Source organism: Streptomyces sp. NPDC042259 (genome assembly GCF_055582085.1).
Map to the genome: position 1 here is coordinate 111,005 of NZ_JBVJDW010000004.1, position 55,418 is coordinate 166,422.

52 protein-coding genes, 1 tRNA gene, 2 pseudogenes and 1 riboswitch (1 of these 56 cut by a window edge) are annotated in these 55,418 nt (G+C 71.9%); of the genes and pseudogenes, 24 read left to right on the forward strand and 31 right to left on the reverse strand.

The features are described 5' to 3' along the window. Positions 1-44: 44 nt before the first annotated feature. A complete protein-coding gene (locus tag ACZ6MA_RS12735) occupies positions 45-1,703 on the forward strand; it encodes a DoxX family protein (protein ID WP_469433303.1) in 1,659 nt (552 codons plus the stop codon). A 470-nt stretch (positions 1,704-2,173) separates the two neighbouring features. Here the strand turns inward: ACZ6MA_RS12735 and ACZ6MA_RS12740 are convergent, their stop codons facing one another. From ACZ6MA_RS12740 to ACZ6MA_RS12750, 3 genes are all read right to left on the reverse strand, one after another. Then, positions 2,174-2,911 (reverse strand): nucleotidyltransferase family protein, encoded by a 738-nt coding sequence (locus tag ACZ6MA_RS12740; protein WP_469433305.1) that lies wholly within the window; start codon positions 2,909-2,911, stop codon positions 2,174-2,176. Positions 2,912-2,980: 69 nt separating this feature from the next. Then, on the reverse strand, positions 2,981-3,400 hold the full coding sequence (locus ACZ6MA_RS12745; protein ID WP_469433307.1) for a hypothetical protein: 420 nt from the start codon (positions 3,398-3,400) through the stop codon (positions 2,981-2,983). Positions 3,401-3,639: 239 nt separating this feature from the next. Then, entirely contained in the window at positions 3,640-4,776 is a 1,137-nt protein-coding gene (locus ACZ6MA_RS12750; RefSeq protein ID WP_469433308.1) for an ABC transporter ATP-binding protein, read from the reverse strand. Between the two features lie 193 nt (positions 4,777-4,969). Here ACZ6MA_RS12750 and ACZ6MA_RS12755 point away from each other — a divergent pair. Beyond that, positions 4,970-5,043, forward strand: a tRNA-Thr gene (locus ACZ6MA_RS12755). Positions 5,044-5,142: 99 nt separating this feature from the next. On the opposite strand, the gene ACZ6MA_RS12760 is transcribed toward ACZ6MA_RS12755, so the two are convergent. Further along, positions 5,143-7,311, reverse strand: a complete 2,169-nt coding sequence (locus tag ACZ6MA_RS12760) for an MMPL family transporter (protein WP_469433311.1) — start codon at positions 7,309-7,311, stop codon at positions 5,143-5,145. A 232-nt stretch (positions 7,312-7,543) separates the two neighbouring features. Between ACZ6MA_RS12760 and ACZ6MA_RS12765 the strand changes: the two genes are divergently transcribed. Beyond that, entirely contained in the window at positions 7,544-8,689 is a 1,146-nt protein-coding gene (locus tag ACZ6MA_RS12765) for an aminopeptidase P family protein (RefSeq protein ID WP_469433312.1), read from the forward strand. Positions 8,690-8,733: 44 nt separating this feature from the next. Here the strand turns inward: ACZ6MA_RS12765 and ACZ6MA_RS12770 are convergent, their stop codons facing one another. Beyond that, positions 8,734-9,222: a GNAT family N-acetyltransferase gene (locus tag ACZ6MA_RS12770; protein ID WP_469433314.1), complete on the reverse strand. Its 489-nt coding sequence runs from the start codon at positions 9,220-9,222 to the stop codon at positions 8,734-8,736. Positions 9,223-9,428: 206 nt separating this feature from the next. Here ACZ6MA_RS12770 and ACZ6MA_RS12775 point away from each other — a divergent pair, with 206 nt between their 5' ends. Beyond that, entirely contained in the window at positions 9,429-10,322 is an 894-nt protein-coding gene (locus tag ACZ6MA_RS12775) for a sigma-70 family RNA polymerase sigma factor (RefSeq protein WP_469433315.1), read from the forward strand. Between the two features lie 62 nt (positions 10,323-10,384). On the opposite strand, the gene ACZ6MA_RS12780 is transcribed toward ACZ6MA_RS12775, so the two are convergent. Both ACZ6MA_RS12780 and ACZ6MA_RS12785 read right to left on the reverse strand, forming a co-directional pair. Then, positions 10,385-11,941: an MFS transporter gene (locus tag ACZ6MA_RS12780; RefSeq protein ID WP_469433316.1), complete on the reverse strand. Its 1,557-nt coding sequence runs from the start codon at positions 11,939-11,941 to the stop codon at positions 10,385-10,387. A 134-nt stretch (positions 11,942-12,075) separates the two neighbouring features. After that, positions 12,076-13,068 (reverse strand): zinc-binding dehydrogenase, encoded by a 993-nt coding sequence (locus ACZ6MA_RS12785; protein ID WP_469433317.1) that lies wholly within the window; start codon positions 13,066-13,068, stop codon positions 12,076-12,078. 122 nt (positions 13,069-13,190) lie between these two features. Between ACZ6MA_RS12785 and ACZ6MA_RS12790 the strand changes: the two genes are divergently transcribed. Then, on the forward strand, positions 13,191-13,883 hold the full coding sequence (locus ACZ6MA_RS12790; protein ID WP_469433319.1) for a pentapeptide repeat-containing protein: 693 nt from the start codon (positions 13,191-13,193) through the stop codon (positions 13,881-13,883). 214 nt (positions 13,884-14,097) lie between these two features. Here the strand turns inward: ACZ6MA_RS12790 and ACZ6MA_RS12795 are convergent, their stop codons facing one another. The 3 genes and pseudogenes from ACZ6MA_RS12795 to ACZ6MA_RS12805 all read right to left on the reverse strand — a co-directional run. Further along, a complete protein-coding gene (locus ACZ6MA_RS12795) occupies positions 14,098-14,595 on the reverse strand; it encodes a hypothetical protein (RefSeq protein ID WP_469433321.1) in 498 nt (165 codons plus the stop codon). A 161-nt stretch (positions 14,596-14,756) separates the two neighbouring features. Further along, positions 14,757-16,373, reverse strand: a complete 1,617-nt coding sequence (locus ACZ6MA_RS12800; protein ID WP_469433323.1) for a M4 family metallopeptidase — start codon at positions 16,371-16,373, stop codon at positions 14,757-14,759. A 245-nt stretch (positions 16,374-16,618) separates the two neighbouring features. Beyond that, positions 16,619-16,802, reverse strand: a pseudogene (locus tag ACZ6MA_RS12805) (response regulator transcription factor); the annotation flags it as partial. Between the two features lie 605 nt (positions 16,803-17,407). Between ACZ6MA_RS12805 and ACZ6MA_RS12810 the strand changes: the two are divergent. Next, a pseudogene (locus tag ACZ6MA_RS12810) lies at positions 17,408-17,538 on the forward strand (heme-binding protein); the annotation flags it as partial. 111 nt (positions 17,539-17,649) lie between these two features. On the opposite strand, the gene ACZ6MA_RS12815 reads toward ACZ6MA_RS12810, so the two are convergent. Beyond that, positions 17,650-17,835 (reverse strand): antitoxin, encoded by a 186-nt coding sequence (locus ACZ6MA_RS12815; RefSeq protein WP_469433324.1) that lies wholly within the window; start codon positions 17,833-17,835, stop codon positions 17,650-17,652. Positions 17,836-17,948: 113 nt separating this feature from the next. Continuing rightward, positions 17,949-18,866 carry a hypothetical protein gene (locus tag ACZ6MA_RS12820; protein ID WP_469433326.1) on the reverse strand — a complete coding sequence of 306 codons (918 nt, stop codon included), beginning with the start codon at positions 18,864-18,866 and terminating at the stop codon, positions 17,949-17,951. A 220-nt stretch (positions 18,867-19,086) separates the two neighbouring features. Here ACZ6MA_RS12820 and ACZ6MA_RS12825 point away from each other — a divergent pair, with 220 nt between their 5' ends. Both ACZ6MA_RS12825 and ACZ6MA_RS12830 read left to right on the forward strand, forming a co-directional pair. Then, positions 19,087-19,362, forward strand: coding sequence for a hypothetical protein (locus tag ACZ6MA_RS12825; protein WP_469433328.1), 276 nt, complete (start codon positions 19,087-19,089; stop codon positions 19,360-19,362). A gap of 43 nt (positions 19,363-19,405) precedes the next feature. Beyond that, on the forward strand, positions 19,406-19,813 hold the full coding sequence (locus ACZ6MA_RS12830; RefSeq protein ID WP_469433329.1) for a hypothetical protein: 408 nt from the start codon (positions 19,406-19,408) through the stop codon (positions 19,811-19,813). A gap of 9 nt (positions 19,814-19,822) precedes the next feature. Here the strand turns inward: ACZ6MA_RS12830 and ACZ6MA_RS12835 are convergent, their stop codons facing one another. After that, the gene (locus ACZ6MA_RS12835; protein ID WP_469433331.1) at positions 19,823-20,029 is read right to left on the reverse strand and encodes a hypothetical protein; all 207 of its coding nucleotides are present in this window, start codon (positions 20,027-20,029) and stop codon (positions 19,823-19,825) included. Between the two features lie 334 nt (positions 20,030-20,363). Continuing rightward, entirely contained in the window at positions 20,364-20,939 is a 576-nt protein-coding gene (locus tag ACZ6MA_RS12840) for a TerD family protein (protein ID WP_469433333.1), read from the reverse strand. A gap of 210 nt (positions 20,940-21,149) precedes the next feature. Between ACZ6MA_RS12840 and arfB the strand changes: the two genes are divergently transcribed. Further along, positions 21,150-21,578: an alternative ribosome rescue aminoacyl-tRNA hydrolase ArfB gene (arfB, locus tag ACZ6MA_RS12845; protein WP_130879338.1), complete on the forward strand. Its 429-nt coding sequence runs from the start codon at positions 21,150-21,152 to the stop codon at positions 21,576-21,578. 141 nt (positions 21,579-21,719) lie between these two features. Here the strand turns inward: arfB and ACZ6MA_RS12850 are convergent, their stop codons facing one another. Next, positions 21,720-22,220, reverse strand: a complete 501-nt coding sequence (locus ACZ6MA_RS12850) for a flavin reductase family protein (protein WP_469433335.1) — start codon at positions 22,218-22,220, stop codon at positions 21,720-21,722. A 369-nt stretch (positions 22,221-22,589) separates the two neighbouring features. Here ACZ6MA_RS12850 and cdgB point away from each other — a divergent pair, with 369 nt between their 5' ends. Together cdgB and ACZ6MA_RS12860 are read left to right on the forward strand one after the other, a co-directional pair. Next, positions 22,590-24,302, forward strand: coding sequence for a diguanylate cyclase CdgB (gene cdgB, locus ACZ6MA_RS12855; protein WP_469433337.1), 1,713 nt, complete (start codon positions 22,590-22,592; stop codon positions 24,300-24,302). Between the two features lie 197 nt (positions 24,303-24,499). Beyond that, complete coding sequence (locus tag ACZ6MA_RS12860) at positions 24,500-25,435, forward strand: carbohydrate-binding protein (protein ID WP_469433338.1); 936 nt, start codon at positions 24,500-24,502, stop codon at positions 25,433-25,435. A 12-nt stretch (positions 25,436-25,447) separates the two neighbouring features. Here ACZ6MA_RS12860 and ACZ6MA_RS12865 read toward each other — a convergent pair whose 3' ends face one another. The 5 genes from ACZ6MA_RS12865 to ACZ6MA_RS12885 all read right to left on the reverse strand — a co-directional run bounded on the left by ACZ6MA_RS12865 (position 25,448) and on the right by ACZ6MA_RS12885 (position 31,266). Further along, positions 25,448-26,299, reverse strand: a complete 852-nt coding sequence (locus ACZ6MA_RS12865; RefSeq protein WP_469433340.1) for a class II fructose-bisphosphate aldolase — start codon at positions 26,297-26,299, stop codon at positions 25,448-25,450. A gap of 237 nt (positions 26,300-26,536) precedes the next feature. Further along, a complete protein-coding gene (locus ACZ6MA_RS12870) occupies positions 26,537-27,457 on the reverse strand; it encodes a 1-phosphofructokinase family hexose kinase (RefSeq protein ID WP_469433342.1) in 921 nt (306 codons plus the stop codon). Between the two features lie 184 nt (positions 27,458-27,641). Further along, the gene (gene nagA / locus ACZ6MA_RS12875) at positions 27,642-28,799 is read right to left on the reverse strand and encodes an N-acetylglucosamine-6-phosphate deacetylase (protein WP_469433343.1); all 1,158 of its coding nucleotides are present in this window, start codon (positions 28,797-28,799) and stop codon (positions 27,642-27,644) included. Continuing rightward, complete coding sequence (locus ACZ6MA_RS12880) at positions 28,799-29,842, reverse strand: ROK family protein (RefSeq protein WP_469433344.1); 1,044 nt, start codon at positions 29,840-29,842, stop codon at positions 28,799-28,801. Before ACZ6MA_RS12880 ends, nagA begins: the two co-directional genes overlap by 1 nt. A 491-nt stretch (positions 29,843-30,333) precedes the next feature. Further along, a complete protein-coding gene (locus ACZ6MA_RS12885; RefSeq protein WP_469433345.1) occupies positions 30,334-31,266 on the reverse strand; it encodes an SIS domain-containing protein in 933 nt (310 codons plus the stop codon). Positions 31,267-31,449: 183 nt separating this feature from the next. Here ACZ6MA_RS12885 and ACZ6MA_RS12890 point away from each other — a divergent pair, with 183 nt between their 5' ends. The 3 genes from ACZ6MA_RS12890 (at position 31,450) to otsB (ending at position 33,981) form a co-directional block, all read left to right on the forward strand. Continuing rightward, positions 31,450-32,727, forward strand: coding sequence for an extracellular solute-binding protein (locus ACZ6MA_RS12890; RefSeq protein ID WP_469433347.1), 1,278 nt, complete (start codon positions 31,450-31,452; stop codon positions 32,725-32,727). Positions 32,728-32,737: 10 nt separating this feature from the next. Beyond that, the gene (locus tag ACZ6MA_RS12895) at positions 32,738-33,022 is read left to right on the forward strand and encodes a DUF3263 domain-containing protein (protein ID WP_469433348.1); all 285 of its coding nucleotides are present in this window, start codon (positions 32,738-32,740) and stop codon (positions 33,020-33,022) included. 104 nt (positions 33,023-33,126) lie between these two features. Next, positions 33,127-33,981, forward strand: coding sequence for a trehalose-phosphatase (otsB, locus tag ACZ6MA_RS12900; RefSeq protein ID WP_469433350.1), 855 nt, complete (start codon positions 33,127-33,129; stop codon positions 33,979-33,981). 255 nt (positions 33,982-34,236) lie between these two features. Here the strand turns inward: otsB and ACZ6MA_RS12905 are convergent, their stop codons facing one another. Together ACZ6MA_RS12905 and ACZ6MA_RS12910 are read right to left on the reverse strand one after the other, a co-directional pair. Further along, complete coding sequence (locus tag ACZ6MA_RS12905) at positions 34,237-35,700, reverse strand: alpha,alpha-trehalose-phosphate synthase (UDP-forming) (RefSeq protein WP_469433352.1); 1,464 nt, start codon at positions 35,698-35,700, stop codon at positions 34,237-34,239. A 52-nt stretch (positions 35,701-35,752) separates the two neighbouring features. Next, complete coding sequence (locus tag ACZ6MA_RS12910; RefSeq protein WP_469433353.1) at positions 35,753-36,700, reverse strand: glucosyl-3-phosphoglycerate synthase; 948 nt, start codon at positions 36,698-36,700, stop codon at positions 35,753-35,755. A gap of 174 nt (positions 36,701-36,874) precedes the next feature. Then, a riboswitch (SAM riboswitch) is annotated at positions 36,875-37,015 on the forward strand. A 16-nt stretch (positions 37,016-37,031) separates the two neighbouring features. Here ACZ6MA_RS12910 and thrC point away from each other — a divergent pair. The 4 genes from thrC (at position 37,032) to groL (ending at position 41,326) form a co-directional block, all read left to right on the forward strand. Beyond that, positions 37,032-38,312 (forward strand): threonine synthase, encoded by a 1,281-nt coding sequence (gene thrC / locus ACZ6MA_RS12915; RefSeq protein WP_469433354.1) that lies wholly within the window; start codon positions 37,032-37,034, stop codon positions 38,310-38,312. Between the two features lie 88 nt (positions 38,313-38,400). Next, positions 38,401-38,676, forward strand: a complete 276-nt coding sequence (locus tag ACZ6MA_RS12920) for a MoaD/ThiS family protein (RefSeq protein WP_469433355.1) — start codon at positions 38,401-38,403, stop codon at positions 38,674-38,676. Positions 38,677-39,112: 436 nt separating this feature from the next. Next, on the forward strand, positions 39,113-39,319 hold the full coding sequence (locus tag ACZ6MA_RS12925; RefSeq protein WP_003967346.1) for a cold-shock protein: 207 nt from the start codon (positions 39,113-39,115) through the stop codon (positions 39,317-39,319). 381 nt (positions 39,320-39,700) lie between these two features. Next, on the forward strand, positions 39,701-41,326 hold the full coding sequence (groL, locus tag ACZ6MA_RS12930; RefSeq protein ID WP_469433357.1) for a chaperonin GroEL: 1,626 nt from the start codon (positions 39,701-39,703) through the stop codon (positions 41,324-41,326). Positions 41,327-41,422: 96 nt separating this feature from the next. On the opposite strand, the gene murQ is transcribed toward groL, so the two are convergent. Beyond that, positions 41,423-42,358 (reverse strand): N-acetylmuramic acid 6-phosphate etherase, encoded by a 936-nt coding sequence (gene murQ / locus ACZ6MA_RS12935; RefSeq protein WP_469433358.1) that lies wholly within the window; start codon positions 42,356-42,358, stop codon positions 41,423-41,425. 31 nt (positions 42,359-42,389) lie between these two features. Then, on the reverse strand, positions 42,390-43,328 hold the full coding sequence (locus tag ACZ6MA_RS12940; RefSeq protein ID WP_469433360.1) for a MurR/RpiR family transcriptional regulator: 939 nt from the start codon (positions 43,326-43,328) through the stop codon (positions 42,390-42,392). A 54-nt stretch (positions 43,329-43,382) separates the two neighbouring features. Between ACZ6MA_RS12940 and ACZ6MA_RS12945 the strand changes: the two genes are divergently transcribed. Together ACZ6MA_RS12945 and ACZ6MA_RS12950 are read left to right on the forward strand one after the other, a co-directional pair. Next, positions 43,383-43,751, forward strand: coding sequence for a hypothetical protein (locus ACZ6MA_RS12945; protein ID WP_469433361.1), 369 nt, complete (start codon positions 43,383-43,385; stop codon positions 43,749-43,751). Continuing rightward, a complete protein-coding gene (locus ACZ6MA_RS12950) occupies positions 43,748-44,023 on the forward strand; it encodes a DUF4031 domain-containing protein (RefSeq protein WP_469433362.1) in 276 nt (91 codons plus the stop codon). Before ACZ6MA_RS12945 ends, ACZ6MA_RS12950 begins: the two co-directional genes overlap by 4 nt. A 117-nt stretch (positions 44,024-44,140) precedes the next feature. Here the strand turns inward: ACZ6MA_RS12950 and ACZ6MA_RS12955 are convergent, their stop codons facing one another. Then, positions 44,141-45,418: a Cmx/CmrA family chloramphenicol efflux MFS transporter gene (locus ACZ6MA_RS12955; protein ID WP_469434080.1), complete on the reverse strand. Its 1,278-nt coding sequence runs from the start codon at positions 45,416-45,418 to the stop codon at positions 44,141-44,143. A gap of 339 nt (positions 45,419-45,757) precedes the next feature. On the opposite strand from ACZ6MA_RS12955, the gene ACZ6MA_RS12960 reads away from it, so the two are divergent. Together ACZ6MA_RS12960 and ACZ6MA_RS12965 are read left to right on the forward strand one after the other, a co-directional pair. Then, the gene (locus ACZ6MA_RS12960; RefSeq protein ID WP_469433364.1) at positions 45,758-46,567 is read left to right on the forward strand and encodes a hypothetical protein; all 810 of its coding nucleotides are present in this window, start codon (positions 45,758-45,760) and stop codon (positions 46,565-46,567) included. Positions 46,568-46,712: 145 nt separating this feature from the next. Next, a complete protein-coding gene (locus tag ACZ6MA_RS12965; protein WP_469433365.1) occupies positions 46,713-46,892 on the forward strand; it encodes a hypothetical protein in 180 nt (59 codons plus the stop codon). Positions 46,893-47,028: 136 nt separating this feature from the next. On the opposite strand, the gene ACZ6MA_RS12970 is transcribed toward ACZ6MA_RS12965, so the two are convergent. After that, positions 47,029-47,697, reverse strand: a complete 669-nt coding sequence (locus ACZ6MA_RS12970; RefSeq protein ID WP_469433366.1) for an HD domain-containing protein — start codon at positions 47,695-47,697, stop codon at positions 47,029-47,031. 58 nt (positions 47,698-47,755) lie between these two features. Between ACZ6MA_RS12970 and ACZ6MA_RS12975 the strand changes: the two genes are divergently transcribed. Further along, a complete protein-coding gene (locus ACZ6MA_RS12975; RefSeq protein ID WP_469433368.1) occupies positions 47,756-48,454 on the forward strand; it encodes a copper homeostasis protein CutC in 699 nt (232 codons plus the stop codon). Positions 48,455-48,500: 46 nt separating this feature from the next. Here the strand turns inward: ACZ6MA_RS12975 and ACZ6MA_RS12980 are convergent, their stop codons facing one another. Then, complete coding sequence (locus tag ACZ6MA_RS12980) at positions 48,501-49,688, reverse strand: MFS transporter (RefSeq protein ID WP_469433369.1); 1,188 nt, start codon at positions 49,686-49,688, stop codon at positions 48,501-48,503. A 103-nt stretch (positions 49,689-49,791) separates the two neighbouring features. Between ACZ6MA_RS12980 and ACZ6MA_RS12985 the strand changes: the two genes are divergently transcribed. Next, positions 49,792-50,112 carry an ArsR/SmtB family transcription factor gene (locus ACZ6MA_RS12985; protein WP_469433371.1) on the forward strand — a complete coding sequence of 107 codons (321 nt, stop codon included), beginning with the start codon at positions 49,792-49,794 and terminating at the stop codon, positions 50,110-50,112. Positions 50,113-50,181: 69 nt separating this feature from the next. Here ACZ6MA_RS12985 and ACZ6MA_RS12990 read toward each other — a convergent pair whose 3' ends face one another. The 4 genes from ACZ6MA_RS12990 to ACZ6MA_RS13005 form a co-directional block, all read right to left on the reverse strand. Next, positions 50,182-52,239: a HelD family protein gene (locus ACZ6MA_RS12990; protein ID WP_469433372.1), complete on the reverse strand. Its 2,058-nt coding sequence runs from the start codon at positions 52,237-52,239 to the stop codon at positions 50,182-50,184. 168 nt (positions 52,240-52,407) lie between these two features. Beyond that, entirely contained in the window at positions 52,408-52,689 is a 282-nt protein-coding gene (locus tag ACZ6MA_RS12995; RefSeq protein WP_469433374.1) for a type II toxin-antitoxin system RelE family toxin, read from the reverse strand. A 90-nt stretch (positions 52,690-52,779) separates the two neighbouring features. Beyond that, positions 52,780-54,432, reverse strand: coding sequence for a DNA repair helicase XPB (locus ACZ6MA_RS13000; RefSeq protein ID WP_469433376.1), 1,653 nt, complete (start codon positions 54,430-54,432; stop codon positions 52,780-52,782). Between the two features lie 181 nt (positions 54,433-54,613). Beyond that, positions 54,614-55,418 carry the 3' portion of a helicase-associated domain-containing protein gene (locus ACZ6MA_RS13005; RefSeq protein WP_469433378.1) on the reverse strand. It continues 1,712 nt past the right edge of the window, so 805 of the gene's 2,517 nt are visible here — the last part of the coding sequence; the start codon falls outside the window, past its right edge; the stop codon is at positions 54,614-54,616.

The window sequence follows — 55,418 nt, forward strand, 5'->3', positions numbered from 1 at the left end:
GGGGTCGGTCAAGACAGTGTCCTAATCTCAAGTCACTCGGTTAGATGAGTGTGGACACCAGAACACCCCGCACACCTACGGGGGGAAGCTCTTCGGGGTACGACGACCAGCCCGCGCTGAGTACGGTGAAGGTTCCGTCCGACCCCGCGCAGGTCGTCGTCAACCACGTGAGTTTCCGCGTGCAGCTCGCCCGGCCCCCGCGCGCCGCCCGGCAGTTCGCCGGGATCGCCGACACGGCGCAGCTGCCGACCGTCAGGAGCGCGGCCAAGCGGCGCGCCCCGGTGGTGTGGAGCGGGCGGACCGAGCCCGGCGAGTCCGCGCCCACCCAACTCCTCCAAGCCATAAGAGACTCCGGCGCGGCCGGCCCCGACCCGGTGACCGCCGGGGGGCACGACGCGGGCTCCACCCAGGTGCTGCCGCGCATCCGCGTCGACGACGCCCCGACCACCGTCATCGGCCCCCGTGGACCCGCCGAACCCACGAACCCCACGGGCACCCAGAGTCCCACCGGACCCGGGACCCAACTCCTGCACGGCGTACGCCCGACCCACAGCGCGTATGACGAAGCGGCGTACGACGACTCCGAGTTCGACGACCGGGACGGCCGCGACGACGCGTACGACGAGGACGGCGCACCGCGCCGCCCCGGCGGCGACTCCGTCCGGCACGCCTACTACCCCGGCCGCCGGATGAACCTCGGGGTCGTCCTGCTCCCGCTGCGCGTCTTCCTCGGCTTCATCTCCATCTACGCCGGCATGGGCAAGCTCTGCGACCCCGTCTACTTCGACGGCGGCCGCCGCGGCTCCATGGTCACCTGGCTGACCTCCCTGCACCCCTGGCCCGTCGCCTCACCCCTGCGGGACCTGGCGCTCAGCCACCCCGTCGGCGCCGGGCTCACGGTCGCGTTCCTGCAGGTCGTAGTCGGCGTCCTGACCATCTTCGGCCTCTGGCAGCGCGTCGCCGCCGCCATCGGCGTCCTGCTGTCGGCGACCCTGCTGGTCACGGTGAGCTGGCGGAGCGTTCCGGCGTACGACGCCCCCGACATCATCTACCTCGCCGCGTGGAGCCCCCTGGTCATCGCCGGCGCCCCCTTCTACTCCATCGACGGCAGGCTCGCGAGCGAGGCCTGGCGGCGGCTCGGCCCGCGTGCCGAACTGTGGGAGCTGCGCCGGCGCGTCCTGCGCCGCGGCACGATCATGGCGACGGTCCTGATCGGCCTCGCGCTGCTGACCGGCTCGACGCTCGGCGGGGCCGTACGGTCCTCCGAGGTCGCCCGGATGCCCGGGCCCGCCGACCCGCCCACGAACCACCTCCCCGGGACGCCGCTGCCCCGGAAGCCCGGTTCCCCGGCCAGCCCGCGCGGCTCCCAGAGCGCGGTGCCCCCCGGCACGCCCAAGCCGACCGCGCCGGGCAGGAAGACGGCGACCCCCACCCCGACCGGTCCGGCGGCGCCGGGGGCCGCCCGTACGCCGACGAGTTCCGCCGGTACCGCGGGTCAGCCGGGCAACACCCCGGGCGGCGTCCGCCCCGCACCGCAGAGCCCGCGCCAGCCGGCAGCCCCCGCCGCCCCGCGCAGCCCCTCCGGCTCCACGGCCACGGGCGGCTCCACCGGTGGCACGACCGGCGGCACCGGCGGTTCCTCCGGCGGCACGACCTCCGGCGGCTCCCGCGGCGGTGGCGCGCTGGGCGGCCTCCTGGGCTGACCCTTCGCTCCGCTCCGTCACGGCCCGCACCCCGCGTCTGTCCTTCCGGACGCGGGGTGCGCTGCGCGCGGCGTCGCGCTTTCGCATCTGCGCCCTGTCGGCCCGCCTCGCTGCACCACCGCTGCGCGGCGGTGTCCTCAATCGCCGGACGGGCTGGTTTTGGCTGGGGTTGTCCACGTCAGCCCAGCCACTTCAAGCCCGTCCGGCGTTTGAGGACGCGCCCGCAGGGCGCCCGCCGCCGCAGGCGGCACCACGGGGGGCCGGTAGCCGAAGAACCGCCGGAGGCCGTCGGCACCACCGCTGCGCGGCGGTGTCCTCAATCGCCGGACGGGCTTGATATGGCTGAGCCTGTCCTCATCAGCCGAGCCACCTCCAGCCCGTCCGGCGTTTGAGGACGCGCCCGCAGGGCGCCCGCCGCCGCAGGCGGCAAAGACGGCCCGTCGGCGAAGATCCGCCGGCCAGGCGAGAGGTTACGACGAACGCCCCTGAGCGGCCAGCTCCTTGGCCGCCTCCGTCAGGTCCTTCGCCGTGTCGATGGCGCGCCAGTACGCGCCGTGCGGGAGCGGGAAGCCGGCCAGGCGGCGTTCGCGGGCCAGGCGCGGGAAGGTGGTGCGTTCGTGGTCGCCGCGCTCCGGCAGCAGGTCCGTGAAGCCGGCGGAGAAGACGTACACGCCGGCGTTGATCAGATAGGGCGAGGGCGGCGATTCGATGAAGTCGAGGACGTGACCGAACTCGTCCGTCTCCACCGCGCCCCACGGGATGCGCGGGCGGGCCAGCGCCAACGTCGCGGTGGCGTCGCGCTCATGGTGGAAGGCGGCCATCTCGCGGAGCGAGAAGCGGGTCCAGATGTCGCCGTTGGTGGCGTACCAGGGCCGGTCGGGGTGGGGCAGCGACGCCGCGGCGTGCTTGAGGCCGCCGCCTCGGCCGAGGGGTTCCTTCTCGACCACGGTGGTCACCCGGAGCGGCAGGTCGGCCGAGACGAGCCAGTCCTGGAGCACCTCGGCCAGGTGGCCGCAGGAGACCACGGCGTCGGTGACGCCCTCGGCGGCCAGCCAGGCGAGTTGATGGCCGATGATCGGGGTCCCCGTGCCGGGGATCTCGACCATCGGCTTGGGACGGTCGTCGGTGTACGGGCGCAGCCGCGACCCCTGGCCGCCGGCCAGGACGACGGCCTGCGTGGGGTGCGGATGGGCGTGGATGCCGGTCATGCGGATGACGATATGCCGTGGCACCGGCCGCCCGGCGGCCGGTGCCACGGCAGCGCCCGCGGCGGGCGCTCAGTGGTTCTGGGCGACGCCGGTGGCGAAGGACGTGTCACAGACGGGCCGTGAGAAGGCCTGGGCCTGCTTCACGGAGCCGTACTTGGCGACCGCGGCCCGGCCGAGCGCCCGCGCGATGTCCGCGCAGTGGCGGGCCAGTGAGGGGCGTCCCTCGGAGACCTGCTGGAGATGCGTGAGCGCGACGCCCGGATTCTTCTCCTGCAGCTCGGTGAGCAGCCGGTCGCGGAGCACCTCGTGCGGGGCACGGTTGGCCTTGGCCTGAGTGGAGGCGGTATGGGAGGAAGCGGTGAGTACCTGCGTCCGGTCGCTCGGCGCCGCCCACGGGACGCGGGTGACCGCGAGGGTCCCGGAGAGCACGAGGACGACGGGAAGGACGAAGGCGAGAGTTCTGCCGATGCGGCGGGCGGCCTGGTTCATGTCGCAGATGGTAGCGAGGGGTAATGATATGGCGACATTTAGTCACCCGGTCGAGCGACACCACAGCGCGTGAGTGCGGTAGCGATGTTGACGCACGGGGCTCGAAAAGCGCGTTGTGCGTGGGTATTTATCGACAGCGGGTGCGAAGCGGATGTCCACTTGTGCAGGCGCCCGGTGGGCGCGGAAACGGCGGGACCCCGCGCCGGACGGGGCACGGGGTCCTGTCGTCACGCGGGGGCTCAGTCGCTGAGGCGCTCGCCCGAGGAGGTGGAGAACACGTGCAGTTCGCCGGGGCGCGGCACCACGTGCAGGATCGATCCCTTCTCCGGCACCCGGCGGCCGTTGACGCGCACCACGAGGTCCTGCTGCTCGGCCCCGACCTCCGCGGTGCCGTAGACGTAGCCGTCCGCGCCCAGCTCCTCGACCACGTTGACGGTGACGGCGAGCCCGGCCGGGGCGTCGTCGGCCGCCTTGGAGAGCGTCTTGGCGGTGGCGCCGTTCTGCTCGACCACGTCGAAGTGCTCCGGCCGTACGCCCACGGTGACCGTGCGGTCGCCCCGGTCGGCGGCGGCGGTCAGCGCCTGGCGCGAGACGGGCACGACGCTGTTGCCGAACTTCACGCCGCCATCGGTGATCGGCACCTCGACCAGGTTCATGGCCGGGGAGCCGATGAATCCGGCGACGAAGAGGTTGGCGGGGCGGTCGTACATGTTGCGCGGCGAGTCGACCTGCTGGAGCAGCCCGTCCTTGAGCACCGCGACCCGGTCGCCCATGGTCATGGCCTCGACCTGGTCGTGCGTGACGTAGACGGTGGTGATGCCCAGGCGCCGCTGGAGCCCCGCGATCTGGGTCCGGGTCTGCACCCGGAGCTTGGCGTCGAGGTTCGACAGCGGCTCGTCCATGAGGAACACCTGCGGTTCGCGTACGATCGCGCGCCCCATCGCCACCCGCTGGCGCTGTCCGCCGGACAGGGCCTTGGGCTTGCGGCCCAGGTACTCGGTGAGGTCGAGGATCCGCGCCGCGTCCTCGACCTTCTGCCGGATCTCCGTCTTGTTGACCCCGGCGATCTTCAGGGCGAAGCCCATGTTGTCGGCGACGGTCATGTGCGGGTACAGCGCGTAGTTCTGGAACACCATCGCGATGTCCCGGTCCTTCGGCGGCAGGTGCGTGACGTCGCGGTCGCCGATCCTGATGGAGCCGCCGTTGACGTCCTCCAGCCCCGCGAGCATCCGCAGCGAGGTGGACTTCCCGCAGCCGGAGGGGCCGACGAGGACGAGGAATTCACCGTCCTCGATGGAGATGTCGAGCTGATCGACGGCGGGCTTGTCGGACCCCGGGTAGATGCGGGTCGCCTTGTCGTACGTGACCGTGGCCATGGTGATGCGGTCCCTTCACCGGCAGGAACGTGCCGGACGATCCGAGTAAAGGAGTGGTCCAGTCCAATTGGACGGGGTTGCCGGTGACGGTACCCGCGCGGCGGGCGGTTGTCAGCCCCCGAACGTTGTGGCTGACGGAACAGGGCGCTGTGTAGAGTGGTGCCGCGTTCGCGGGGCCGGCCCCGCCGCGTTTGCCGCCTTAGCTCAGTTGGCCAGAGCGTCGCTCTTGTAAAGCGAGGGTCGTCGGTTCGAATCCGACAGGCGGCTTTGTGCGAGCGCCGATCGGCGCAGGGGAAAGGCCCTCCGGAAGCTTCCGGAGGGCCTTTCCCCGTTCACGGTCCCGTGCGGGCCGGTTCTGTGCGGGCCTTAGCGGCGGACCTCCTCGCCCGGCGACCACTGCGGGGCCGCGGCCGTGGTGTCGTGGTGGGCCGGGTCGGGCCGGGGGGAGTCCTGGTGGCCGGGCCACCAGGCCTTGTGGCCCAGCAGGGAGGTCACGGTCGGGACGAGCAGCATCGCCATCACGAAGGCCGTGAGGAGGATGCCGAAGGCGACCGCGAAGCCCATCTGCTGGAGCATGGAGTTCTCGGCGAGCATCAGGACGCCGAAGGTGCCCGCGAGGATGATCGCCGCCGAGGTGATGGTCGGGGTCGACTGGGCGACCGCGGTGCGGATCGCCTCCTTCGGCGGCACGCCGCGGCGGACCTCCTCACGGAGCCGGGCGACCATGAGGATGTTGTAGTCGGTGCCGATGGCGACGACGAAGAGGTAGACGATCACCGGCAGCATGAACAGCAGCCCGGACTCGCCCTTGAGGTCCTGGAAGAGCCAGACCGTCGCGCCGAGCGTGGCGCTGAAGCCGAGGGCGACCGCGATCATCAGGTACACCGGGGCGACGAGGCTGCGCAGCAGCAGGCCCAGGATGAGCATGATGGCGATGCCGGCGACGGGGAAGACCACCTTGTAGTCGTGGCTGACGGCCTTCTCGATGTCGGAGAGCACCGCGGAGGTGCCGCCGACGAGGGCCTCGGTGCCCTGGGGCGCGGAGGCGTGCGCGGTGTCGCGCAGGGTGCCGCCCGCCAGCTCGATGGACTTGTCCTCGGTGGGCCGGAACTTGAGCACGACCGCGTACTGGGCGACGGTGCCGTCCGGGTTGCTGACGGCGGGGGCCACCTGGCCGACGCCCTCGATGCCGGCCAGCTTCGTGCGGAAGGTGCCGAGCGCGGCCCGGTCCAGCTTCGCGCCGTCCTTGGACTTCAGGTAGACCATGGCGGGGTCGGACTGGCCGGCGGAGAAGCCGCGCTGCATGTCCTTCATCGCCTGGACCGATTCGAGCTTCTGCGGCATCTGGCTGGAGGTGTCGAACTCGGCCTTGAAGTTGAACGCGCCGACCGCGAGGACCGCGAGGACCACGGTGGACAGGCCCGCGATGACGCCGGGGCGGCGGGCGACGAGGCCGCCGACGCCGTTGGCGAAGCGGTTCTTCGGGGTCTTCTTCCATGCCTTGGACGGCCAGAAGGCCTTGGTGCCCAGCAGCGAGAACACGGCGGGGACGAGGGTGAGCGCGGCCACCAGCGTCACGGCGACGGAGATCGCGAGGGAGGGGCCCATCGCCCGCATCATGCCCATGGTGGACAGCAGCAGGGCGAGGAAGGCGACGATGACGGCGCCGGCGGCGGAGGCGATGGTCTCGCCGACCTTGGCCACGGCCTCGGACAGTGCCTGCTTCGGCTCCTGGCCCTGCCGCAGGTGCTCGCGGTAGCGGAAGAGCAGGAAGAGGATGTAGTCGGTGCCGACGCCGAAGAGGACGACGATGAGGATCGCCGAGATGGAGGCGTCCGCCTTCAGACCGCCCAGCTCGGCGGCGGTGCCGATGAGGCCGTTGGCGACCGCGGCGACCACGAGGATGATCAGGACCGGCAGGATCGCGATGAGCGGGCTGCGGAAGATGACGAGCAGCAGCACGATGATGAGCAGCAGGGTCGCCATCATGATCATCGAGTCGGTGTCGCCGGAGGACTCCTGGGAGTCGAGGGCGCTGGCCGCCTGGCCGGTGATGCCCATCTTCAACTGCGTGCCCTCGAGCAGCGACTTGCCGTCCTTGCGCAGCTCCTTGACGGACTGGGGCAGCTTGTCGTCGAAGGAGTTCTTGGTGCTGGCGATGATGTTGGCCAGGGCGATCTCACCGTTGGGGGAGACGGCCTGCGGGCCGGTGACCACCTTGGCCACCTTCTCGCGGTGCTTGCCCTCCAGGCCGGCCGAGACCTTGATGACGTCGGCGCGGTCGGCGGCGGTGAGCTTGCCGCCGTCCTTGCGCTGGAAGACCACGATGGCGGCGGGCTGTTCGGTCTTGGGGAAGGCCTCCTCCTGGAGTTTGCCGACCCGTACCGACTCATAATGCGAAGGCAGGAATTCCGTTTCATCGGTGGTGGACTTCAGCCCGGGGGCGAACACGGCCAGTACGACGGCGGCGAGGATCCAGCCCCCGATGGTGAGCCAGGGGCGGTGGACGGCGAACCGACCTATTCGTCGGAACATGGTGCTCCTTTAAAAGATTTCATCTGCGCGGCCCGCCGACCTGTCGCGTGTTTGTCCGGCCGAGTGTGTGTACGGGCATGAACACGCTAGGCAGTGGGTTGCTCGCGCACAACGGATTAAGGGGGAAATCGGTCCTGGGTCGGGGTCGGCCTCATCCGCCGGTAGGAGGGGCTCTCACCCGTGAGGTAGAGAAGTTCCCGCCGACCGCCTTCGTCCGGATTACGCTGCCCTCATGACCGATGCCGCCGCTGCCGCCCCGGGGTCGTCCGATGACCCGGTGGACCCGAAGGACTACGCCGCCCGGATGGAGCGTGCCGCGCTGTCGGCCGCCGACGCCGGACTGGCCGGGCTGATCGTCACACCGGGCCCGGATCTGGTGTGGCTGACCGGCTACCGGCCGCCCACGACCGAACGGCTGACCGCACTGCTGATCACGGCCGGGCGCCGGCCGCAGCTGCTGGTGCCCGCCCTCGAACGGCCCGACGCCGAACGCGCCCCGGGGGCCCGCGCGTTGGCGGTCAGCGGCTGGACGGACGGCGAGGACCCCCACGCGCTGATGGCCAAGCTCCTGGAGCCGAAGGGCCGTTACGGGGTCTCCGACAACGCCTGGGCGTTGCATCTGCTGGCTTTGCAGCGTAACCGCCCGGAGGTGGCCTACGGCGCGCTCACCGAGGTGCTGCCGATGCTGCGCGCGGTCAAGGACGCCTACGAGGTGGAGCGGCTCGCCGCGGCGGGGGCCGCGGCGGACGCCACGTACGAGCGGATCGTGGAGGTGCGGTTCGCCGGACGCCGGGAGCACGAGGTGGCCGCCGACCTGGCCCGGCTGCTGCGCGAACACGGCCACAGCCAGGTCGATTTCACGATCGTCGGCTCCGGCCCGAACGGCGCCAACCCGCATCACGAGGCGGGGGACCGGATGATCGAGGACGGCGACATGGTCGTCCTGGACTTCGGCGGGCTCAAGGACGGCTACGGCTCGGACACGACCCGTACGGTCCATGTGGGGGAGCCGACGCGTGAGGAGCGCACGGTGCACGACCTGGTGCGCGAGGCGCAGCAGGCGGCGTTCGAGGCGGTGCGGCCGGGCGTGGCGTGCCAGGAGATCGACCGGGTGGCGCGGCAGGTGATCCGGCGGGCCGGGTACGGGGAGTACTTCATTCACCGCACGGGCCACGGCATCGGGGTGACGACGCACGAACCGCCGTACCTGGTGGAGGGGGAGCACTTGCCGTTGGTGCCGGGGATGTGCTTCTCGATCGAGCCGGGGATCTATCTGCCGGGCCGGTTCGGCGTGCGGATCGAGGACATCGTGACCTGCACGGACACGGGCGGCCGGCGGCTGAACAACACGGCGCGCGAGCTGCGGGTGGTCGCCTGACGGCACCGGTCGCCTGACGGCACCGGCCGGCCGGAGCGCCGCGGCTACAGCGGGCGGTGCATGATGTGCAGCCCGGTGTAGCCGCCGTCGGGCAGCCGGTAGCCCTCGGGCAGGGTGCCGATGATGGTGAAGCCGAGGGAGCGCCAGAGGGCGACGGCGCGGGTGTTGGTCTCGACGACGGCGTTGAACTGCATGGCGCGGTAGCCCTCGGCGCGGGCCCATGCGATGGTGTGCTCGCCGAGCGCGCGGCCGATGCCGTGGCCCGTGTGCTCGGGGGCGACCATGTAGCTGGCGCTGGCGATGTGGGCGGCCGGACCCATGTGGTTCGGATTCATCTTGGCGGTGCCGAGGACGGTGCCCGAGTCGTCGACGGCCACGACCGTGCGGCCGGGCGCGGTCAGCATCCAGCACGCGCGGGCGAAGTCCTCGTCGATGTCGCGCGGGAAGGTGAAGCTCTCGCCCGCGGCGGCCACGGTACGGACGATGGGCCAGATGGCGGGCCAGTCCGCTGCCTCGGCGTCTCTGATCTTCATGGGCCCCAGCATGGCCGCCCGGCCGGGTCCGCGCGACGGCTTTTCCGCGCACCCGTGGTCCTGGGCGGTCCGCCGCGGCCGGATCGCCGGCGGGTGGTGCGCCTTCATGGACTCGCGTCTCCATTCCCCGGGCGGTCGTTGCCCCTTGCACCGGCCGGTTATCGTCCTTCACCGCACTGACGGATCAGAAGACGGGGATGTGACAGATGAGCGAGAAAGACGTTCTGGCGCTGCGGTTCGAGGAGCACCGGCCTCATCTGCGGGCGGTGGCCTACCGGATGCTCGGCTCGCTCGGAGAAGTGGACGACGCCGTTCAGGAGACGTGGCTCAAACTGAGCCGTGCCGATGTCACCGGGGTGGAGAACCTGGGCGGCTGGCTGACCACCGTGACCGGCCGGGTGTGCCTGGACATGCTGCGCTCGCGCACCACCCGCCGGGAGAGCCCGCTGCACGACGAGGACGGTCGGATCCGCCTCCCCGATCCGGTCATCAGCGGCCCGGACGGTCTGGACCCCGAGCAGGAGATCCTCCTGGCCGATTCGGTGGGCATCGCCCTGCTCGTCGTGCTGGAGACTCTCTCCCCGGCCGAACGCCTCGCCTTCGTCCTGCACGACATGTTCGCCGTGCCCTTCGACGAGATCGCCCCCGTCCTCGGCCGTACCTCCGCCTCGACCAGACAGCTCGCCAGCCGCGCCCGCCGCCGCGTCCAGGGCGCGGCGCCCGCCCCCGACACCGATGTGGCGCACCGGCGGCGGATCGTCGACGCCTTCCTCGCCGCGGCGCGCGGCGGGGACCTCGACGCCCTCGTCGCCGTCCTCGACCCCGAGATCGTGGCCCGCTCCGACGGCGGGGCCCTGCGCCCCGGTCTGCTCCGTCGCGGCGCCGCCGAGGTCGCCTCGCAGGCGATCACCTTCGCCCGGTTCGCCGAGGCCGCCCTTCCGGTGCTGGTCAACGGCACCCCCGGCGTGGTCTCCATGGCGGAGGGCCGGGTGCTGTCGGTCATGGCGTTCACCATCAGGGGCGGCCGGATCACGGAGCTGGACATCCTCACCGACCCCGAGCGGCTGGCGCGGATCGACCCGAGCGCGTTCGGCGGCTGATCCGGCGGGCGGCGGGAGGGCTTCCGGGTGGCTGCCGGGGGCTCTCCCGCCGTTCCGTCGCGTCAGACGGTGGCGTCGGCGGCCCGGGCGGGGTCACCCGCCGGGGTGCCGTGCTTGGGCGCCCGGGCGGTGACGAGCAGACCGCTGGCGACGGCGGCGAGCAGCATGATGCCCGCGCCCCAGCCGATCGCGATGTGGAAGCCGTGGACGACGCCTTCCTTGGTGACGGTGTCCCGGACGGCGGGCGTCAGCGGGCCGTCGGCGGCGGCGGACCTCAGGTGTGCCGCGATGTACGTGGCGCTGGTGCTGGTGGCGATGGTGTTCAGGAGCGCGGTGCCCACGGAGCCGCCGACCTGCTGGGCGGTGTTGACCGTCGCGGAGGTGACGCCGGACTCGGCCGGGGCGACACCCGCGGTGGCGGTGGCCATGACGGGCATGAAGATCAGGCCCATGCCGAGCCCGACGAGGATCTCGGCGGGCAGGACGTGGGAGACGTAGGCGGGCTCGACGGTCAGGAAGGTCAGCAGGAACAGCCCGACGGAGGCCAGCAGCGCCCCGGGCACCATCAGGGTGCGCGGCGGCACATGGGTCATGAGCCGGGCCGAGATCTGGGTCGAGGTGCCGATGATCGCGGCGGTCATCGGCAGGAACGCCAGACCCGTCCGGACGGGGGAGTAGCCGAGCACCACCTGCAGGTAGTACGTCATGAACAGGAACATCCCGAACATGGCGATGACCGCGAGCCCCATCGTCAGGAACGCACCGCCACGGTTGCGGTCGCGAATGATGTGCGGGGGCAGCAGCGGGCTGGGCGCCCGGGTCTGCCACCAGGCGAACAGCGCCAGCAGCGCCGCCCCGCCGGTCAGCAGGGCCAGCACGAGCGGATCGCCCCAGCCGCGCGGCTCGGCCTCGCTGCACCCGTAGACCACGGCGACGAGCCCCCCGCAGCCGAGCAGCACGCCGGGGATGTCCAGGCGCGGCCGGTGGGCGGGCCGGTGGTCGTGCAGCAGCAACAGGGCACCGGCCAGGGCGGCCAGCGCGATCGGGATGTTCACGTACAGGCACCAGCGCCAGTCCAGGTACTCGGTCAGCAGCCCGCCCGCGATCAGGCCGATCGCGGAGCCACCGCCCGCGATGGCGCCGTAGATGCCGAAGGCCTTGCTGCGCTCCTTCACATCCGTGAACGTCGTGGTCAGCAGGGACAGTGCGGAGGGCGCCAGCACCGCGGCGAAGACGCCCTGCAGGGCGCGGGCGGCGAACAGCAGCGTCGCGGAGTGGGCGGCGCCGCCCAGCGCGGACGCCGCCGCGAAGCCGACCAATCCGACCGTGAAGGTGCGTTTGCGGCCGATCAGGTCCGCGACCTTGCCACCGAGCAGCAGCAGACCGCCGAAGGCGAGGGTGTAGGCGGTGATCACCCATTGCCGGTCGCCGTCGGACATGTGCAGATCGCGCTGGGCGGAGGGGAGGGCGATGTTCACGACCGTCGCGTCGAGGACCACCATCAGCTGCGCGAGCGCGATGACGACCAGACCCCACCAGCGGCGGGAATCGGACGGTTCGGTGGGCGCCGGAGCGGGTGTGCCACCCGGACCGGCCGGACTCGTCGGGCTCGGACTCATCGGAACCTGCTTTCGCGGCCGACCATTTTCGGACAGCCGACGACGGCGTCTGATTCGCCCGTCCAGCCTAGGTGCGATGGCGCGGGGCCGCTTCTTGAGCCGGATGGCCGAGCGGCCTGCGGGGTCCCGCCGGCTTATGGGATGAGGACGACCTTGCCCATCGTGGCCCGCGAGGTCAGCGCCACGTGCGCGGCAGCCGCTTCGGCGAGGGGGAAGCGGTGCACGGTCGGTACGACGTTGCCCGCCGCGGCCTGGGCCAGCGACTCCTCCTCCAGCCTGCGCAGCCCCACCTGTCCGCCGCCGAAACGATCCAGCATCGGCGGGCCGAGGACCGACCGCGAGGTGAGGGACCGCTCGGCCAGCTCCTCGGGGCCGAGGGTGAGCGGACCGCCGGAGGACCAGCCGTACACCAGGTGCGAGCCGCCGGGGCCGAGCAGGCCGACGGCGGCCCGGGCGGCGGGGCCGCCGACGGCGTCGAAGACGACCGTGGCGGTGCGCCCGCCGAGAGCGCCCCGGGCGGCCTCGGACCAGTCCCCGGTGGTGTAGTCGTAGGCGAGGTCCGCGCCCAGCTCCCGCACCCGCCGCACCTTGGCCGGGCCGCCGGCGAGGCCGACGACGGTCGCGCCCGCGTTCTTGGCGTACTGCGTGAGCAGCGAGCCGATGCCCCCGGCCGCCGCTGTCACGATCACCACGTCCGCGTCGGAGAGTTCGGTGAAGCCGAGGATGCCGAGGGCCGTGCGACCGGTGCCGATCATGGCGATGGCCTGGTCCTCGCGCAGCCCCTGCGGTATCTCGTGCAGCTTCTCCGCGTCGATCACGGCCAGTTCGGCGTACCCGCCGGGGGCGGTGCCGAGGTGCCCGACGACGCGGCAGCCGAGCCAGCGGGGGTCGGTGCCCTCGCCGAGGGCGTCGACGGTGCCGGCGATCTCCCGCCCGGGAACGGTGGGCAGCTCCGGGAGCGCGTACGGCCCGTTCGGGTCACCGGCCCGCAGGGTCGTGTCGACGAGGTGCACACCGGCGGCACCGACGGCGACACGGACCTGGCCGGGGCCGGGCTCGGGGTCGTCGGTCCTCTCGTAGACGAGGTTCTCGGCGGGGCCGAAGGTGTGCAGCCGGACGGCGTGCATGGGATCTCCTCGAACGGGGTTCCGTTGGACTCCTTGAGTCTTCAATCTCGACCATGGTTGAGGTCAAGGGCCGGGTGGCGCGGCCGGCGGGCGTTGTCAGTGCCGTGTGCCACGGTGGCGGTATGACGACGCGCGGTAGGCAGAAGGCGGCCGGGGGACAGCCGACGGCCCGGCTCCCGGAAGTGCGGCTCCCGCCGCTGCGGCCGTGGGAGGGGGCGGAGCTGGAGCCGGAGGGCGACTACGACGGGATCGACTTCACCGGGATCGACCTCGTCGGCCAGGCCGCCCCGGGCGCGCGCTTCCTGGACTGCGGGATCTTCCGCTGCGCCCTGGACGAGACGCGGCTGAGCCGCGCCCGGATCACGGACTGCGTGCTCGACGGCGTGCGCGGCGTCGGCACGGATCTCGCGGAGGCGACGCTGCGCGACGTGGAGGTACGCGACGCCCGCCTGGGCGGCACCCAGCTGCACGGCGCGGTGCTGGAACGGGTCCTGGTGCGCGGCGGAAAGATCGACTACCTGAATCTGCGTACGGCCACGCTCAAGGACGTCACCTTCGAAGGCTGTGTGCTCGCGGAGGCGGACTTCGGCGGGGCACGGCTGGAGCGCGTCGTCTTCCGGGACTGCGTGCTGCGCCGCGCCGACCTCACCGCCGTCCGGATGAAGGACGTGGACCTGCGGGCGGTCACCGAGCTGGACATCGCCCGGGGGATCGACCACCTGGCAGGCGCGGTGATCAGCCCCGCCCAACTGCTGGACCTGGCCCCGGCGTTCGCAGCCCAGATCGGCGTCCGCGTCGCCGGCCCCGGGCTGTGACGGCCGAATCCAGCCCGTCCGGCGTTTGAGGACGCGCCCGCAGGGCGCTCGCCGCCGCAGGCGGCAAGGCAGACCGGCAGCCGAGCGCTGGGAGGTACCCCGAGGGGCTCGACGTGGGCTGAGCCCAGCCATATCCAGCCCGTCCGGCGATTGAGGACGCGCCCGCAGGGCGCTCAGCCGCCGCAGGCGGCAAGACGGGCCGACAGCCGAAGAATCACACCCGCGGGAAGCGACTCTGCAGGTCCCAGACAACCGCATTGTCGGCGAGACCTTCGTGCATGTCGGAGAGGTCAGCGATCAGATCGTGCAGGAAGTCACGGGCCTCGCGCCGCAGCGCGCGGTGGTTGAAGTTGAGCGGGGGCTCGTCCGCCGGCTGCCAGTCGGCGGTGACCTCCACCCAGCCGAAGCGGCGCTCGAACATCAGCCGGTCGGTCGACTCCGTGAAGTCCAGCTCCGCGTACTGCGGGATCGACGAGCGGTTGCCCCGGGGGTCGCGGTCGACCTGTTCCAGGACGTCGCAGAGCGCCCACGCGAAGTCCAGCACGGGAACCCATCCCCAGCCTGTGGACAGCTCCCGGTCCGTCTTCACGTCGGCGAGGTAGACGTCACCGCAGAAGAGGTCGTGCCGCAGCGCCCGCACATCCGCCGTGCGGTAGTCCGTCTGCGGCGGGTCGGGGAAGCGGCGCGAAAGCGAGTAGCCGAGGTCGATCACGCCTCGATGGTGTCACGGCCGTCGGCCGGGTGCGTAAACGCGCCCGGCCCGTGCCCCCGCCACCGACGGTGGCGGGGGCACGGGCCGATCACCGGAGGGTGATCACCGCGTGGGTGTGAGCACGAGTGCGGTGATCACTTCCGGGACGTCCGTGGGGGGTGTCACTTCACGTTGATCGCGGTCCACGCGGCGGCGACCGTCTTGTACTCCGTGCTGGTGGAGCCGTAGAGGTCCGCGGTGGCCTTCAGGGTGCCGGCGCGGGCCGCCTTGTAGTTGGTGGTGGAGGTGAAGTACGTGGTCAGGGCCTTGTACCAGATCTTGGTGGCCTTGTCCCGGCCGATGCCGGTGACCTTGGAGTTGTCGTAGGTGGGGCTGTTGTAGCTCACGCCGTCGATGGTCTTCGCGCCGCTGCCCTCGGACAGCAGGTAGAAGAAGTGGTTGGCCGGGCCCGACGAGTAGTGCACGTCGTTGTTGCCGAGGCTGGAGGACCAGTAGTCCTTCGAGCCGCCGTCCTTGCTCGGCTTGTCCATGTAGCGCAGCGGGGTGCCGTCGCCGTTGATGTCGATCTTCTCGCCGATGAGGTAGTCGCCGCGGTCCGAGGAGTTCTTGGCGTAGAACTCCGCGGCGGTGCCGAAGATGTCGCTGGTCGCCTCGTTGAGGCCACCGGACTCACCGCTGTAGTTCAGCCCGGCGGTGGCGGCGGTGACGCCGTGCGTCATCTCGTGGGCGGCCACGTCGAGGGAGGTCAGCGGGTTGGCGTTGTTCTCGCCGTCGCCGTAGGTCATGCAGAAGCAGTCGTCGTCCCAGAAGGCGTTGACGTAGCCGTTGCCGTAGTGGACGCGGGAGTAGGCGCCGACGCCGTCGCCCTTGATGCCGCTGCGGCCCAGGACGTTCTTGTAGAAGTCCCAGGTGACCGCCGCGCCGTAGTGCGCGTCGACGGCGGCGGCCTGGCGGCCGGAGCCCCAGACGTCGCTGGAGTTGGTGAAGAGGGTGCCCGTGCCGGACGTGCCCTGCTTCAGGTCGTACGTCTTGTGGCCGCCGCGCGCACCGTCGGTGAGGGCGTAGCCGGAGGACGTCTTGGTGGTGGTCAGCGGAACCGTGCCGCTGTAGGTGCTGGTGCCGCTGCCGGTCTCGATGGCCTCGCGCTGGAACAGCGTCTTGCCGCTGGCCGCGTCGGTGACCACGTGCAGCTTGCTCGGGGTGCCGTCCTTCTGGACGCCCTTGACGACGGTCTCGTACGCCAGGACGGCCTTGCCGCCCGCGGCCCAGACCACCTTGCGCGGAGCCTGGCCGTCGGCCTTGGCGGTCTTCTCCGCGGCGGCCACGCCGAGCGCCTTCTGCTTCGCCGCGGCGGGCGCGAGGGAAGCGGACGTCGTGGGCACGGATATGTCGGCCTCGGTCGCCTTGGTGACGCTGCGCGAGCCGCTCTTCGGCTGGTGCACGACCAGGTCGCCGCCGAGCACCGGCAGGCCGTCGAAGGTGCGCTCGTACCGCGTGTGCACCGTGCCGTTCGCGTCCTTGACGACATCCCGGACGACCAGCTTCTCCTTGCCACCGAGGCCGAGACCGGCAGCGGTGGAGGAGGCTCCCGCCTGCGCTTCCTTGAGCGCGGACACCCGCTGACCGGCGGAGAGCGCCAGCGCCGAGGCGCCGTTCTCGCGGTCGGCCGCGGCGGTCGCCGAACCGGTCTGGACGCCGACGGCGACCATGGCGGCGGAGGCGACCAGCGCTGCGGCGCGCAGGGTGTGCTTACGGGAGGTGGAGGTGATGAGTCTCAACTCTGGCTCCTAATGCGGGCCGCGAACTCGCGGCCGAATGAGGGGGGTTCGGGCAGCCGGTGGGGACCGCCCGTTGGTGCAGGAGTGGTGCAAGAGCGAATTGAGGAGAGAGTGCCATCACTTCCCTGTCATTGACAGGGGCGCAACAAGGATTTGATCTAGCGTTTTCTTAACAGCGGTTGATTGGATCCGCTATGCGGTGAACTGCTCCCGATTGGTCCGCACTTGACGGCCTACTGAAGTGTTCAACTGAGCAACCGCTGTTCCTTCGCCACCGCCACGGCCCCCGCGCGGGTGTCGACGCCGAGCTTGTCGTAGATCCGGCCCAAATGCGTCTTCACCGTCGCCTCGCTGATGAACAGCGCCCGCGCGATAGCCCAGTCCGCGGGCGAGTTGGCCGAGGATGCCGCGCTCGCGGTCGGTGATCGTGTCGTCCGTCCCGGGCCCGAGCTGAAGACCCATCAGCACCACGTCGGGCCGCGGCCGCGCCGCCGGGCAGCCCGTGACCGCGTCCTGGGATGGGCACCGGTGCGAGACCGAGTGCGAAACCGCGCTCACGTTGGCCGGCGTGCCCCGGGCGATGCGCAGCAGGGCGGAACGCACCCGGTCGGGCAGCGGGACGGGATCGCCCTCGACATGGAAGCGCACGGAGAAGGCGGCGGCCCCGGGTGCGGCGAGCGCTCGGAGCGCCTCCTGGAGCCCCGCGCCCCCGTCGCACTGCGGCGATGCCGGATCGTGGACGAACCGCCGGGTCTCGGCCGGCCCGCGGGCGCCCTGCGGGTGCGTCCTCAATCGCCGGACGGGCTGGAAAATCCAGCCCGTCCGGCGATTGAGGACACCGCCGCGCAGCGGTGGTGCGGGTGCCGACCGGGGGCGGTCCGCCGAAACCGTTCCAACCCGCGCGGAGCGCACCCCGCACGGTTCATCTCACGAGGAGCGCACGATGCGGAGCCCCACCCTGTCCAAGCGGGTCGGCGTGGCTGTCGCCGGACGCCGCGACCAAAGCCGCGCAGGGCGCGCTCGCCGCCGCGCGGACGCTGTTCCTGCCGGGCGGCGCCCCCTCCAGGCACAGGGCGCGCCCGTCACGGGCATCGGCGTCGCGGGGGCACCCAGTGGTGACCTGGACGAGAAGTGCGCCCAGGCCGGCGTGGCGGCACTGGGCTGACCGGCCGACCGGGATCCCGCACGGGACGGGGCAAGCACGACGCGGCGGCTCTTTCGGCACTGCCGCACCGGGCTCCACCCGGGCGGGATCGACCGGCTCCGGTGACGGTGGCTACTTCGGCTCGTCGGGCGGCCGGTTGCCGATCTGGTCGTTCATCTTCTGCTGGGCCGTGTCGACCTGGCTCTGGTACTTGTTCTGCGTCCGCGCGTCGAACGCGTCACCGGCCTTCTCGATGCCTTGGCGGGCCTGGTCCGGGTGTCCCTTGATCAGACCTTTGAGCTTGTCGAGCATGGACATAGCGGTCCTCCTCGTGAATGTCTGACGTACCTCAGCATCTCCGCATTCGGCCGGGTGCGCATCCGCGCGGGAGGGCGCGCGGGGGCCCTAGGGCGGCGTGCGGAAGCCCCGGCTCAGTTCTTCCTCACCGGGACGGCCACGCCCAGCTCGGGGGTGACTTTGAAGCGGGCCGCCGCGCAGTCCTCGGTGGCGGGGACGGCGACGAGGGGTTCGTCGAGCCGCCCGCCGACGGCGACCCCGGCGATCGTGCGGCGGTGGCACCGCTTGCCCAGTTCGGTGCCGGGCAGCCGGTCCGCGGGGGCGCGCAGATGGATCTCCACCGGTACCGGCTCCTTGACCTGCGGCGACTCCTCCGGGGGCGGGTTGGCCGCCCAGGCGTAGACGACGAGACAGGCCGCGGTGAGGATGCCGGTGCGCAACAGAGTGCGGATCAGGGCGCGGTAGAGCTGCTGCGACTGCCAGGCATTGGCCCGGCTGAGACACAGAGTGACGGCGTGCTCCAGGGCGGCGACCCGCTCCTGGGCCTCGGGGTCCGCCGGACTGCGCGCCGCCCGCGCGCGGGCCTGTCCGAGCTGCCGGCGGATGGCGGCGGTGCCCTCGAACGGCACGGCCTCCGTGGAACTCGCCTCCTTGAGCAGTTGCAGCAGCGCGTCGTAGGAGAGATGGCTGCGGCCGGCGGCCAGCAGCGGCTGCGCCCTGCCGATGCGTCGGATCGCGGGTATCTCGTGATTGACGAAGAGGTCGGTCCAGGTCAGATCGGGTGTGATCAACACATGGGAGGCTCGGACGATCATCCACCCGGTGCCGAGGAGGGCCACGAACACCGCGCCCAGTGCCAGGGGCAGCCGCCAGGGTTCCTCGGTGCCCAGCCCGCCCAGCGACCCCAGCTGCAACCCGGCCACGAGCACCGTGCCGACGGCGGCGAACGCCGTGGTCAGCCAGCGGGCGGCCTCGCGGATCGAGGTACCGCGGTCAGGAGGGATGTCTGTTGTGGGGGGTGTGACAGGGGGTGTGCCCTGAGGCAGCGACACCTGGCCTCTTTTCTTCGGAACGACGCCCGATGTCTCTCGATCGGGACGCGCCACATGCTCAATTACCGTACGGGGAAGGTGTTCTGGCGCAGTTCGAGGATGCGCCCACCCTTTGGCGGGTATCCAACTTGCAGCATCTTCGCTCCACAGATGTACTACATCTTGATGGACAAGTTGCGGCACACTGGGGCGGGCGCACCCGAGGCAAGAGGAGAGACATATGTCCAAGGTCAGCTTGAGTGAGGCCCGGATCGTCACGATGCGTGAACTTTCGCAGCGGACGTCCCAGGTGGTCCAGGAGATCTGCCAATCGGGTCAGCCTGCGCTCATCACTCGGCACGGCAAGTTCCTCGCCGCGATCGCGCCGCTGGAGGACGTCACCATCGACGCGGCGATCCAAAGCATCGTCGGACGTGCGCCGTTGCCCGATGACGACGACCCCCGCACACTGCTGGATCCGGACGCCGCCCGCCGTCAGCTGGGGTTGACGCCTTGAAAGTACGCCTGAGGCGTGCGGGGCGCTGCGCTATAAAAGAGCGGTGCAGCGACCCTACTTACTCAGCATCAATGCCTGCGAGGATCTCTATGGTTGCGGCCGAGTGCTCGTGGAAAGCCTGTTTGACGTCATTCAGCACGGGCTGACGATCCCACCGGATCCGGAGGACGAGGACGAGGGCGGCAAGCCGCCGCCCTGTTATTACTGGCGCCGGGGCCTGTTGAAGGAGCACCGGGCCAAGCTCACCGAGGCATTGCGGTCCGGTCAGGACGAAGAGCCCTCGTACGGTGACGAGCAGGCGTGGAACTACGTGATCGTCTTCCGTAAGGCGACGGCCGGGGAGTGCATCACCGGCCGTATGCGGCTTCGGGACGAGCCCGTGGTGGTGGAACGTTTTCTGGACAGCGCGCGCATCGGTTCCGAGGTGCTTTCCCTCGTCCTGCGGCAGTGATCGCCAGGGCTAGAGCGTGGTGTGCCGCTCGGCCCGGTCCAGGGTGTCCATGAAGCGCTGGAAGCTCTTGGCGGACTCCGCGCTGCCGGCCGTCACCGTGAACTCCTCGGGTGACACGAACGCCGCGAGCCGCTCCCGGGTCTCGGGGTCCAGCGCATCCCACGCGGCCCTATCCAGCCGTGACTGCGCCGCAGTTTCCGCACTGCCAGTTTCCATTGTTGAGTTGCCTCATGTCTGAAGATCCACATACGGGACAGTTCATGTGCGTCTCCCGAGCGATGATGTCAGCCGGTTGCCGACATCGGTAGTAGCCGTTCACCCAGGAACAGCCAGGGGTTTCCTTACCCTCCGGCGGCTCGGATCGAACAGGCCCGGAGCGGGCGAAAACCGGGGCCTGCGCCGGATGGACGCACCCGGGGGAGTGGTGCGGGTGCGGTCGCCCGGGACATGGCCGCCGCGAAGCGAGCGTGGAGGGTGAGAAGAGGGGGGCCACCCGGGTGGATGGCCCCCTCTCGGCTCAGCCCGTGGGCGGCCGCACGCCGTGCCGGTGTCAGACGTTGACGCCGAAGTCCTGCGCGATGCCCGCGAGGCCCGAGGCGTAGCCCTGGCCGACCGCGCGGAACTTCCACTCCGAGCCGTTGCGGTACAGCTCGCCGAAGACCATGGCGGTCTCGGTGGCCGCGTCCTCGCTCAGGTCGTAGCGGGCCACCTCGGCGCCGCCGGCCTGGTTGAGGACGCGGATGTAGGCGTTGCGCACCTGGCCGAAGTTCTGGCTGCGGGACTCGGCGTCGTAGATGGAGACCGGGAAGACGATCTTCTCGACGTCGGCCGGCAGGGCCGACAGGTTGACGTTGATCTGCTCGTCGTCGCCCTCGCCCACGCCGGTGGTGTTGTCACCGGTGTGCACGATGGACTGGTCCGGCGTGGACTTGTTGTTGAAGAACACGAAGTGGGCGTCGGAGTAGACCTTGCCCGTCGGGTTCACCGCGATGGCGCTCGCGTCGAGGTCGAAGTCCGTGCCGGTGGTGGTGCGGACGTCCCAGCCGAGGCCGACCGTGACGGCCGTCAGGCCCGGGGCCTCCTTGGTGAGGGAGACGTTGCCGCCCTTGGACAGGCTTACAGCCATGGGATGGGTCCCTTTCTGTCGATGCGTCGGGCCTCGTGGTGTGCGTACGAAGTCCGCGCACGAAGCTACCGTCACCCCCGATAACGCGAGGGAGGGACCGTAGGGTTCCAGCCCGCTTTACTTTCTTTGCCAATTCCTGATGCGGGGTGTCGCGGAGGCGGGCGCAAAAAGAGGTGACGCGCCCGGCCCCGGCACGGGATCATGGGTGTCATGTCCGGTCCACACGTCATCCGCGGTTCGGTCTCCCTGCCGGAGGCCGAGCTGATGTGGCGTTTCTCGCGCTCCTCCGGCCCCGGCGGCCAGCACGTCAACACCAGCGACAGCCAGGTCGAGCTGCGGTTCGACCTCGCCCGCACCGAGGCGCTGCCGCCGGTGTGGAAGGAGCGCGCGCTCGCCCGGCTGGAGAGCAGGCTGGTCGGCGGGGTCGTGACCGTGCGGGCCTCCGAGCACCGCTCGCAGTGGCGCAACCGGGAGACGGCCGCCGTACGGCTGGCCGCGCTGCTGGCCGAGGCCACGGCGCCGCCGCCGCGGCCCCGGCGCGCGACGAAGATCCCGCGCGGGATCAACGAGCGGCGGCTGCGGAACAAGAAGCAGCGGAGCGACACGAAGCGGGGGCGTTCCGGGCGCGACTGGTCTTAGGCCGTGCCTTTCGCCTGGCCGGCGGTTTCTCTGGCCCGCGGGCCGTCTTTGCCGCCTGCGGCGGCGGGCGCCCTGCGGGCGTGTCCTCAATCGCCGGACGGGCTTGAAAACAAGCCCGTCCGGCGATTGAGGAGAGCCCGTTCAGGCCAGTGTTCGGTACCGGCCCCGGAAGTACGTCAGGGGTCCGGCTTCCGATGTCGGGGCGGCCGCCGTCAGTACCCGGCCGATGACCAGTGTGTGATCACCGGCCACCACCCGCTGCTCGGTCCGGCACTCCAGCACCGCCAGGGCGCCCCCGACCAGCGGCGCCCCCGAGGCCTCGCCGCGCGTGTACGCGATGTCCTCGAAGAGCAGCCGGTCGCTGATGCGGCCCTTCATGGCGAAACGTCCCGCGATGTGACGCTGGCTTTCGGTGAGGACGGACACCGCCCACAGCGGCTGCTCCGCCAGGAGATCGTCCATCCGTGAGCCGTTGCGGACGCTCACCATGACCAGCGGCGGTTCGAGGGAGACGGACAGGAAGGCCGTCGCCGTCATGCCGACGTCCTCGCCGCGCGGGCCGTCCTCCGGGTCGTGCGCGGTCACCAGCACCACACCGGCGGCGAGGCGGGCGAGGGCGGCACGGAATTCGTCGGCGCTCACCCCACCAGGATGGGCTATGGCGGTCTCGGGGGGCGTAGTCGTCTGCAACACGCTCAGCACGCTAGCCGCCCCGCCCGCCGTGGCGCATCGGGCGGGGGGACCAGCCGGGGCCGACCGGGGGTCCTAGGCCGTCTCCGTAAAGCCCGGCGGGGCATAGGCCGCAACCGTTCCGGATTTGCGTTCAGGAAGCATAAGAACGCCGTCGAACGCCAGTGGTAGGACTCCACCGCCCTCTGTGACATGGGTCACAGAGGGCGGTAATTGTTGACCCTGTGTACCGAGTGGTCAGCTCGCTGTGATTCAGTGGCCGTGGTAAGCGGACGACAAGAAGCCTGGAGTTGCTGTCGGGGTCTCGGGGGAGAGCGAGCTATGGAGACCGAGTCGGAGCCGTATGTCCGCCTGGCGACCTTGAGGCAGTTGCATCAGGTGGTCGCCGATCTGAACACCGCGCGCAGCCTCGCGGACACGTTGCAGACCGTGGCGGACGGCATCATCGCCGGGCTCGGCTACGAGCTCTCGGCCGTCAATCTCGTACGCCCCGACGGGGACCTCGTCGTGGCCGCGGTCGCGGGCAGCGCCGGGGCGGAGGCCCTGATGGCGGGCCGGGTCGGCTCACGCGTCTCCTGGGAGCGCCGGCTCTCGATGGGCGACCACTGGGGCGATCTGCGCTTCATCCCGTACACCGAGGGCTGGGTCCTCGACGACGACGACGTCCCGCAGTGGCACACCACCGGACCCGCCCCGCGCTTCGCCGACGAGTGGCATCCCATGGACCGCCTCTTCGCCCCGATGTACACCGCGGGGGCCTCGGGCGGCGAACTGCTCGGGGTCATCTCGGTCGACAAACCGCGCAACGGTCGCCGCCCCGGCGCATGGGGGCGCGAAGCGCTCCAGATGTACGCCTTCCAAGCCGCGATTGCGATCAGTAACGCTCGTCTGCGCGCAAATATGCAGCGCGCCCTGGTCAGACTGGAACGGGAACAGCAGGCGCTGCGCGCCAGTGAGGAAAGCTTCCGCCAGGCCTTCGAGTACGCGCCCAGCGGCATGGCCATCGCCGAGATGGGCGGTGATCAGCACGGCCGGCTGCACCGCACCAACGACGCCCTGTGCCGGCTGCTCGGCCGGTCCGCCTCGCAGATGCGGCGCTACTCCTTCTCCGACCTCGTGCACCCCGAGGACGTCGGCACCCTGCTGCGCACCTCCGCCGAGGGCGGCCGGGCCGAGCTGCGCCTCGGCCGCCGTGACGGCACCTACGTCTGGGTCTCGCTGCGCAATTCCGTGGTGGCCGACGCCGCCGACGGGCCGCGTTTCCTGCTCACCCACGTCGAGGACATCGAGGAGCGCAAGCGCCACGAGCTGCAGCTCGCGCACCGGGCCAGCCACGACTCCCTGACCGGGCTGCCCAACAGCGCCGAGCTGAGAGCCCGCCTCGGCAGCCGGCTCTGCGACCGTCCGGCGGGCAGCGAGACGCACGCGGCGGCGGCCGTCGGGCCGTACGGCTGTCTCGACGGCTTCGCCGAGGTCGAGAGCGCCGCCTACGGGCACGGCTTCGGCGCGGACGTCGGCCCGGACTACGCGGTGGAGCGCGGCGACTGCGCCCCCGACGAGTACCGCGGCGGGCCCGAGACCGGGTACGACCACCATGTGCACACCATCGCGCCCGACGAGGAGGCCGACGACGGCGTCAAGGGCCTGGCCGTCCTCTTCTGCGACCTCGACGGCTTCAAGTCGATCAACGACCGGTTCGGTCACCACACCGGTGACGCCGTGCTGATCGAGGTCGCCCGCCGGCTGAGCAACGGCGTGCGCGACGGTGACACGGTGGCCCGTCTCGGCGGCGACGAGTTCGTCGTGCTCGCCGACGGGCTGGGGCTCGCGGACGCGGAGGATCTGGCCGTCCGGCTACGCAATGCCATCATTCCGCCCATAAGGGTGGAAGGCCGGGCGGTCCGCGTGGGGGCCAGTTTCGGCATCGGCTGGGCCGCGTGCGGAATGTCCGCGGAGGAGGTCCTCGCCTCCGCCGACCAGCGGATGTACGTCGAGAAGCGGTCCCGGTCCAAGGCCGGGCGGCGGGCGGGCTGAGGTCCAGACCACGGCGTACGGTCCCCCGATCGGGGTAGGCTGCGCCGATGCGGCACCGACGCCGACCGTGAATCGATCATGAATTTTGGCCATCCGAACCCGCGGTAGCCGGCCGGACCCCCGGCCGCCACGGCCGCGGGTTCAGGCGCGTACGCAGTGGGTGCCGATGGGCAACACCATGTTGGGAGTGACAGGGGATGACGGCGGGTAATAACGGCCAGGGCACGCCGGAGGGCGACGACCCGTTCGGCTACCTGTACCGCTCGGAAGGCGGCGACGGCGGCACCGACGGCGGTCAGCCGGCACACCAGCCCGGCGTCCCCCGTACGTCGTACAACCAGGTCCGCCCGGTCGGCTCGCGCCAGTACGGCCAGCAGCCCCAGCAGCAGGTCACCTACGGCCAGCAGCCCCCGGGCGGCGCCCCCGCCCCGCACTACGCCGCCCCCGAGACCCTCCCCGGCGGCGGCGCCCCCCAGCCCCCCGCCCAGGGCGGACGCGGCGGCTCCGCCAAGCGGCGCGGGCCGCTCGTCGCCGCCATAGCCGTGGTCGCGGTCGTCGTGGCCGGTATCGGCGTCGCGATCTTCACCAACAGCTCGGGCGAGAAGAAGGAACAGCGGAACACCGCGGACGGCGGCGGCGAGAGCAAGCCGACCCCCGCGGAGGGTGACAAGCCCGCCGAGACGAAGAAGAGCGAGCCGGCGAAGCGCAAGCCCGCCAAGCTGCCCAAGGAGGACGCGGCGAGCCTGCGGCTCAGCGGTGGCGCGGTCACGGAGAAGACCGTGCCGGGCGCGCTGGGCGACGGCGGCCTCTACATCGCGGGCATGAACAAGCAGGGCGCCGGCGTCGAGTGGAAGGTCGACGTCGAGAAGGCGGGCGACTACCGGCTGAACGCGCGCTACGGCGTGCCCGGCACGGACGCCGCCCTCACGATCTCCGCCAACGGCAAGGCCGACTCCCGGCCCATCAACATGAAGAACTTCGGCGGCACGAAGGACTGGGAGAACGGGTGGAAGACCACCTGGTCCCTGGTCAGGCTCAACGAGGGCACGAACATCCTCAGGCTCTCCTGCGAGGCCGGCAATTCGTGCGACGTGCACCTCGACCAGCTCTGGATCTCGCCCAAGAACGGCTGACGCTCCGGGCCGTCACCCGCTGACGGTCCGCAGGAAGCCCGTCACCGTGCGGGCCATCGCCTCCCGTGCCGGTGCCAGGTACCGGCGCGGGTCGACGGCCTGGGGGTGGGCTTCGAGGAAGGTGCGGACCGCGCCGGTGAAGGCCGTGTTCAGGGCCGTACCGACGTTGATCTTCACCATGCCCGCCGCGACCGCCCGGCGCAGCTCCGGGTCGGGGACGCCGGAGGAGCCGTGCAGGACCAGGGGCACGGGCACGGCGTCCCGCAGTCGCGTGATCAGGTCGTGGTCGAGGGCCGCCGTGCGTTCGGTCATGGCGTGCGAGCTGCCGACGGCGACGGCCAGGGCGTCGACCCCGGTGTCGTCCACGTAGGCGGCCGCCTCGGCCGGGTCGGTCCGTACGCCCGGGGCGTGCGCGTCCAGCGGGGGTTCGCCCGCCTTGCCGCCCACCCGGCCCAGCTCCGCCTCCACCCACATGCCGCGCTCGTGCCCCCAACGCACCGCCTCCGCCGTCGCCTTGACGTTCTCGCCGTAGCCGCGCCCGGACGCGTCGAACATCACCGAGCCGAAGCTGTGCGCGTGCGCGGCACGCAGCAGGGCCACGTCCTCGACGTGGTCGAGGTGGAGCGAGAGGCGCGCGGTCGAGGCGCGGGCGACGGCGGCCGTGGCGGCGGCGATGGGCGCGAGGTCGCCGCCGTGGAACTTCACCGCGTTCTCGGACACTTGCAGCACCGCGCCCGTCCCCGCGGCCTCGGCGCCCGCCGCGATGGCCTCCGCGTGCTCCACGGTGATGACGTTGAAGGCGGCGACCGCGCGGGCGGCGGCGCGGGCCTCGGTGACGAGTTCGGCGGTGCTGACGAGTGGCATGGCTGCCTCAACCCTCCGGCCGTAACGGCCCTCGTGTCCCCGCGCGGTGGCGGGGCCCATCCGGTGCCGGCGGTACCCGCCGGCCGGTGACGCGCCGCCGTGGGGCCGTGGCGGTGGACGGCCGCGCCGTCATCCCCGGGCGGCCTTCACCCGACGGCGGCCGCCGGGTGACGCCGCGCCGCTGTGGCCCGTGCCCGCCGGGCCGTCGCGTCCGGCCGGCCCCGGGCTGGCGGGCCGTCATACCTCGGCGACCTTCACCTGCGGCAGCAGACCCTCGTACGTCGCGCGGTCGAACTCGCCCGCCGCCGGGGCCCGTACGGTCGCGGCCGACAGGGCCACCGCCCGGGCGACACGGTCCGGCCAGGACAGGCCCTCGGCCCAGCCGGACAGCAGACCCGCGACGGCGGAGTCCCCGGCGCCCGTCGGATTACCCGTCAGCCGGCGGGGCGGCGCGGCGCGCCAGGTGCCCTCGGGGGTGACGGCCAGCAGCCCGTCCGGGCCCAGGGACGCGGCGACGGCGTGGGCGCCGCGCCGCCGGGCGTCGTGCGCCGCGCGCAGCGGCTCGGTGGAGCCGGTGAGCGCGGCGAGTTCCGTGGCGTTGGGCTTGACCACGTCCGGCCGGGCGGCGATGCCGCGCCGCAGCGGCTCCCCGGCGGTGTCCAGCAGCACGGGCACCCCGGCCGCCCGCGCGGCCCGTACGAGCTGCGCGTACGCCCCCACCGGCACGCCCGGCGGCAGGCTCCCGCACAGGGCGACGGCCTCGGCGTCGCGCAGCAGCCGCCGGTAGGCGTCCCCGAACGCGGCCCACTCCTCCGGGGCGACGTCCGGCCCGGCCTCGTTGAGCTGCGTCGAGTCGCCGGTGGACTCGTCGACGATGCCGACCGTGCGGCGGGTCTCGCCGGAGAGGGTGACGAGGGCGTCGGTGACCCGGGCCGGGCCCCGGCCGAGGTGGCGCCGCAGGATGTCACCCGTCGCGCCGCCCGCGAAGCCCGTCACGACGGTGTCGTGGCCCAGCGCGGCCAGCACCCGGGCCACGTTGATCCCCTTGCCGCCCGGGCGTTCGGCGGCGTGGGTGACGCGGTGCGCGGTGTGCGGACGCAGCCGTGGGACGCGGTAGGTCAGATCGAGCGCGGCGTTGAGCGTGACGGTGAGGATCACCGGCGTCTCCCTCCCGGGGCCGTCGTGCGGGCACGTCGTGCGGGACCGTGTGACGGCAACCCTGCTGTCCGTACCGGGGGTTCGTGGACGCCCCGGCGCGAGCGATCATGCCAAAACAGCGGCGGCAGGCCCAGACCTGGGGACCCGCCGCCGCTGTTCCGTCGCCCGTCAAGGGCGGTGCGAATTACCGTACTTCGGGCTTTACCAGCCATTCGCCCTTGCGCATGACGCCCACCAGGTCGTACGCGTCGTCGAGCACCACCAGATCCGCGTCCTTGCCGGGCTCCAGCGAACCGACCCGGTCGGCGATGCCCAGCAGCCGGGCCGGGTTCACCGACAGGGCCCGTACGACGTCCTCGACGGGCAGCCCGTCGATGGTCACCGCGCGCTTGAACGCCGTGTCCAGCGTGAGCGTCGACCCCGCGATCGAGCCCGCCGTGGGGCCGTCGGCGATCCGCGCGACACCGTCCTTGACCTCGACCCGCATCGGGCCGAGCGGGAACATGCCGTCGGTCATGCCGGCCGCGCCCATCGCGTCGGTGATGAACGCGACCCGGTCCGCGCCCGCCCGGGCGAAGGCCAGCTCCAGCACGGCGGGATGCAGATGCGTGCCGTCGTTGATCAGCTCGACGGTGATCCGCTCGTCCTCCAGCAGCGCGGCGATCGGGCCGGGCGCGCGGTGCAGCAGCCCCGGCATCGCGTTGAAGAGGTGGGTGGCGACCGTCGCGCCCGCGTCGATGGCCTCCAGCGTGGCCTCGTACGTGGAATCGGTGTGCCCCACCGCCGCGATGACGCCGCTGTCGGCGAGCATCCGCACGGATTCCAGGCCGCCCGGCAGCTCCGGGGCCAGCGTCATCATGCGGGCCGTGCCGTGCGCGGCGTCGATCAGCTTGCGCACGTCCGCCGGGTCGGGGTCGCGCAGCAGCCCCGGCTGGTGCGCGCCGCAGCGGTGCGGGGAGATGAACGGGCCTTCGAAGTGGATGCCCGCCAGGTCGCCCTGCTCGGTCAGCTCGGCCAGGACGGCCGCCTGCCGGGCGAGGTCGTCCAGATCGCCGGTGACGGTCGAGGCGACCATGGTCGTCGTGCCGTGCGCGCGGTGCGTCGCGATGGCGGTGAGCGCCTCCTCGGCGCTGCCGGCGGAGAACGACGCCCCGCCGCCGCCGTGCACGTGGACGTCCACGAAGCCGGGGACGATCCAGTGGCCGGTGAGATCGAGGGCGGACGGCTCCTCCCGTGCCGTGTCGTCCACGATGCGCCGACCCTCGACCACGACGCGGCCGTCGTGGGCCACGCCGGCCGGCAGCACCACGCGGGCGCCGGTGAGAACCGTTCGTTCGACCATCAGGCGGATACCTCCGTGGACTCGGGGGATGGGGTGGGGAGTGTGGGGCGTGGCGCGGGGTCGTCGTGGCCGGGCGTGCCGGTCGGGCCGGTCGGGCCCGCCGGTCCGGCCGGTCCGGCCGCTTCGGCGGTGAGCAGGTCCCAGGCGAGCAGACCCGCCCCCAGGCACCCGGCGGTGTCACCGAGCGCCGCCGGAACGATGGCCGGGAGCTTCTGGAACGTGATCCGCTCCGCGACGGCCGCGCGCAGCGGTGCGAACAACGTTTCCCCCGCTTCCGCGAGCCCGCCACCGATGATCAACGTACGGGGGTCGAGCAGGGTGAGGCCGGTGACGAGGCCGTCGGCGAGCGCGTCGATCGCGTCCCGCCAGACCGCGCGGGCTGCGGCGTTCCCCGCCGCGACGGCCGCCGCGCAGTCGGCGGCGTCGGCGTCCGGGTCGCCGCAGGCCGTCGCCCAGGCGCGGCTGACGGCGGAGGCGGAGGCGATGGTCTCCAGACACCCGCGCCCGCCGCACCCGCAGACCGGGCCGCCGGGCCGGACGACGATATGGCCGATCTCGCCCGCGTAACCGTGGGCCCCGGCCTCGATGCGCCCGTCCATGCCGATGGCCCCGGCGATGCCGGTGCCGAGTGGTACGAACAGGAACCGGTCGGCGCCCCGCCCCGCCCCGATCCGGCCCTCGGCGAGGCCGCCGGTGCGTACGTCGTGGCCGAGGGCGACCGGCACCCGGCCGAGGCGCTCGCTCAACAGGGCGCGCAGGGGGACGTCACGCCAGCCGAGGTTGGCGGCGTAGACGGCGACGCCGTTCGCCTCGTCGACGATGCCGGGCACGGCGACGCCCGCCGCTTCGGCCCGCCGGCCGTACCGCTCCCACCCGACCGAGCGCAGCTCGTCGGCGAAGTCGAGGATCCCGGCGACGACGGCGTCCGGACCCCGGTCCCGGCCGGTGGGCCGCCTGGCCTCGTACAGAAGCTCGTGGTCCGGCCCGACCAGGGCGGCCTTCATGCCGGTGCCGCCCACATCGAGCGCGATGACGTGTCTCACGGGGACAGTCTGGCGCGAGTGCGTATGAAAGGTCTAGTCCACTTGTCGGCAGGCTGCTGCCCCTGCTGTGTCGGGGTGGGGGTTTGTTGCCGGGTGCGGCGCCTTTTCGCCTGCGGCGGGCTGGTGGGGTACGGGCCTTGGCCCACTGCGGGCCTGTCTTGCCGCCTGCGGCGGCGAGCGCCCTGCGGGCGCGTCCTCAATCGCCGGACGGGCTTGTTTCGGCTGGGCTCGGCCCTCAGCCTGTCCGGCGCCGCCTCGGGCCGGGGGCTACGGGCCTCAGCCCGCTGCGGGTCCGTCTTGCCGCCTGCGGCGGCCGGCGCCCTGCGGGCGCGTCCTCAAACGCCGGACGGGCTTGAGTGGCTGGGCCCGGCCCTTCCAGCCCGTCCGGCGATTGAGGACACAGCGCACCAGCCCGTCCGGCGATTGAGGACAGTGCACCAGCCCGTCCGGCGATTGAGGACAGAGTTCGGCAGGCCGGCCGGCGGGGGAGGTCAGTCGGGGAGGATCACGCTTCGCGTGAGGTGGCGGGGGTGGTCGGGGTCGTGGTGGTGGGATTCGGCCACCGCTACCGCCAGGCGTTGCGCGCGGATCAGGTCCGCCATCGGGTCCAGCCGGGAGCCGTCGGCTATCAGCGTGCCGCCCGTCGCCGCGATGTCGGCCGCCAGGCCGTCCGGCCGGGGGCCGAAGAGCCATGCCACCCGGCCCGGGGCCGTGATCGCGATCGGCCCGTGGCGGTACTCCATCGCCGGATACGCCTCCGTCCAGGCGCCCGCCGCCTCCCGCATCTTCAGGGCCGCCTCCTGCGCCAGCCCGTACGCCCAGCCGCGCCCCAGGAAAGTCCACTGCTCCGCCCGGAGCACCGACGGCGGCAGCGGCTCGGTGACGGCCCGCTCCGCGTCCGCCGCCGCCTCGGCGACCGTGCGCACCCCGGCCGGCAGCGGGCCGTGCGCCTGGAGGCCCGCCCGCAGGAACGCCAGGGCCGTCGTCGCGAAGCGGGTCTGGACGACGGACTCCTCGTCCGCCCAGTCCAGCACCGCCACCGTGTCCGCCGCCGCGCGCACGGGCGTCTTCGGATCGGCGGTCAGCGCCAGCGTCGGCGTCCGGCCGCGCAGCGCGGTCAGCAGGGCCAGCACCTCGGTCGTGGTGCCGGAGCGGGTGATCGCCACGACCCGGTCGTACGCGCGGCCGGCGGGGAACTCCGACGCCGCGAAGGCGTCCGTCTCGCCCTGCCCGGCGGCCTCGCGCAGCGCCGCGTAGGCCTGGGCCATGAACCAGGACGTGCCGCAGCCGGTGACGGCCACCCGCTCACCGGGCAGGGGCAGCCCCGGCGCCCCGGCCGCGGCCTCGGCCGCGCGGCGCCAGCAGTCGGGCTGGGTGGCGATCTCCACGGCGGTACGGGAGGAGGGGCGAGCGGACTGTTCCATGCGCGGGTGCTCCTTGCGGGGGCGTGCGGGTAACGGTCAGCACCGTGAATAGCACCCCGTGTGACATGGGGGGAAGGGCGATACCGAAGCGAGACCCCGAGCGGGTAGCCCGTAAGGTGGCGAGCGGGAGAGACTCACGGTCTCCAGCGGACAAATCACCAACCTCAAGGGTGGGAAGCAGCAGTGCAGCGGCGGCGTTTCTTGGGTCTGACGGCGGCAGGTGCCGCCACGGCGGCGTTGGCGCCCGCACTGACGGCATGCGGTGGCGAAGCGACCGGCGGGGACAAGACGATCCGGCTGATCGCGGCGGACTACGGCGACAAGCCGACCAACAGCTCCAAGAAGTACTGGGACCGCCTCGCCCGCGAGTTCGAATCCGCGCACAAGGGCATCAAGGTCAAGGTCGACGTCTACAGCTGGACCGAGGTCGACAAGAAGGTCGCCGACCTGGTCGCGGCCGGCAAGGCCCCCGACCTCGCCCAGATCGGCGCCTACGCCGACTTCGCCGCGGCCGGCAAGCTCTTCAGCGCCGAGCAGATGCTCTCCATCCCCACCCAGGCCGACTTCATCTCCTCGATCGCCAAGGCGGGCGAGGTGCACCGGGTGCAGTACGGTCTGCCGTTCGTCGCCAGCACGCGCCTGCTCTTCTGCAACCAGAAGCTCTTCGACAAGGCCGGCATCGCCAAGGCCCCCGAGACGTGGTCCGAGCTGCAGGCCACCGCGAAGAAGCTCCAGGTCTCGGGCGTGAAGATCCCCTACGGGCTGCCGCTCGGCCCGGAGGAGGCACCGGCCGAGACCATGATGTGGATGCTCAGCGGCGGCGGCAGCTACACCAACAACATCGGCACGTACACCATCGAGTCGCCCGAGAACATCAAGACCTTCGAGTGGCTGCGCGACGAACTCGTCGGCAAGGGCCTCACCGGCAGCGGCGACCCCGCCCGCACCAACCGGCAGGAAGTCTTCGACGCGTTCACGCGCGGCGAGGTGGGTATGCTCAACGGCCACCCGACGCTGATGCAGCAGGCCGACGCCAAGGGCATCAAGTACACGATGGTCCCGCTGCCCGGTGTGAGCGGCAAGGCCAGGTCCACGATGGGCGTCGCCGACTGGATGATGGGCTTCAAGCAGAACGGCCACCGCGAGCAGGTCGGCGCGTTCCTCGACTTCGTCTACAGCAAGGAGAACGTGCTGGACTTCACCACCCAGTACGACCTGCTGCCGGTGACCACGCCCGCGTCCGCCGCGATGGCCAAGGACGACCAGCACAAGCCGCTCCGGCCCTTCCTGAAGGAGCTGCCGAACGCGGAGTTCTACCCGGCGGACAAGACGTCCTGGGCGAAGGTCAGCAAGGCGATCAAGGAGAAGATCGGCTCGACCGTCCAGAAGGGCGGCGACCCGGCCGCGGTGCTCGGCGAGATCCAGCGCGAGGCCATGGCGACGGAGAACGCGGGGCGTTAGGTTGCGGCCTGTGAACCCGCCGTCGGAGGACCCGGGGCCGGGCGCCGGTCCGGAGCCCGTGCCGTCGCCCGGCGGGCTTTCCGACCGGGACCGTGCCCTGCTCGCCCTGGAACGGCGCACGTGGCCCGGCCCCGGGGCGAAGGAGCGCGAGATCCGCGAGCGGCTCGGCATCACCCCGACCCGCTACTACCAGCTGCTCAACGCCCTCCTCGACGACCCGAGGGCCCTTGCGCACGACCCGGTCACCGTCAACCGGCTACGCCGCGTGCGGGACGCTCGGCGCGGGCGGCGGTAGTCGTTGTCCGGCGCTTGAGGACAACCGCCGCGCAGCGGTCGGTGGTGCGGGTGATCGGACCCGCAGGGGTCATCCCCTGCCCCCGCACCGATAGGGTCGGACGCATGGGTCCTCTTCCCGATCCCGTGACATCCGCCGGACGCGACGGACTGGCCGCGCTGCTGGCGCGGCCCGGCCGTGCCGTGGTCGCGCTCGACTTCGACGGCACGCTCGCCGACATCGTGCCGGACCCCGAGCAGGCCCGCGCCCATCCCGGCGCCGTGCCCGCCCTCGCCCGGCTCGCGCCCCTCCTCGGCTCCGTCGCCGTGGTCACCGGCCGCCCGGCCGGGGTCGCGGTCCGCTACGGCGGCTTCGCCGGGGTGCCCGGTCTGGAGCACCTCGTCGTACTGGGCCACTACGGCGCCGAGCGCTGGGACGCGGTCACCGGGAGCGTGCACGCCCCCGCCCCGCACCCGGGCGTCGCCGCCGTCCATGCCGAGCTGCCGGGGGTGCTGGACCGGTCCGGAAGCTGGCAGGGCACCTGGGTGGAAACCCTGCACATCGAGAACAAGGGCGGCCGTGCGATCGCCGTCCACACCCGCCGCGCCCCCGATCCGCAGGCCGCCTTCGACGCCCTGCGCGGGCCGCTGGAAGCCCTCGCCGAGCGGCACGGGCTGATCCTCGAACCGGGCCGGATGGTCCTGGAACTGCGCCCGCCCGGCATGGACAAGGGCGTCGCCCTCGCCGAGTACCTCAAGGAGGTCGACGCCTCGGCCGTGCTCTACGCGGGTGACGACCTCGGTGACCTCGCGGCCTTCGCGGCGGTCGAGAAGCTCCGCTCCGAGGGGCTGCGGGGGACGCTGGTGTGCAGCGGCAGCTCGGAGGTCGCGGAACTCGCCGAGCGCGCGGACCTCGTCGTCGACGGCCCGACCGGGGTCGTGAACCTCCTCGACGCCCTCGCGCACCGCCTGGCTCCCTGACGGGAGGGTGAGCGCGCCGTTTGGTGCGCGACACCACCGCTGCGCGGCGGTTGTCCTCAATCGCCGGACGGGCTTGATGTGGTCGGCCTCAGCCAAAACCAGCCCGTCCGGCGCTTGAGGACGCGCCCGCAGGGCGCTCGCCGCCGCAGGCGGCAACGACGGCCCGCGGGCCGAAGAACCGCCGGCCAGGCGAAGGGCGGCAACGACGGCCCGCAGGCCAAAGAACCGCCGGTCAGGCCAAGGCCAAAGAACCGGCTACCCCCGCAACGCCCGCAACTGGTCCAAGAACCACCGTGCCGGCGGCAGCGCCGTGGCCGCCGTGGTCAGTCGCTTGGTGCGCTCCGCGCGTTCGGCGGGGTCCATGAGGAGGCCCTCGTGCAGGGCGCGGGCCGTGGCCTCCACGTCGTACGGGTTGACGGTGATCGCGTCCTCGCCCAGCTCCGCGAACGCCCCGGCCTCCCGGGAGAGGACCAGCGCGCAGCCGTGGTCGGAGACGACGGGGACCTCCTTGGCCACCAGGTTCATCCCGTCGCGGATGGGGTTGACCAGGGCCACGTCGGCGAGCCGGTACGCGGCCAGCGAGCGGGCGAAGTCGTCCTTGACGTGCAGGACGACCGGCAGCCAGTCCGCCGTGCCGAACGCGGCGTTGATCTCCTGGGCGACCCGCTCCACCTCGGCCGTGTAGTCGCGGTAGACGGCCAGGTCCTGCCGGGAGGGGTAGGCGAAGGCGACGTGCACCACCTTGCCCCGCCACTGCGGCCGCGTCTCCAGCAGCCGGCGGTAGGCGCGCAGGCCGCGCACGATGTTCTTGGACAGCTCGGTGCGGTCCACGCGGACGATCGTCTTGCGGTCGGGACCGATCTGCTCGCGCAGCGCGGCCATCCGCTCCTCGACGTCCGGGCGGTGCGCCCGCTCGCGCAGGAAGTCGGCGTCGGCACCGAGGCCGTGCACGCCGAGCCGGGTCGTACGGCCCTCGAAGGCCACCGACAGCGCGCCGTCGGGCCCGTCGCCCCCGCGTACGATCTCCGCGCCCAGCACGTCGGCACAGCACGCGGCGAACGCCTCGGCCCAGCGGCGGGTGAGGAAGGCGGCGCGGTCGCTGCCCAGCACGCCGCGCAGCACCTGTTCGGCCACGTCGTCCGGCAGCATCCGGAAGTAGTCCGGCGGGGCCCAGGGGGTGTGCGAGAAGTGGCCCACGCGCAGATCCGGGCGCCGCTCGCGGAGCAGGCCCGGCACCAGCGTCAGGTGGTAGTCCTGGACGAGGACCGTGGCGCCCGGCGCGGCCTCCTCGGCGAGCGCGTCGGCGAAAGCGGCGTTGTACGCCTCGTAGGCCGCCCACTGGGCGCGGAAGTCCGCGTCGAAATCGGGCTCCAGGGGGGTCTGGTAGAGCAGGTGGTGGACGAACCACAGCACGGAATTGGCGATGCCGTTGTACGCCGCGGTGAAGACCTCGGGCGCGATGTCGAGCATCCGCACCCGCATGCCGCCGGTGTCGGCCGGGTCGAGCCCGCCGCCCGTGCGGCGGACGGCCTCGCGGTCGCCGTCGCCCAGGGCGGCGCACACCCACAGGGCGCCGGCGTCGGTCCCGATCGCGCTGAGGCCCGACACCAGCCCGCCTCCGCCCCGGCCCGCCGCGAGCGAGCCGTCCTCGCGTCGCTTGTAGGAGACGGGTCCGCGGTTGGATGCGACGAGAATCGGGGCGACGTGCTCAGCGACCATGTCGGCAGCCTTGCCAGTGCGGGAAGCACTCAAACGTACGCACGAGGGACGGTTACGCGGCGTGCCTCTGTGCGTACTCGGGCACCTCGGTCATCGGCGGCCGCTCCTCGGTGTCCACCGGGTACGTCCGCGGAACGAACCCCTCCGCGGTGCGCTCGAACTGGGTCAGCGAGGGGCGCACCAGATGGCCGCGGGCCAGTCGGAGCTGCGCGGTCCGGTAGATCGCGGCGGCCATCCGGCCCAGCGCCCGCCCGTCCTGGTGCCGGTGCTTGCGCACCCCCACGTCGACCTGGGCCAGCGCGTCCAGGCCCACGGTGTGCAGCGCGTCCACCAGCAGCCCGAGTTCGACGCCGTAGCCGACGGGGAACGGCAGCCGCTCCAGCAGCGACCGGCGGGCCGCGTACTCGCCGCCCAGCGGCTGGACGAAGCCGGCCAGCCGCGGCCAGTGCAGATTCAGCAGCGGGCGGGCCACCAGCTCCGTCACCCGGCCGCCCTGGCCCACGGCCTCGCCGAGCGGACGGTCGTACATCGCCTTGACGAAGTGCACCTCCGGATCGGTCAGCAGCGGACCGACGATGCCGGAGACGAAGCCGGCCGAGAAGTCCCGCAGGTCGGCGTCGACGAAACAGACGATGTCACCCTCGGTCGCCAGCAGCGAACGCCACAGCACCTCGCCCTTGCCGGGCAGCGCGGGCAGCCGCGGCAGCACCTCGTCCCGGTGCACGACCCGCGCCCCGGCCGCCGCCGCGACCACGGCCGTACGGTCGGTGGAACCCGAATCCAGCACCACCAGTTCATCCACCAGCGGCACCGCCTCGGTCATCAGCTCCCGGCGGATCGTCGTCACGATCGCACCGACCGTCGCCTCCTCGTTCAGCGCCGGCAGGACGACGCTGACCGTGGTGCCGGCGCCGCGCTTGGCGGCGAGAATCCGGTCGAGCGGACGGTCTGCGGCGGACCAGGAACGCCGGGCCAGCCAGCGCTCCACCTCTTCCAGCACCTGTACGACTCCTTAGCGGGGCTTCGGGATGTGGCCGGGATGTGACCCATCTCGCGGTACGGACGACTGGTTCGGGCGTCCGTGCCTTCCGTTACAGTCTTGAACAACGCGGACGGCCTTCGTATGTCGGGGTCGTCGTGCGCACAAACGCCTGGGCCGCGCCCAGTGCCATACCGCTCATCCAGAGGGGCAGAGGGATACGGCCCGTTGAAGCCCCGGCAACCCTCCCGCCGGTCCCGCGTACTCCGCGAGGCTCCCGGTGGGGAAGGTGCCAATTCCGTCCCGTGGCGACGTTCGCCACGGGGAAGATGAGGAGAAAGGGCCTCGCCTCATGGCTGTGCACACTGTCGCCACCCCCGTCGCTCTCGGACCCGCCGTCGGCCTCTCGTGCCGCGAGTGCCAGGAGCGCTTCGACCTCGGACCGGTCTTCGCCTGCGCCGTCTGCTTCGGACCGCTCGAAGTCGCCTACGACCTGCCCACCGGTGACCCCGAGGCGCTGCGCCGCCGGATCGAGGCCGGCCCGGAGAACATCTGGCGCTACGCCCCGCTGCTGCCCGTCCCCGCCGACGTGGCGGACAAGCCCAGCCTCAACCCCGGCTTCACCAAGCTGGTCAAGGCCGAAAACCTCGCCCGCGAACTGGGCGTCACCGGCGGTCTCTACGTCAAGGACGACTCCGGCAACCCCACGCACTCCTTCAAGGACCGCGTCGTCGCCATCGCCGTCGAGGCCGCCCGGGCCTTCGGCTTCACCACCCTCTCCTGCTCCTCCACCGGCAACCTGGCGGGCGCGGTCGGCGCCGCGGCCGCCCGCGCGGGCCTGAAGTCCTGCGTGTTCATCCCGCACGACCTGGAGGCGGGCAAGGTCGTCATGGCCGCCGTCTACGGCGGTGACCTCGTCGGCATCGAGGGCACCTACGACGACGTCAACCGCTTCTGCTCCGAACTGATCGGCGACCCGCTCGGCGAGGGCTGGGGCTTCGTCAACGTCAACCTCCGCCCGTACTACGGGGAGGGCTCCAAGACCCTCGCCTACGAGATCTGCGAGCAGCTCGGCTGGCGGCTGCCGGACCAGATCGTCGTGCCCATCGCGTCCGGCTCACAGCTCACGAAGATCGACAAGGGGCTCAAGGAGCTGATCGCGCTCGGTCTGGTCGAGGACCGGCCGTACAAGATCTTCGGCGCCCAGGCCGAGGGCTGCTCGCCGGTCTCGCGCGCCTTCAAGGACGGCCACGACGTCGTGCGCCCGGTGAAGCCCGACACGATCGCGAAGTCCCTCGCCATCGGAAACCCGGCCGACGGGCCGTACGTGCTCGACATCGCACGGCGGACCGGCGGCGCGGTGGAGGACGTCACCGACGCCCAGATCGTCGACGCGATCAAGCTGCTGGCCCGCACCGAGGGCATCTTCGCGGAGACGGCGGGCGGGGTGACGGTCGGCGTCACCCGGAAGCTGATCGAGGCCGGAGTGCTGGACCCGTCCCTGACGACGGTCGTGCTGAACACCGGTGACGGGCTGAAGACCCTGGACGCCGTCGCCCCGACCACCGGGCCCTCCGCGACCATCCGGCCGAGCCTCGACGCGTTCCGCGCGGCGGGCCTCGCCGGCAGCTGAGCCCCGCGCCCTGCCCCCCTCTGCCCCTGGCCCCCTCGACGGCCGGGGCCGGCCCCGCACGTCATCTCTAGCCGGAAGGCGAATCCGCATGAGCATCAACGTTCGCATCCCCACCATCCTGCGCACCTACACCGGCGGACAGGCCGAGGTCTCCGCCGAGGGCGGCACCCTCGCCGAGGTGATCGCCGATCTGGAGAAGAACCACCCGGGCATCGCCGCCCGCGTCCTGGACGACAGCGGCAAGCTGCGCCGTTTCGTGAATGTGTACGTCAATGACGACGACGTGCGTTTCGAGGGCGGCCTGAATGCGGTGACGCCGGACGGTGCCGGCGTCTCGATCATTCCGGCGGTCGCCGGCGGCTGACCTTTCGCAGGTTTCCTGCGGAAGTCCCGTGAATCGCCCCGGCCGGAAACGGACGGGGCGATTCCGTCTGTTGAAGCGCGATACAGTTGAGGCGTTCCCCCTCCGGCGTCAGTGCCGAACGCATATGAGAACCCGTCAAGTTGTGTGCCGAGTAGGTGCACGAATTGTCGGGTTGGTTGCGTTATGTCCGGCCCGACTTGCCCGGGAATCCCCGGTATTCACCGGTTATCGCCAATCGGCCGCGCCCGGAATTCTCGTCCGAGTGACCTGTTGCAGACGGCATCCGTGCAGATACATTCAGCCGCGGTCGACGCGTTCCGGCGCACATCTTCCGGGGTTCCCCATGTCGAAGATCAGGGGACTGCCGGGGGGTGAGGTCTGACCCGGGTCCGCGAAGTGCGGTCCTGCGCAAGGGCCAGTAATAGGGGAGTTAGGCATGGCTCAGGGCACCGTCAAGTGGTTCAACGCGGAGAAGGGGTACGGCTTCATCGCGGTCGACGGTGGTGCGGATGTTTTCGTCCACTACAGCGCGATTCAGATGGACGGCTACCGCACCCTCGAGGAGGGGCAGCGAGTCGAGTTCGAGATCTCGCAGGGTCAGAAGGGTCCGCAGGCGGACATGGTCAAGCTGGCGGTCGGCTGATCTCGGCGCATCGACCACCTAGGCTCAATCGGCTCGCCGAAGGGCCCGTGCCTCCAGGGGGAGGTACGGGCCCTTCGTGCTGCCCGGACACCCCTGCCCCACGAGCGTGGCCGGGCCCCGTGTGTGAGCCCCCTCGTGTGGGTAGCTCTTGGCTCCAGGCGCTTGCACTCGGAGGGGGCGAGTGCTAATCATTGGCTTAGCACTCTCCGGGTGAGAGTGACAGTTTTGGACCGTCGGTGAGGTCCGCAGGCCAGGCGGGGCAAGGAACCGCCAGGTGTGCAGGCCGTCCGTCGCGGGCGCCAGCGCGGTCCGGGAGCAATCCGCCCTCTGGCTCTGACGAGCCAGGGAGGTACCCCCATCGTCCTGGGAGGACCACTTCACATGGCCAAGATCATCGCGTTCGACGAGGAGGCACGGCGCGGTCTCGAGCGCGGGATGAACCAGCTCGCCGACGCCGTCAAGGTCACCCTCGGCCCCAAGGGCCGCAACGTCGTCCTCGAGAAGAAGTGGGGCGCCCCCACGATCACCAACGATGGTGTTTCCATCGCCAAGGAGATCGAGCTCGAGGACCCGTACGAGAAGATCGGTGCCGAGCTGGTCAAGGAGGTCGCGAAGAAGACGGACGACGTCGCCGGTGACGGCACGACGACCGCGACCGTCCTCGCCCAGGCGCTGGTCCGTGAGGGTCTGCGCAACGTGGCCGCCGGTGCCAACCCGATGGCGCTCAAGCGTGGCATCGAGAAGGCCGTCGAGGCCGTCTCCGCCGCCCTGCTCGAGCAGGCCAAGGACGTGGAGACCAAGGAGCAGATCGCTTCCACCGCCTCCATCTCCGCCGCCGACACCCAGATCGGCGAGCTCATCGCCGAGGCGATGGACAAGGTCGGCAAGGAAGGCGTCATCACCGTCGAGGAGTCGCAGACCTTCGGGCTCGAGCTCGAGCTCACCGAGGGCATGCGCTTCGACAAGGGCTACATCTCGGCGTACTTCGCCACCGACATGGAGCGTATGGAGGCGTCGCTCGACGACCCGTACATCCTGATCGTCAACTCGAAGATCGGCTCGGTCAAGGACCTGCTGCCGCTCCTCGAGAAGGTCATGCAGTCCGGCAAGCCGCTGCTGATCATCGCCGAGGACGTCGAGGGCGAGGCCCTGTCGACCCTGGTCGTCAACAAGATCCGTGGCACCTTCAAGTCCGTCGCCGTCAAGGCCCCGGGCTTCGGTGACCGCCGCAAGGCCATGCTCGGCGACATCGCCATCCTCACCGGCGGCACGGTCATCTCCGAGGAGGTCGGCCTCAAGCTGGAGAACGCCGGTCTCGACCTGCTCGGCCGCGCCCGCAAGGTCGTCATCACCAAGGACGAGACGACCATCGTCGACGGTGCCGGTGACAGCGACCAGGTCCAGGGCCGCGTCAACCAGATCCGCGCCGAGATCGAGAACAGCGACTCGGACTACGACCGCGAGAAGCTCCAGGAGCGCCTCGCGAAGCTGGCCGGCGGCGTGGCCGTCATCAAGGCCGGTGCCGCGACCGAGGTCGAGCTCAAGGAGCGCAAGCACCGCATCGAGGACGCCGTTCGCAACGCGAAGGCGGCCGTCGAGGAGGGCATCGTCGCCGGTGGTGGCGTGGCCCTGCTCCAGGCCTCCGCGGTCTTCGAGAAGCTCGAGCTCGAGGGTGACGAGGCGACCGGCGCCAAGGCCGTGAAGCTCGCCCTGGAGGCCCCGCTCAAGCAGATCGCCGTCAACGGTGGTCTCGAGGGTGGCGTCATCGTCGAGAAGGTCCGCAACCTGCCCGTCGGCCACGGTCTGAACGCCGCGACCGGTGAGTACGTGGACATGATCGCCGAGGGCATCATCGACCCGGCGAAGGTCACGCGTTCCGCGCTGCAGAACGCCGCGTCCATCGCCGCGCTGTTCCTCACCACCGAGGCCGTCATCGCCGACAAGCCGGAGAAGGCCGCCGCGGGCGGCGCCCCGGGCGGCATGCCGGGCGGTGACATGGACTTCTGACCCTTTCGAGGATCAGCTGTTCCAGCAGTACGTGCCGAGGGCGGCACCCCCATCGCGGGGGTGCCGCCCTCGGGCGTTTTCGGCGGGCGGGCGGCCTCAGCCCCGCGTCGCGTCGAGCGCGGCGCGCAAATGGCCCTTGGACTCCGCCAGCAGACGCTCGGCCGTGGCACCGTCGACACGGCCGAGGAGCACGAGGATCGCGTTCTTCACCTCGCCGCCGGTCTCGCCGAGCGCCGTCTCGATCTCCGCGTCGGACGCCCCCGTGGCCAGCGCGACGATGTGCCGGGAGCGGGCCCGCAGCTTGTCGTTCGAGGCACGGACGTCGACCATCAGATTCCCGTACGTCTTGCCGAGCCGGATCATCGTGATGGTCGAGAACATGTTGAGCACCAGCTTCTGGGCGGTGCCGGCCTTCAACCGGGTCGAGCCGGTGAGCAGTTCCGGTCCGACGACGACCTCGATGGCGTGCTCGGCGGCGGCACCGAGCGCCGAACCCGCGTTGCAGGACAGGCCCACGGTGAGCGCCCCGGCCCGCCGTGCGTACGCGACGGCCCCGATCGCGTACGGCGTGCGGCCGGAGGCCGAGACGCCCACGACGGTGTCGGCCGCCCCCACGGCGAGCTCGGCCAGGTCCGCGGCGGCCAGCTCCGCGCTGTCCTCGGCCCCTTCGACGGCCCGGACCAGGGCCGGCGGGCCGCCCGCGATCAGCCCGACGACCTCGCCGGGGTCGGTGTTGAACGTCGGCGGGCACTCGCTGGCGTCGAGCACCCCGAGCCGGCCGGCGGTGCCCGCGCCGGCGTAGACCAGGCGGCCCCCGGCCGCCATCCGGGCGGCGGTCGCGTCGATGGCGGCGGCGATCTCCGGGAGCCGGGCGGCGACGGCGGCGGACACGGTGGCGTCCTCGTCGTTCATGAGCCGGGCGAGGTCCGGGGTGGGCAGCCGGTCTATGTCCGCGAGTTCCGGGCGGAACTCCTCGGTGGTGAGGGTCGCCAGCTGGGCGCGGAGCGCGGCGTACGCGGCGTGGGAGGTCATGGGCGGGCGGCTCCTTCCGGGCCGGGGCGGATCAGCGCCGGCTCCGCGGGGTGTGCCGGTGGGCGAGCGCCTCGTAGGAGGCGGACAGCGCGGGGGCGGCCTTGTCGTAGGTGCGCTGCGCGACACCGATGAAGAGGCAGTCCACGACGAGCAGTTGGCTGGTGCGGCTGGACATGGCGGCCGGGCGCAGCTCGCTCTCCCGGGCGGAGGACGTGGTCAGGACGTGGTCCGCGTACTGGACGAGTTCACCGTCGGCGCGGCCGGTGATGGCGAGCGTCGTCGCACCGTGCTCGAAGGCGACCCGCAGCGGCTCGATGACGTCGGTGGTCCGCCCCGAATGACTGATGGCGATCGCCACGTCCCCGGCGCGCAGTTGGACGGCGTTGGTGACGGCCAGGTGCGGATCGCCGGGCGCGTGGGCGATCAGCCCGATGCGCAGCAGCTTCTGGACGAGGTCCTGGCCGACGAGATGGGAGGCGCCGATGCCGTACACATCGATGCGCCGGGCCGTGGCCAGCGCGGCGACGGCGGACTCCAGCTGGGCGGTGTCGAGGGCGGCGGCCGTGTCCGCCAGGCACTGCGCCTCCTCCTGGGCGAGCTTGGCGACGACGCTCGGCAGGGGATCGTCCACGGCGATGTCGGCGGTGACGGCGGGTGCGGCGCCCGCCGCCTGCTGCGCGGCCAGCGTGGCGAGGGCGATCCGCAGATCGCGGTATCCGGGGTAGCCGAGGATGCGGGCGGTGCGCACGACGGTGGCCTCGCTGGTGCCCGTGCGCTCCGCGAGGCCGGTGACGGTGAGCGCGGCGGAACCGGCCGGGTCGCCCGCTACGGCCTCGGCGACGCGCTGCATCGAACGGGTCATCGAGGGGGCGAGGGTGCGGACCTTGGCGGCGAGGGCGGCGGGTGCGGGAGGTGCCGGATTGGCGGGCGATGACGCGGCGTCGAAAGTTTCCTTCAGTTTGCTGCTCACCTTTTGAAAGGTATTTTCGGTCCGGTGAACCGTCAACCCTCGCGGTCCCCGACAATGGACCGTATGGAGCTCGAACAGGCACTGCACATCGCACGCGCGCTCGTCCTCGCAGATCTGGCGGCGGGGGACGTGGCGGAGGCCGGAATCGTCTCGCTGGTCGAGGACGCGGTCACCCACCGGCGGTGGTGGGTCGAGCAGTGGCCGGAAGGCGCCGCGTTCCTGTCCGGTCTCATCGCCCAGGACGTCCAGGACGCCCTGCTGGAGCGCCACGGGCGCTGGCCGCTGTGCCCGCTGTGCGTGGGCGAGGGCGACCCGCACGCGCTGGAGGTCGAGCCCGAACTGGGCGCCGACCCGCACTGGGCGTGCGCGAAACAGGCGGTGCTGGTGGCACCGGTGGGCTCCCTGGCGACGGCGCTGCGATGACGCTCTACATCGACCCGCCCACCTGGCCCGGACACGGCCGGATGTGGTCGCACCTGGTCAGCGATGTCAGCTACCAGGAGCTGCACGCGTTCGCGGCCCGGCTCGGCGCTCCGGCGCGGGCCTTCGACCGGGACCACTACGACGTGCCGTCGTCGTCCTACGGTGACGCCGTGCGGCTGGGCGCGGTGGAGGTGGGCACCAAGGAGCTGGTACGGCTGCTGACGACGGCGGGCCTGCGCAAGCCGAAGTACGACCGCCCCGGCGCGCGGTAAGCCTGGCCCGCGGCCGCGTCTGTAGCGCCCCCTGGTGGTGCGCGGCGGTGTCCTCGATCGCCGGACGGGCTGCCGTGCCGTGTCCTCAAGCGCCGGACGGGCTTGTTTTGGCTGAGGTCAGCGCAAATCGAGCCCGTCCGGCGCTTGAGGACGCGCCCGCAGGGCGCTCGCCGCCGCAGGCGGCACGGACGGCTCGCTGCCGGAGGGCTGCTGGGCGGACGTCAGCACCACGCGGGAGCCGCTCGTCGCGCGGTGCAGCCGGGAGGCGACGGCCGTGGTGCCCACGGCCAGGGCCGCCAGGCCCGCGCTCGTCCAGGCGACCGCCGGATAGCCCCAGCCGGCGCCGATGACGAGTCCGCCGAGCCAGGGGCCGACCGTGTTGCCGATGTTGAACGCGGCCGTCGTCGTGGCGCCCGCCAGCGTCGGCGCGGCGTTCGCGACGTTGAACATCCGGGCGTTCAGCGCCGGTGCCGTCGCGAAGGCCGTGACGCCCAGCAGCAGTGCCATGCCCACGGCGGCGGCCGGGGTGTGCGCGGTCAGCGCCAGCACGGTGAGCACGGCCGCCGAGGCGGCGATGCCGCCGTACATCGTGCCGAACAGATGGGCGTCCGCGATCCGGCCGCCGATGGCCGTGCCGATCAGCGCCCCCACGCCGAACAGCCCCAGCACGGTCGGCACCCAGCCCTCGTCGATCCCGGCGGTCTCGGTGAGCAGCGGGGCGAGGTAGGAGAACAGGCAGAAGACGGCGCCGCCGTTCAGCGCGGTGGTCACGAGCGCGAGCCAGACCTGCCGGTCGCGGTAGATGCCCAGCTCGGTGCGGAGCCGGGGGGCGTCCGCGCCGGTCGGCGGCTTGGTGCCGGGGACGAGCGCGAGCACGCCGACCAGGCCCACCGCCGACAGGGCGGCCACCGCCCAGAAGGCCGCCCGCCAGCCCGCGTGCTGTCCGAGGAACGCTCCGGCGGGCACGCCCGCGATGTTGGCGATGGACAGTCCGCCGACCATCACCGCCATGGCCCGCGCCCGTGCCGTCACCGGCACCAGTGACACGGCCACCGCCGCGCCGACCGCCCAGAACCCGGCGCACGCCAGCGCGCTCACCACCCGGGAGGCGAACAGCACCCCGTACGAGGGAGCGAGCGCCCCCGCCACCTGCCCGAGCCCGAAGACGGCGAGCAGGGCGACGAGGGTGGTGCGGCGCGGCAGCCGCAGCGTCGCGGCGGCGAGCAGGGGCGCGCCGACCACCATGCCGATCGCGAAGGCGGACACGAGCAGCCCGGCCTTGGGTATGGAAACGCCCATGTCACGGGCGAGGGGCTGCAGCAGCCCCGACAGCATGAATTCTGACGTTCCGAGGGCGAATACTGACAAACCGAGGACGTGGACGGCGACGGGCATGCGGTTCGGGCTGGCGGTCGGCATGTCCGGTGCCAGCGCGTATTCCGGCCACGGTATTCCCGCGGGCGGGGGCCGTCTCGCCCAGTGGAAGGCGATGCCGTCGCCGAGTCCGCGATATGCGGGTTTGCGGCGTTGTTCCACACGCTTTCGGTGGGGAGTCCGCCGAATACCGTCCGGCGGCGGGGCGGCTGCGGCTATATTGCCGATTCCTGCCCTTGCTGGCCGCCCGGACAAAGAGAGCGGATACATCTGTCGAGGGGCGTATTGAGTCGCGGTGACGGCGCCCTGGTCATGAGCGCCCCGCAAACTGCTCCGATGCGCTCGGGGTGGGTGGGGAACGTGTGGTTCAAGTGGGTCGACGTCAGGGTGAACGCCGGGATAATCGCTGCTGTCACGGTGCGTTTCGGTCCGTCGAAAGCAGGTGCCATGTCTCTGAAAAAGAAATCGCAGGATTTCGCCTTTTATGTGATGCCGGTTGTTTCTCCCGGATTGACGATCGGAATTACGGCACTGGCCAATGAGTCCGCCGGTTCCGCAAAGTTTGCCCTCTTTTTCGCGGCGGCGCTCGCGGCGGTGATCGCCCCTTTCCTTTCGTCCCTGCTGCGGAAGCGCTACCGACGTATCGAGGGAATTAAATTCGAAGCGGCCATGTCGGCGATCGTCGATCACATGGGCACCTTGGTGGGTGCCAAGCCCGCCCAGGTTCCCAGGATCCTGGGGCAGATTCATGACCGGCTCATCACTGTCGTGGCCAACGGCGCGAGCAGGAAGGCCCGGTCGGCCTTCTATTCCCTGGGCGGCGACGGGCACTTCGACCTGGAGGTCGTGCACGGGCAGGCGACGCCCCCGGTGCAGTTCGACAGGAAGACCGAGAAGGCCCTGATCAACGTCCTGAATCAGGGGCAGATCGTTTACATCCATGACAACCGGAACACCAATGGGAACCTGAAGATCAACCTGGGGGACGATTATCTGTCTGCCATCGTCGCCCCGGTGTGTGCCGGCAGCGAACCCCAGGGGGTGTTGATCATCGATGCGCCCAAGGTGGGGGATCTGCCCGAGGGGAAAGTGCGCAAGCCTTATCTGATGGTCATCACGGGAATGCTCGGCACCGCGCACGCTCTGGGCCGACGGGCGATGGAGTCCTGACGGGCGCTGCCGGTTGGTTACGGCATTCGTCCAGGTGAAACTACCTCAACGACGGGGTAGAAGCAGTGAAGTTGTGGCGAAACGGACGCCGCGGAGGGCGGTGTCCCTATCGTCGACGTACGGCTACGCGAAGGTGGGGGTCAGCATGAGCGTGCGCGAGGGCGAGATCATCGAGTCGGGGCGTCGCTGGATGGCCGGCGAGGCGACCAATGACGAATATTTCTCCAAGGTGCTGCGCTCGGCACCGATAGCCCCCGGCCGGGAGCTGGTACGCAGCATCCGTGCCTGGATGCTGGCCGTCCTGCGCTCCCGACGACCATCCTAGGGCGGCGGGCCTGGCTGCGGGCCGTGTGTCCCGCACCACCGCTGCGCGGCGATTGAGGACGCGCCCGCAGGGCGCTCGCCGCCGCAGGCGGCAAGATGGGCCCGCAGGCCGTAGAAGACGCCGGCCAGGCGAGAGGCTAGAGCGCCCCCAACTCGTCCGTGAGGTTAAGACGCGCGGCCGCCTCCCAGCGGTCGTGTCCCTGCGGGGTGCGGAACAGCCGGGGCAGCGCCAGCAGTTGGCGCAGAACCGCGGCGCGGCCTGCGCGGAACGCGTCGTCGGGGACGAATCCGTACTCCTCGCGGACGGCCGCCGCGTAGGCCGCGTACTGCCGCGGCGTCCCCGCCAGGACGGCGAGGTCCGCGTCGCACAGCACCTCGCCGTTCCAGTCGCCGGGGGCCGGGTCGTGGCCGACGGTGAGCCGTACGAGCCGGGCGACCTCGGCCGTGCGGGCCTGGTCGACGCCCAGCTCGGGCAGGGCGCGCTCGGCGAGCCGGGCGCTGCGCTCCTCGTTCTCGGAGCGGTCGGGGCGGTAGACGGCGTCGTGGAACCAGGCGGCGAGACGGACGGTGTCGGCGTCGTCGGCGTGCTCGGCCAGCTCGTCGACGCGGTCGAGGACCGCCAGCAGATGGTCGACCGTGTGATAGCGGCGCTGCGGTTCGGACCAGCGCCCCAGCAGGTCGTCGGCGTACGGATCGGGGTCGGGGTGGGCCCCGTGCGGGACCGCCGCCGCGCGGGCCCTTGCCACGGTCTGCCGCCAGCGGACGCGCAGTGCGGGGCTGGACGGGTGTACGGGCGTAGCTGACATAGGCCAATTGTGGAGCACGGCTTTCGACGGGTACGGCGCATGTGGCAGGCTGTCCTACATGTCTAGACCAATTCTTGAGGTGATCGCGCTCGACGTCGAGGACGCGGTGGCGGCGCAGGCCGGAGGGGCGGACCGCCTCGAACTGGTCAGTGACATGGCCGCCGACGGCCTGACCCCGGCCCTCGGGACCTTCGCCGCGGTCCGGGCCGCCGTCGACATCCCCGTGCGCGTCATGCTGCGCGCCACCGACGGTTTCTCGGTGGGTGGCGCCGCGGCGCTCGACGCGCTGTGCGCGGACGCCGGGGCGTTGACCGCCGAGGGGGCGGATGAGTTCGTGCTCGGTTTCCTCACCGACGACGGCCGGGCCGACCTGCCGGCCGTCGCCCGTCTCGCCGAGACCGTCGGCCCCCGCGCCCGGTGGACGTTCCACCGTGCCCTCGACCGGGCCGCCGACCGTGACGCCGTGCGCAAGCAGCTCGCCGACCAGCCCGGACTGGACACCTACCTCACCGCGGGTTCCGCCGCGGGCGTCGACGACGGCCTCGCGACGCTCGTCGCGGAGGCGGCACGGAAGGACGAGCCGGGGTACGAGCCGCGGATCCTCGTGGGCGGCGGGCTGCAGCTGCGGCATGTGCCGGTGCTGCTCGACGCCGGTGTCTCCGCGTTCCACATCGGCGGGGCGGCCCGCCCCGCGGGCTGGGACGCGCCGGTTTCCGCGGCCGCGGTCGCGGTCTGGCGGGAAGCCCTCGGCGGCTGAGGCCGTCTGCCGGCCGCACCCGCCTATTCCGCTGCGCGGGGCGTCCTCACTTTCCCGTGGCCACTGCTGCGAGCTGCCCGACGGGGCTTGACGCGGTGCGGGGGCGGGACGTCGTGACGGCGACCAGGGCCAGTACCGCCAGGGCCAGCGCCGTGGAGACCAGGGGGAACCAGCGCTCGCCCAGCAGCGTCATCGCCAGGCTGCCCGTACCGCCGCCCGCGGCCATGCCCAGGTAGAGCGCGCTGCTGTTGAGGGAGATCAGCAGGGGCGCGTGGGCCGGGCTGAGGGAGACCAGCCGGTGGGGCTGGGCGACGGAGATGGCCCAGCCGGCGAGTGGGGAGACGGCGGCGTAGAGCAGGGCGCCCGCCATGGTCAGGCCGAGCCAGGGCAGTGCGGTGAAGGCGAGCGCCGCCGCCGAACCGGCGGCGAGCAGCACGGTGCGCACGCCCCAGCGGTCCACCGCCCGGCCGCCGAGCCAGCTGCCGGCCACCGAGGCGACGCCCGTGACCAGCAGGATCAGGCTGAGCCGGCCTGCCTCGCCGCCGGTCGCGGGGCGCATCGCGACGGCCAGGTAGATATAGACGGCCTGGAAGGCGACGAAGAAGACGAACGTCGTCGCCACGGCGGCCACGATCCGTCCGTCGCGCAGCGGTGCCAGCCGCTCGCGCAGGCCCACGGCCTGGGCGGGGGCGGGCAGTTCGCGCAGGAAGGCGGCCAACCCCAGCAGGGCCACGGCGCCGAGCGCGACGACCAGCCACATCGTGAGCCGCCAGTCGGTGCGGCCGACGTACGTGCCGAGCGGCACCCCGAGGGCCGTGGCGACGGTCATCCCGCCCAGGACCGTCGCGATCGCCCGGCCGCGCCGCTCCGGCGGTACGAGCGCGGTGGCGACGGCGTTGGCGGTGGGGGTGTAGAGCGCGGCACCCGCCGCGGCGAGCACCCGGGTGGCCAGCAGCGTCGGGTAGTCGGGGGCGAGCGCGCTGAGCGCGTTGGCGGCGGTGAAGACCGCGAGCGCGGTGAGCAGCAGCCGGCGCCGGTGCCAGCGGGCGGTCAGCGTCGCGAGCACGGGTGCCAGCAGGGCGTAGGCGAGCGCGAAGACGGACACCATCTGGCCGGCGGCCGCGACGGAGACGTCGAGGTCGTCGGCGACCCGGCCGAGGATGCCGGCCATGACCATCGTGTCGGTGCCGACGGCGAACGTGCCGAGGGCGAGCAGGAGCAGGCGGAGGCGCACGGGTTCCCTTCCCCATGATCATTGTTGGATACTCGTCAAACAATAGGGAAGAGTGGATGATTGTCAAACAGTTCCGGGTGGGGGCGAAGGTGAGGAGGCAAGCGTGGTGGACGAGTGGCTTCCGCAGCCCGCGACCGAGGACATCGAGCTGGTCAAGGTCATGCACGCCCTGGGTGACCCGGTGCGGATGCAGTTGTTGTCCGTCTTTCTGGACGGCCGGGAGCACGGCTGCGACCTGACCGGGCTGGGGCTCGATCACCTGCACAAGTCGACGGTGTCGCACCATATGCGGGTGCTGCGCGAGGCGGGGGTGACCGCCACGCGCGTGGCCGGCCGCAACCGCCTCGTCCGGCTCCGCAAGGCCGACCTCGACGCGAGGTTCCCCGGCCTCACGGACACGCTGCTGACAGCGCTGGGGCGGTAGGCCGTCTCCGGCGGGTCGGGTGAACGGTGGCGACGACGGCCCGCGGTCGGGGATCCGCCGGAGACGGCCCTACCCCAACTGTGCCGGCAGCGGCTCGGCGTGCACGATCGTCAGCCCCGACACGGCCCGGGTCAGCGCCACGTACAGCCGCCGCAGCCCCGTGCGTTCGTCCGGTTCGCCGGCCACGACGGCACCCGGCTCGTCCAGGACCACGTAGTCGTATTCCAGGCCCTTGGCCAGCGTGGCCGGGACGAGGGTGAGACGGGCGTCGGCCGAGGTCTCCTCGCCGGGGGACAGGAACGGCAGGCCCACCGCCGTCAGGGCCTCCGCCAGCGCGGCGATCCGCGCGTCCGCCGCGATCAGCCCGGTCGAGCCCTCCTCGGCGAGGGCCGACACACACGCGGAGACCACGGCCGCGTCGCGCTGCGACGGCTCCACCGCCCGCACCGCGAAGTCCCCCGCCGCCTCGCGGACCGAGGTCGCCGCGGCCAGGCCGGGCGCGATGGCGGGCAGCAGCCGGGAGGCGTACGCGATCACCTCACGCGGCACACGGAACCCCGTCGTCAACTCCTCCACCGCGGCATCCGGCTTGCCGAGGTGGGCGAGGGCCTCCGGCCAACTGCTCGTCGCCCAGGGGGTCGTGCCCTGCGCCAGGTCGCCGAGGATCGTCGCCGAGCCGGTCGTGCAGCGGCGGCCCACCGCGCGGTACTGCATGGGGGAGAGGTCCTGCGCCTCGTCCAGGACGACATGGCCGAGCGAGGGGGTGCGGGCGACGAGATCGGCCGCCTCGTCGACGAGCACCGCGTCGGCCGCCGACCACTTGGCCGACTTCACTCCCCGGGCCGGCTTGGCCCAGAGGATCTCCGCCTGCTCCCCGGCGTCGAGGATCCCCTCCGCGTGCGCGGCCAGGAACTCCGGCTCCGACAGCAGCCGCAGCACCAGCTTCGCGGGATCCACCGGCGGCCAGACCGCCTTGACCGCCGCCTTCACGGCCGCGCTGCGCGCCACCGCGTCCTGCACCCGGTCGTCGGGGGCCTCGCCGGCCTCCTCCATCCGTACGAGCACGGTGTGCGCGATGCGCTGGGGCAGCGCGTCACGGGCCGCGCCGTAGCGGATGTCGCGGCCCAGCAGCTCGCGGACCATCTCCTCGACCTCGTACGCCGGAACCCGCCAGCGCCGCGACCCGCGCACCACCACCACGGGTTCCACCGGCATCGTCACCCCCGACCGCACCGCGCGCCGCAATACCTCCGCCATCCGGGCGTCGCCCTTGATCCGCGCCGCGGCGGCACTGTCCGTGCCGCGCACCTCGACGTGGGCGACGAGGTCGTCGACGGTGGCCTGGGCGACGTTCAACTCGCCGAGCGCGGGCAGGACCTGCTCGATGTACTGGAGGAAGGACCGGTTCGGGCCGATGACGAGTGTGCCGGTGCGGGCGAGCCGCTCGCGGTGCGCGTACAGCAGGTAGGCCACACGGTGCAGGCCGACGGCCGTCTTGCCCGTCCCCGGGGCGCCCTGCACACACACCGTGCCGCCGATGCCCGCGCGGACGATCTCGTCCTGCTCCGGCTGGATCGTGGCCACGATGTCCCGCATGGGGCCGACGCGCGGCCGCTCGATCTCGCTCTGGAGCAGCCGGCTGGCCCGCTCGTCACCGGCGGCGTCGGTCAGGTCCTCGTCCTCGTACGCCGTCAACTCGCCGCCCGTGTAGCCGAACCGGCGCCGCAGCCGCACGTCCATCGGCTCCTTCTTGGACGCCCGGTAGAACGGCTGGGAGACGGGCGCCCGCCAGTCGATGACCATCGGGTCGCCGTCCGCGTCGTGCACATGCCGGCGGCCGATGTAGAAGCGTTCCCCCTCGGCGCCCTCCGCCCGCTCGGCGCCGGGCGCGTGCAGATAGTCCAGCCGGCCGAAGAACAGCGGGGTGTGCGCGAGGTCGGCGAGGGCGGTGATGCGCTCCTCGATCTGCCGCTGCAGCACGGCGGCGTTGACCCAGTTCGCCGTGACGTCCTTGATGTCGAGCGACTCCACGTCGGCACGCATGGCACGCAGCGCGGACCGGGAGGCGGAGAGATGGGCGCGCTCGCGCGTCAGAGGGTCGTTCACGTCGGTTACGTGCGCGGGCACGGCAAAGCCTCCTGGCGTACGGCGGTGTGAGCGGGAGCCGCCCGGTTACCGACCGGGCGGCGACGCTCCCGTAGGCGATGCGGGAGGCGGCGGAAGGGTGGAGTCTAGTCAGCCGGGAAGGGGCGGGCGAATGATTTTCCGCCCGCCCCTTCCCGGCTGTCCGCGGCGTCAGTCCTCGGTCAGGAGGATGTCCGTGTCGTCGAAGATCCGCAGAACGACGAGGAGCAGACGTCCTCGCGACACCATGTACTCCGCGACGATCTGCGACGTGAGACGGATTTCCCTGTCCTGCTCGCCCGCGCCGACGGGCCGCGAGAGCTCGGTGTAGGGATCACGCGCGAGGATCTCGACCGCCTTGTCGAACGACGCCCTGCGCGGGGGATCCAGCCGATCGCGGTCACGTGCTGCCGGCTCGGTGTACAACACCTCGTAGGTGTCCTGATGGGACATGTTGCTCTCTCCTTGCCAGGGCGCGACTCTCCCGCCAGCGTACCGACCGGGAATCGCTCGCGGGGGCGAAGGACCGCCCGGCCGGACGGCTCAGGCGGCGTCCTCCCCCGCGAGCAGCGAATCCGCGTCGACGATCCGGTACGCGTACCCCTGCTCCGCCAGGAACCGCTGGCGGTGCGCCGCGAAGTCCTGGTCGACCGTGTCGCGCGCGACGACGGAGTAGAAGCGCGCCTCGTGGCCGTCGGCCTTCGGGCGCAGGACGCGGCCGAGGCGCTGCGCCTCCTCCTGGCGGGAGCCGAACGTGCCCGACACCTGGATGGCGACCGTCGCCTCGGGAAGATCGATGGAGAAGTTGGCCACCTTCGAGACGACCAGCACCGAGATCTCGCCCTGGCGGAACGCGTCGAAGAGCTTCTCGCGCTGCGCGTTGGTCGTCTCGCCCTTGATGACGGGTGCGTTCAGGTGCTCGCCCAGTTCGTCGAGCTGGTCGATGTACTGGCCGATGACCAGCGTCTGCTCGCCCTGGTGCTTGGCGACCAGCGCCTCCGTGACCTTTCGCTTGGTGGCGGTCGTCGCGCAGTAGCGGTACTTCTCCTCGGTCTCCGCCGTCGCGTAGGCGAGCCGTTCCGCGTCGGTCAGATTGACGCGGACCTCGACACAGTCGGCGGGCGCGATGTAGCCCTGTGCCTCGATCTCCTTCCACGGCGCGTCGAACCGCTTCGGGCCGATGAGGGAGAAGACGTCGGACTCACGGCCGTCCTCGCGGACGAGCGTCGCGGTCAGCCCGAGCCGGCGGCGGGCCTGGAGGTCGGCGGTGAACTTGAAGACGGGCGCGGGCAGCAGGTGCACCTCGTCGTAGACGACGAGCCCCCAGTCCCGGGAGTCGAACAGCTCCAGGTGCGGGTAGACGCCCTTCCGCCTGGTCGTCAGGACCTGGTACGTGGCGATGGTGACCGGACGGATCTCCTTGCGGGTGCCGGAGTACTCGCCGATCTCCTCCTCGGTGAGCGACGTCCGCTTGACCAGCTCGTGCTTCCACTGGCGGGCCGAGACGGTGTTGGTCACCAGGATCAGCGTGGTGGCCTTGGCCTCGGCCATGGCGCCCGCGCCGACGAGGGTCTTGCCCGCGCCGCAGGGCAGGACCACGACACCGGAGCCGCCGTGCCAGAAACCCTCGACGGCCTGCCGCTGGTACGGGCGCAGCGACCAGCCGCTCTCGTCCAGCTCGATGGGGTGCGCCTCGCCGTCGACGTAACCCGCGAGGTCCTCGGCGGGCCAGCCGAGCTTGAGGAGGGTCTGCTTGATCTGACCGCGCTCGGAGGGGTGCACGGCCACGGTGTCGGGGTCGATCCGGGCGCCGACCAGCGGCTGGACCTTCTTCGACCGCAGGATCTCCTCCAGCACCGGCCGGTCGGTGCTCTCCAGCACGAGGCCGTGGACGGGGTGCTTGACGAGCTTCAGCCGCCCGTAGCGGGCCATGGTCTCGGCGATGTCGACGAGCAGGGCGTGCGGCACGGGGTAGCGGGAGTGGGCGACGAGGGCGTCGACGACCTGCTCGGCGTCGTGGCCGGCGGCCCGGGCGTTCCACAGGCCGAGGGGGGTGACGCGGTAGGTGTGGATGTGCTCGGGAGCGCGCTCCAGCTCCGCGAACGGCGCGATGGCGCGACGGCACGCGTCCGCCTGCTCGTGGTCCACTTCGAGCAGGAGTGTCTTGTCGCTCTGGACGATCAGAGGTCCGGTCACGCGCTGGGCCCTTTCGCTAGCGGTCGGCCGGTGCGGGCCGGATCGGACCGTACGGCCAAACCTCCAGTGTGCCGTATGCGGGCCCGAGCCCGTCCGCGTCCGGCGCCCCCCGCTGCGCGGTGGTTGTCCTCAAGCGCCGGACGGGCCCATGGGGTGCTCGCCGCCGCAGGCGGCAAGGGCGTCAGAGCGAGTCGTCGACCAGTTCGGCCACGCCGGTGATCCGGTGCAGCGGGTACGTGCGGACCTCGTCGGCCGTGTGGTCGTATGCCGTGACGAAGCCGCCCTCTACCCGGATCGGGGCGATGACCCGCTGGCTCGCGGCGCCCTCCGCGTTGACGTAGCCGATCCAGACGGCGGCGCCCGTCAGGACGGCGGCCTGGACGGTGGCGAGGGTGTCGGCGGAGGAGGTGCGCGGCAGGCCGCCGTTGGCGGGGGCCGGGGCGGCGGTGGGCTTGCGTTCGGCCGTGGCGGCCATGTCGCCCGCCCGGATCGCCCGTACCGCCGCGTCCAGCAGCGTGGGGCCGGGCGCGGGCGGGCCGTCCTGGACGGGCGTCGGGGCGGTGCGCGGCGGGGTGCGGCGGGCGTCGGCGCGGGTGACGACGACATCGCCCTCGGCGGACTCGGCGGCGGGCGCGTAGCCCATGCCGCGCAGACCGTCCAGGAGCGCGCCCGGGTCGGCCTGCGCCGCCAGCACCGTGGGGGCGAGGCGGCGCAGCCGCAAGGGGGCGGAGCGGCGGTCGGCGAGGATCTCCGCGAGGACCGCCTCGTCGTCGCAGCGCAGGTAGGAGGAGGCCGCCCCGACCCGCAGATGGCCGTGGCGGCGGGCCACGTCGTCGATCAGATACGACAACGGCTGCGGCACGGGAGTACGCGAGTGGGTGGTGAGGAACGCCTTGAGGTCCGACGCGCTCTGCCCGGCGTCCAGGGCGCGGCGCACCGAACCGGGGGTGAAGCGGTAGACGGTCGCCCCGCCCTTGGACTCGATG

Excerpts from the sequence above, each read along its gene's own strand:
- ACZ6MA_RS12765 (WP_469433312.1), top strand. The coding sequence starts at position 7,544 with ATGACCGATGCCGCCGCTGCCGCCCCGGGGTCGTCCGATGACCCGGTG.
- ACZ6MA_RS12825 (WP_469433328.1), top strand. The coding sequence starts at position 19,087 with ATGTCCAAGGTCAGCTTGAGTGAGGCCCGGATCGTCACGATGCGTGAA.
- ACZ6MA_RS12785 (WP_469433317.1), bottom strand. The coding sequence starts at position 13,068 with ATGCACGCCGTCCGGCTGCACACCTTCGGCCCCGCCGAGAACCTCGTC.
- cdgB (WP_469433337.1), top strand. The coding sequence starts at position 22,590 with ATGGAGACCGAGTCGGAGCCGTATGTCCGCCTGGCGACCTTGAGGCAG.
- ACZ6MA_RS12775 (WP_469433315.1), top strand. The coding sequence starts at position 9,429 with ATGAGCGAGAAAGACGTTCTGGCGCTGCGGTTCGAGGAGCACCGGCCT.
- ACZ6MA_RS12840 (WP_469433333.1), bottom strand. The coding sequence starts at position 20,939 with ATGGCTGTAAGCCTGTCCAAGGGCGGCAACGTCTCCCTCACCAAGGAG.
- ACZ6MA_RS12975 (WP_469433368.1), top strand. The coding sequence starts at position 47,756 with ATGTCTAGACCAATTCTTGAGGTGATCGCGCTCGACGTCGAGGACGCG.
- ACZ6MA_RS12865 (WP_469433340.1), bottom strand. The coding sequence starts at position 26,299 with ATGCCACTCGTCAGCACCGCCGAACTCGTCACCGAGGCCCGCGCCGCC.
- ACZ6MA_RS12780 (WP_469433316.1), bottom strand. The coding sequence starts at position 11,941 with ATGAGTCCGAGCCCGACGAGTCCGGCCGGTCCGGGTGGCACACCCGCT.
- thrC (WP_469433354.1), top strand. The coding sequence starts at position 37,032 with ATGGCTGTGCACACTGTCGCCACCCCCGTCGCTCTCGGACCCGCCGTC.
- murQ (WP_469433358.1), bottom strand. The coding sequence starts at position 42,358 with ATGACCTCCCACGCCGCGTACGCCGCGCTCCGCGCCCAGCTGGCGACC.
- ACZ6MA_RS12770 (WP_469433314.1), bottom strand. The coding sequence starts at position 9,222 with ATGAAGATCAGAGACGCCGAGGCAGCGGACTGGCCCGCCATCTGGCCC.
- arfB (WP_130879338.1), top strand. The coding sequence starts at position 21,150 with ATGTCCGGTCCACACGTCATCCGCGGTTCGGTCTCCCTGCCGGAGGCC.
- ACZ6MA_RS12740 (WP_469433305.1), bottom strand. The coding sequence starts at position 2,911 with ATGACCGGCATCCACGCCCATCCGCACCCCACGCAGGCCGTCGTCCTG.
- ACZ6MA_RS12945 (WP_469433361.1), top strand. The coding sequence starts at position 43,383 with ATGGACCGTATGGAGCTCGAACAGGCACTGCACATCGCACGCGCGCTC.
- ACZ6MA_RS12815 (WP_469433324.1), bottom strand. The coding sequence starts at position 17,835 with ATGTCCATGCTCGACAAGCTCAAAGGTCTGATCAAGGGACACCCGGAC.
- otsB (WP_469433350.1), top strand. The coding sequence starts at position 33,127 with ATGGGTCCTCTTCCCGATCCCGTGACATCCGCCGGACGCGACGGACTG.
- ACZ6MA_RS12835 (WP_469433331.1), bottom strand. The coding sequence starts at position 20,029 with ATGGAAACTGGCAGTGCGGAAACTGCGGCGCAGTCACGGCTGGATAGG.
- ACZ6MA_RS12955 (WP_469434080.1), bottom strand. The coding sequence starts at position 45,418 with ATGCCCGTCGCCGTCCACGTCCTCGGTTTGTCAGTATTCGCCCTCGGA.
- ACZ6MA_RS12905 (WP_469433352.1), bottom strand. The coding sequence starts at position 35,700 with ATGGTCGCTGAGCACGTCGCCCCGATTCTCGTCGCATCCAACCGCGGA.
- ACZ6MA_RS12970 (WP_469433366.1), bottom strand. The coding sequence starts at position 47,697 with ATGTCAGCTACGCCCGTACACCCGTCCAGCCCCGCACTGCGCGTCCGC.
- groL (WP_469433357.1), top strand. The coding sequence starts at position 39,701 with ATGGCCAAGATCATCGCGTTCGACGAGGAGGCACGGCGCGGTCTCGAG.
- ACZ6MA_RS12995 (WP_469433374.1), bottom strand. The coding sequence starts at position 52,689 with ATGTCCCATCAGGACACCTACGAGGTGTTGTACACCGAGCCGGCAGCA.
- ACZ6MA_RS12860 (WP_469433338.1), top strand. The coding sequence starts at position 24,500 with ATGACGGCGGGTAATAACGGCCAGGGCACGCCGGAGGGCGACGACCCG.
- ACZ6MA_RS12745 (WP_469433307.1), bottom strand. The coding sequence starts at position 3,400 with ATGAACCAGGCCGCCCGCCGCATCGGCAGAACTCTCGCCTTCGTCCTT.
- ACZ6MA_RS12925 (WP_003967346.1), top strand. The coding sequence starts at position 39,113 with ATGGCTCAGGGCACCGTCAAGTGGTTCAACGCGGAGAAGGGGTACGGC.
- ACZ6MA_RS12965 (WP_469433365.1), top strand. The coding sequence starts at position 46,713 with ATGAGCGTGCGCGAGGGCGAGATCATCGAGTCGGGGCGTCGCTGGATG.
- ACZ6MA_RS12735 (WP_469433303.1), top strand. The coding sequence starts at position 45 with ATGAGTGTGGACACCAGAACACCCCGCACACCTACGGGGGGAAGCTCT.
- ACZ6MA_RS12920 (WP_469433355.1), top strand. The coding sequence starts at position 38,401 with ATGAGCATCAACGTTCGCATCCCCACCATCCTGCGCACCTACACCGGC.
- ACZ6MA_RS12750 (WP_469433308.1), bottom strand. The coding sequence starts at position 4,776 with ATGGCCACGGTCACGTACGACAAGGCGACCCGCATCTACCCGGGGTCC.
- ACZ6MA_RS12885 (WP_469433345.1), bottom strand. The coding sequence starts at position 31,266 with ATGGAACAGTCCGCTCGCCCCTCCTCCCGTACCGCCGTGGAGATCGCC.
- ACZ6MA_RS12790 (WP_469433319.1), top strand. The coding sequence starts at position 13,191 with ATGACGACGCGCGGTAGGCAGAAGGCGGCCGGGGGACAGCCGACGGCC.
- nagA (WP_469433343.1), bottom strand. The coding sequence starts at position 28,799 with ATGGTCGAACGAACGGTTCTCACCGGCGCCCGCGTGGTGCTGCCGGCC.
- ACZ6MA_RS12760 (WP_469433311.1), bottom strand. The coding sequence starts at position 7,311 with ATGTTCCGACGAATAGGTCGGTTCGCCGTCCACCGCCCCTGGCTCACC.
- ACZ6MA_RS12950 (WP_469433362.1), top strand. The coding sequence starts at position 43,748 with ATGACGCTCTACATCGACCCGCCCACCTGGCCCGGACACGGCCGGATG.